At 42.7% G+C, this 57671-nt stretch carries 44 protein-coding genes, 2 tRNA genes and 1 other RNA gene (2 of these 47 cut by a window edge); 29 read left to right on the top strand and 18 right to left on the bottom strand.

Features of this window, described 5'->3' with window-relative positions; all coding sequences use genetic code 11:
* The 6 genes from queA to infA form a co-directional block, all read left to right on the top strand.
* A protein-coding gene (queA, locus tag HCZ91_RS06915; RefSeq protein WP_179798794.1) for a tRNA preQ1(34) S-adenosylmethionine ribosyltransferase-isomerase QueA crosses the window boundary here: on the top strand, nucleotides 1-1115 show its 3' portion. Its footprint begins 88 nt before the window's first position; 1115 of the gene's 1203 nt are visible here — the last part of the coding sequence; its start codon lies beyond the left edge, outside the window; it ends in the stop codon at nucleotides 1113-1115.
* A 110-nt stretch (nucleotides 1116-1225) separates the two neighbouring features.
* Nucleotides 1226-2989, top strand: coding sequence for a peptigoglycan-binding protein LysM (locus tag HCZ91_RS06910; protein ID WP_179798793.1), 1764 nt, complete (start codon nucleotides 1226-1228; stop codon nucleotides 2987-2989).
* Nucleotides 2990-3040: 51 nt separating this feature from the next.
* Nucleotides 3041-4717 (top strand): FimV/HubP family polar landmark protein, encoded by a 1677-nt coding sequence (locus HCZ91_RS06905; protein ID WP_179798792.1) that lies wholly within the window; start codon nucleotides 3041-3043, stop codon nucleotides 4715-4717.
* Between the two features lie 163 nt (nucleotides 4718-4880).
* The gene (locus tag HCZ91_RS06900; protein WP_179798791.1) at nucleotides 4881-5981 is read left to right on the top strand and encodes an asparaginase; all 1101 of its coding nucleotides are present in this window, start codon (nucleotides 4881-4883) and stop codon (nucleotides 5979-5981) included.
* 43 nt (nucleotides 5982-6024) lie between these two features.
* Nucleotides 6025-6858 carry a tRNA pseudouridine(38-40) synthase TruA gene (gene truA / locus HCZ91_RS06895; RefSeq protein WP_179798790.1) on the top strand — a complete coding sequence of 278 codons (834 nt, stop codon included), beginning with the start codon at nucleotides 6025-6027 and terminating at the stop codon, nucleotides 6856-6858.
* A 121-nt stretch (nucleotides 6859-6979) separates the two neighbouring features.
* The gene (infA, locus tag HCZ91_RS06890; protein ID WP_021814850.1) at nucleotides 6980-7201 is read left to right on the top strand and encodes a translation initiation factor IF-1; all 222 of its coding nucleotides are present in this window, start codon (nucleotides 6980-6982) and stop codon (nucleotides 7199-7201) included.
* Nucleotides 7202-7486: 285 nt separating this feature from the next.
* Here infA and HCZ91_RS06885 read toward each other — a convergent pair whose 3' ends face one another.
* The 5 genes from HCZ91_RS06885 to leuC all read right to left on the bottom strand — a co-directional run bounded on the left by HCZ91_RS06885 (nucleotide 7487) and on the right by leuC (nucleotide 13203).
* The gene (locus HCZ91_RS06885; protein WP_179798789.1) at nucleotides 7487-8608 is read right to left on the bottom strand and encodes a L,D-transpeptidase family protein; all 1122 of its coding nucleotides are present in this window, start codon (nucleotides 8606-8608) and stop codon (nucleotides 7487-7489) included.
* 360 nt (nucleotides 8609-8968) lie between these two features.
* The gene (gene leuB, locus HCZ91_RS06880) at nucleotides 8969-10072 is read right to left on the bottom strand and encodes a 3-isopropylmalate dehydrogenase (RefSeq protein WP_179798788.1); all 1104 of its coding nucleotides are present in this window, start codon (nucleotides 10070-10072) and stop codon (nucleotides 8969-8971) included.
* A gap of 63 nt (nucleotides 10073-10135) precedes the next feature.
* Nucleotides 10136-10855 (bottom strand): hypothetical protein, encoded by a 720-nt coding sequence (locus HCZ91_RS06875; RefSeq protein ID WP_179798787.1) that lies wholly within the window; start codon nucleotides 10853-10855, stop codon nucleotides 10136-10138.
* Between the two features lie 136 nt (nucleotides 10856-10991).
* Nucleotides 10992-11642 carry a 3-isopropylmalate dehydratase small subunit gene (leuD, locus tag HCZ91_RS06870; RefSeq protein ID WP_057759322.1) on the bottom strand — a complete coding sequence of 217 codons (651 nt, stop codon included), beginning with the start codon at nucleotides 11640-11642 and terminating at the stop codon, nucleotides 10992-10994.
* 142 nt (nucleotides 11643-11784) lie between these two features.
* Nucleotides 11785-13203, bottom strand: a complete 1419-nt coding sequence (gene leuC / locus HCZ91_RS06865; protein WP_057759320.1) for a 3-isopropylmalate dehydratase large subunit — start codon at nucleotides 13201-13203, stop codon at nucleotides 11785-11787.
* A 374-nt stretch (nucleotides 13204-13577) separates the two neighbouring features.
* On the opposite strand from leuC, the gene HCZ91_RS06860 reads away from it, so the two are divergent.
* The gene (locus tag HCZ91_RS06860; RefSeq protein WP_101205469.1) at nucleotides 13578-14450 is read left to right on the top strand and encodes a LysR family transcriptional regulator; all 873 of its coding nucleotides are present in this window, start codon (nucleotides 13578-13580) and stop codon (nucleotides 14448-14450) included.
* Between the two features lie 453 nt (nucleotides 14451-14903).
* On the top strand, nucleotides 14904-16403 hold the full coding sequence (gene putP, locus HCZ91_RS06855) for a sodium/proline symporter PutP (RefSeq protein ID WP_179798786.1): 1500 nt from the start codon (nucleotides 14904-14906) through the stop codon (nucleotides 16401-16403).
* 576 nt (nucleotides 16404-16979) lie between these two features.
* On the opposite strand, the gene HCZ91_RS06850 is transcribed toward putP, so the two are convergent.
* The 3 genes from HCZ91_RS06850 to HCZ91_RS06840 all read right to left on the bottom strand — a co-directional run bounded on the left by HCZ91_RS06850 (nucleotide 16980) and on the right by HCZ91_RS06840 (nucleotide 20624).
* A complete protein-coding gene (locus HCZ91_RS06850) occupies nucleotides 16980-18335 on the bottom strand; it encodes an outer membrane protein transport protein (RefSeq protein WP_179798785.1) in 1356 nt (451 codons plus the stop codon).
* Nucleotides 18336-18648: 313 nt separating this feature from the next.
* Entirely contained in the window at nucleotides 18649-20148 is a 1500-nt protein-coding gene (locus HCZ91_RS06845) for an outer membrane protein transport protein (RefSeq protein WP_179798784.1), read from the bottom strand.
* A gap of 218 nt (nucleotides 20149-20366) precedes the next feature.
* On the bottom strand, nucleotides 20367-20624 hold the full coding sequence (locus HCZ91_RS06840; RefSeq protein ID WP_179798783.1) for a SlyX family protein: 258 nt from the start codon (nucleotides 20622-20624) through the stop codon (nucleotides 20367-20369).
* Between the two features lie 231 nt (nucleotides 20625-20855).
* Here HCZ91_RS06840 and HCZ91_RS06835 point away from each other — a divergent pair, with 231 nt between their 5' ends.
* The 6 genes from HCZ91_RS06835 (at nucleotide 20856) to HCZ91_RS06810 (ending at nucleotide 27226) form a co-directional block, all read left to right on the top strand.
* Nucleotides 20856-22799 carry an ATP-binding cassette domain-containing protein gene (locus HCZ91_RS06835; RefSeq protein ID WP_179798782.1) on the top strand — a complete coding sequence of 648 codons (1944 nt, stop codon included), beginning with the start codon at nucleotides 20856-20858 and terminating at the stop codon, nucleotides 22797-22799.
* Between the two features lie 521 nt (nucleotides 22800-23320).
* Nucleotides 23321-23905, top strand: coding sequence for a ubiquinol-cytochrome c reductase iron-sulfur subunit (petA, locus tag HCZ91_RS06830; protein ID WP_057759305.1), 585 nt, complete (start codon nucleotides 23321-23323; stop codon nucleotides 23903-23905).
* Between the two features lie 22 nt (nucleotides 23906-23927).
* A complete protein-coding gene (locus HCZ91_RS06825; RefSeq protein WP_179798892.1) occupies nucleotides 23928-25133 on the top strand; it encodes a cytochrome bc complex cytochrome b subunit in 1206 nt (401 codons plus the stop codon).
* Nucleotides 25133-25846, top strand: a complete 714-nt coding sequence (locus HCZ91_RS06820) for a cytochrome c1 (protein WP_101205476.1) — start codon at nucleotides 25133-25135, stop codon at nucleotides 25844-25846. Before HCZ91_RS06825 ends, HCZ91_RS06820 begins: the two co-directional genes overlap by 1 nt.
* Nucleotides 25847-26041: 195 nt before the next feature.
* Nucleotides 26042-26656, top strand: coding sequence for a glutathione S-transferase N-terminal domain-containing protein (locus HCZ91_RS06815; RefSeq protein ID WP_057759299.1), 615 nt, complete (start codon nucleotides 26042-26044; stop codon nucleotides 26654-26656).
* A gap of 132 nt (nucleotides 26657-26788) precedes the next feature.
* Nucleotides 26789-27226, top strand: a complete 438-nt coding sequence (locus HCZ91_RS06810; protein ID WP_179798781.1) for a ClpXP protease specificity-enhancing factor — start codon at nucleotides 26789-26791, stop codon at nucleotides 27224-27226.
* A 149-nt stretch (nucleotides 27227-27375) separates the two neighbouring features.
* Here HCZ91_RS06810 and dcd read toward each other — a convergent pair whose 3' ends face one another.
* From dcd to HCZ91_RS06780, 6 genes are all read right to left on the bottom strand, one after another.
* Nucleotides 27376-27951, bottom strand: coding sequence for a dCTP deaminase (gene dcd / locus HCZ91_RS06805; RefSeq protein WP_058024138.1), 576 nt, complete (start codon nucleotides 27949-27951; stop codon nucleotides 27376-27378).
* Between the two features lie 134 nt (nucleotides 27952-28085).
* The gene (gene apbC, locus HCZ91_RS06800; RefSeq protein WP_102091266.1) at nucleotides 28086-29309 is read right to left on the bottom strand and encodes an iron-sulfur cluster carrier protein ApbC; all 1224 of its coding nucleotides are present in this window, start codon (nucleotides 29307-29309) and stop codon (nucleotides 28086-28088) included.
* 196 nt (nucleotides 29310-29505) lie between these two features.
* A complete protein-coding gene (locus tag HCZ91_RS06795; RefSeq protein ID WP_179798780.1) occupies nucleotides 29506-30306 on the bottom strand; it encodes a 3-hydroxybutyrate dehydrogenase in 801 nt (266 codons plus the stop codon).
* A 42-nt stretch (nucleotides 30307-30348) separates the two neighbouring features.
* Nucleotides 30349-30978 (bottom strand): 3-oxoacid CoA-transferase subunit B, encoded by a 630-nt coding sequence (locus HCZ91_RS06790; RefSeq protein WP_179798779.1) that lies wholly within the window; start codon nucleotides 30976-30978, stop codon nucleotides 30349-30351.
* Nucleotides 30979-31103: 125 nt separating this feature from the next.
* Complete coding sequence (locus HCZ91_RS06785) at nucleotides 31104-31817, bottom strand: CoA transferase subunit A (protein WP_179798778.1); 714 nt, start codon at nucleotides 31815-31817, stop codon at nucleotides 31104-31106.
* A 255-nt stretch (nucleotides 31818-32072) separates the two neighbouring features.
* Nucleotides 32073-33413 (bottom strand): TIGR00366 family protein, encoded by a 1341-nt coding sequence (locus tag HCZ91_RS06780; RefSeq protein WP_179798777.1) that lies wholly within the window; start codon nucleotides 33411-33413, stop codon nucleotides 32073-32075.
* Nucleotides 33414-33789: 376 nt separating this feature from the next.
* Here HCZ91_RS06780 and HCZ91_RS06775 point away from each other — a divergent pair, with 376 nt between their 5' ends.
* Both HCZ91_RS06775 and metG read left to right on the top strand, forming a co-directional pair.
* Nucleotides 33790-35205 (top strand): GntP family permease, encoded by a 1416-nt coding sequence (locus tag HCZ91_RS06775; RefSeq protein ID WP_179798776.1) that lies wholly within the window; start codon nucleotides 33790-33792, stop codon nucleotides 35203-35205.
* Between the two features lie 359 nt (nucleotides 35206-35564).
* Nucleotides 35565-37664, top strand: a complete 2100-nt coding sequence (gene metG, locus HCZ91_RS06770) for a methionine--tRNA ligase (RefSeq protein WP_179798775.1) — start codon at nucleotides 35565-35567, stop codon at nucleotides 37662-37664.
* A gap of 232 nt (nucleotides 37665-37896) precedes the next feature.
* Here the strand turns inward: metG and HCZ91_RS06765 are convergent, their stop codons facing one another.
* A complete protein-coding gene (locus HCZ91_RS06765; protein WP_257019995.1) occupies nucleotides 37897-38145 on the bottom strand; it encodes a hypothetical protein in 249 nt (82 codons plus the stop codon).
* A 604-nt stretch (nucleotides 38146-38749) separates the two neighbouring features.
* Here HCZ91_RS06765 and HCZ91_RS06760 point away from each other — a divergent pair.
* The 10 genes from HCZ91_RS06760 (at nucleotide 38750) to HCZ91_RS06720 (ending at nucleotide 49945) form a co-directional block, all read left to right on the top strand.
* Nucleotides 38750-39799, top strand: a complete 1050-nt coding sequence (locus HCZ91_RS06760; RefSeq protein ID WP_102094939.1) for an ABC transporter substrate-binding protein — start codon at nucleotides 38750-38752, stop codon at nucleotides 39797-39799.
* Nucleotides 39800-39876: 77 nt separating this feature from the next.
* The gene (locus tag HCZ91_RS06755; RefSeq protein WP_179798774.1) at nucleotides 39877-40917 is read left to right on the top strand and encodes an ABC transporter substrate-binding protein; all 1041 of its coding nucleotides are present in this window, start codon (nucleotides 39877-39879) and stop codon (nucleotides 40915-40917) included.
* A gap of 441 nt (nucleotides 40918-41358) precedes the next feature.
* On the top strand, nucleotides 41359-42258 hold the full coding sequence (locus tag HCZ91_RS06750; protein WP_101204314.1) for an ABC transporter permease: 900 nt from the start codon (nucleotides 41359-41361) through the stop codon (nucleotides 42256-42258).
* 64 nt (nucleotides 42259-42322) lie between these two features.
* The gene (locus HCZ91_RS06745; RefSeq protein WP_057759272.1) at nucleotides 42323-43117 is read left to right on the top strand and encodes an ABC transporter ATP-binding protein; all 795 of its coding nucleotides are present in this window, start codon (nucleotides 42323-42325) and stop codon (nucleotides 43115-43117) included.
* A 216-nt stretch (nucleotides 43118-43333) separates the two neighbouring features.
* Entirely contained in the window at nucleotides 43334-45655 is a 2322-nt protein-coding gene (locus tag HCZ91_RS06740; RefSeq protein WP_179798773.1) for an FdhF/YdeP family oxidoreductase, read from the top strand.
* Nucleotides 45656-45742: 87 nt separating this feature from the next.
* On the top strand, nucleotides 45743-46825 hold the full coding sequence (locus HCZ91_RS06735; RefSeq protein WP_346342183.1) for a formate dehydrogenase accessory sulfurtransferase FdhD: 1083 nt from the start codon (nucleotides 45743-45745) through the stop codon (nucleotides 46823-46825).
* 785 nt (nucleotides 46826-47610) lie between these two features.
* Complete coding sequence (locus HCZ91_RS06730) at nucleotides 47611-49260, top strand: sodium:solute symporter family protein (RefSeq protein ID WP_320158002.1); 1650 nt, start codon at nucleotides 47611-47613, stop codon at nucleotides 49258-49260.
* A gap of 84 nt (nucleotides 49261-49344) precedes the next feature.
* A complete protein-coding gene (locus HCZ91_RS13865; protein ID WP_218870079.1) occupies nucleotides 49345-49479 on the top strand; it encodes a putative transporter small subunit in 135 nt (44 codons plus the stop codon).
* 181 nt (nucleotides 49480-49660) lie between these two features.
* Nucleotides 49661-49734, top strand: a tRNA-Cys gene (locus tag HCZ91_RS06725).
* A 124-nt stretch (nucleotides 49735-49858) separates the two neighbouring features.
* A tRNA-Leu gene (locus HCZ91_RS06720) sits at nucleotides 49859-49945 on the top strand.
* A 284-nt stretch (nucleotides 49946-50229) separates the two neighbouring features.
* Here the strand turns inward: HCZ91_RS06720 and HCZ91_RS06715 are convergent.
* The 3 genes from HCZ91_RS06715 to HCZ91_RS06705 form a co-directional block, all read right to left on the bottom strand.
* The gene (locus HCZ91_RS06715) at nucleotides 50230-51858 is read right to left on the bottom strand and encodes a long-chain-fatty-acid--CoA ligase (protein WP_179798771.1); all 1629 of its coding nucleotides are present in this window, start codon (nucleotides 51856-51858) and stop codon (nucleotides 50230-50232) included.
* Nucleotides 51859-52149: 291 nt separating this feature from the next.
* Nucleotides 52150-52508: a transfer-messenger RNA gene (ssrA, locus tag HCZ91_RS06710) on the bottom strand.
* 85 nt (nucleotides 52509-52593) lie between these two features.
* On the bottom strand, nucleotides 52594-53265 hold the full coding sequence (locus tag HCZ91_RS06705; RefSeq protein WP_179798770.1) for a dienelactone hydrolase family protein: 672 nt from the start codon (nucleotides 53263-53265) through the stop codon (nucleotides 52594-52596).
* 446 nt (nucleotides 53266-53711) lie between these two features.
* Between HCZ91_RS06705 and HCZ91_RS06700 the strand changes: the two genes are divergently transcribed.
* From HCZ91_RS06700 to creC, 3 genes are all read left to right on the top strand, one after another.
* Nucleotides 53712-55076, top strand: coding sequence for a glycerophosphodiester phosphodiesterase family protein (locus tag HCZ91_RS06700; RefSeq protein ID WP_179798769.1), 1365 nt, complete (start codon nucleotides 53712-53714; stop codon nucleotides 55074-55076).
* Nucleotides 55077-55308: 232 nt separating this feature from the next.
* Entirely contained in the window at nucleotides 55309-56088 is a 780-nt protein-coding gene (locus HCZ91_RS06695) for a response regulator (protein ID WP_179798768.1), read from the top strand.
* A gap of 16 nt (nucleotides 56089-56104) precedes the next feature.
* On the top strand, nucleotides 56105-57671 hold the 5' portion of the coding sequence (gene creC, locus HCZ91_RS06690; RefSeq protein WP_179798767.1) for a two-component system sensor histidine kinase CreC. 254 nt of this gene lie beyond the right edge of the window; the window shows 1567 of its 1821 coding nt (coding positions 1-1567); the start codon lies at nucleotides 56105-56107; the stop codon falls past the right edge of the window.

Genomic DNA, 57671 nt, shown 5'->3' with positions numbered 1-57671 from the left:
AAGATTACGACTATGACCTACCAGATCGTTTGATTGCGCGATATCCATTAGCGCAGCGTTCTGCTTCAAAACTTTTGTACTTGCCTGCTCACACTGACACAAATGCTACGCCTGTAGAAGATTGTTTGTTTTCTGAATTGCCTGAATTGTTAGACGCTGGAGACCTGATTGTCTTTAATGATACAAAGGTAATGAAGGCACGCCTATTTGGTCAAAAAGACACTGGCGGTAAACTTGAGGTTTTGATTGAGCGATTGGTTACTGTCTCAGACTTAGATGTAGCAACACTGCATTTAGAAGATTCAGATAATGAGTTAGTCAATCAAGAATATATTGCCCTTTGCCATGTTAAAGCCAGTAAAGCACTGAAACTTGGTCAACGTTTTCAACTGGCTGATGGTCATATGAGTGGCGCGATGATTGGTCGCCAGGACAACTTGTTTATTTTAGCCTTTGATGCGCCAATATTGCCTGATTTAGAACTCTACGGTGAGTTACCTATCCCGCCTTACTTTGAACGTCAGGCCGATGACACTGATAATACTCGTTATCAAACGGTGTTTCATGATCCCGCTAAGCTTGCAAGCGTCGCTGCACCGACAGCAAGTTTGCACTTCGATGACTTGGTGCTTAATAAATTGGCAGAAAAAGGTATCAATACTGCTTTTGTGACATTGCATGTTGGCGCTGGTACCTTTGCACCAGTTAAAACAGACAATCTACTCAATCATACTATGCACAGTGAGTATGCACATCTGCCACAAGTAACTGCTGAGCTGATTAATCAAACGCATGCAAATGGCAATAAGGTTATTGCTATTGGTACCACGGTGACTCGCGTCCTTGAAACGGCGTATCAAAAAACGGCTATCAATGGGCAAGCACTCTCTAGCTGGTCAGGCGACACGGACATCTTTATTTATCCAGGATTTAAATTTGGTGTCATTGATCGACTGTTAACAAACTTTCATTTACCCAAATCGACGTTGCTAATGTTGGTATCAGCTTTTTCTGGCAAAGCATCGATTGAACATGCCTATCAACATGCTATTAAAAAAGAATATCGATTCTTTAGTTATGGTGATGCTATGTTACTTGACAAGAAAATAAGCTGAACATTAAATAAACATTTATGCATTGGACGCAACAGTTGTGAAATAAACTGGTAAACTAAACCGTACTTTGTTATAACAGCAAAGATAACTTATTTTGTAAAGGACTGCTCATGTCTTGTCATTTATCTCGTCGCTTGACTCCTGTACATCGCGCGGTATCGATGGCATTACTTTATTCTGTAGGTTTGGCCGCTATTATTCCAAGCGTACAAGCGGCAACTATCGGTAAGACCGTGGTTAGCTCAGCTCAGCATGAACCGTTGAGCGCAAGTATCGTGGTCACCGACATACGAGCGGCTGACTTTTCAGCGAGCTTGGCCAATCCAGTTATCTATCAACAGATGGGATTGACGCCGACCGATTCAATGCAGGTGCGCTTTCAAGCAACTTCAGCGACCAGTGGTCAGGTATTAATCAGCACATCACAGCCCGTATCCAAGCCTTTCGCTGATTTAGTTTTATCTATCAATGATAATGGGCAGCAAAATGTCGTACCGAAAACATTATTAATGCCGTTAAACGATAGTCTACCGATTAATAATGCTTCCAAGAATAGTGTCAAAGGCACTCAGAAACTTAATTTACCAAGTGTTTCTGCAAGCGCTGCAAAACCGTTAACCGTAAGAAAAGGTGCACCGCCGCTACTAATACCGGTATCTAACGCTGCTGCAAATAAACCAGCTCTAGTAAACATAGCAGCAGTTGATTTCTCTATTTCTAGATCAGTGTCTAACATACAAGCTCCGACAGTGACAGCTACTTCGCAGACTAGCAACCTTACTTACGCGCCTAGTCGTCTTGATAATGGGCTCTTAAATAGTGATTCTGATATAAAAAACACTATCAGTAATGCAAAGAATATTGATAACGGCCTTAGTTCATCGAACCGTTTAGATAGCAGTGCTTTGAGTGCGAGTAACAGCACTGAACCTACGAAAGCGATTGACAACGATAGCGATCGCGATAAGGCAAGTATAAAAAGCACTCCAATCTTAAATAAAGTATTGATTGATAAACCCCTCGATACTCTAAATATTCAAGTCACACGGCAGATACAGCCGAGTCGTAAAAAAACAGACGCTGACGCATCACCCTTATCGACTCTGACTCCTAGTATCATCGCAAGCAATACTGAGAAAAATGCTACTAGCGTCGTGGCAGCTTCTATTGGCAATGCAACGTCGAAAACCCCTAATAGCGCTATTAATAATATACCTTCAAATGATAGAGCAACAGATAGTTCGACAGTTAATCAATACCAAGTACAACGTAACGATAGCCTATGGATTATTGCTCAGCAGATCGCGCAAGAAAACAATCTAGATACTTCCATCGTGATGAAGCAAATTCAGTCTCAAAACCCTGATGCCTTTATCAATAAAGACGCCGATCAATTAAAAGCAGATGCTAAGCTTATTTTGCCCAGTTATGATGTCATACCATCGCAAAGAAACTTAGAAGCAGCTATCGATGCACAAAGACAATATATTCGCAGAGCAAATACAGCGGCGATGCAAAAAACAGCTCAAAGACCTTTTAAAAAACCTTCTATAAATACGCAAGCGGCCAAACGCCCTGAAAAAGCCACGACAACTAAAACACAGACCTTATCAAAAGCACAATTTTCTGTGCTTGCCCCTGGGCGAGATGGCAATGCAGATGGCACTCAAGCGAAAGCGGCATCAAACACAGGGAATGGTTTGAGTACAGATATATTAGAGACACTTAAAGCATCGCGGCAGCAGGCAGCATCACAGGCTCAGCGTCTATCAAGTACCAGTAGCACTCTTAGTAGCTATACTAAAAGAATTCAATTACAAAACCAAAAATTGGCTGAGCTGCAGGCTCGTCTCGAAAAATTACGCAATCAATAATTGCCTAACTGATTCATACATTAGATTGTGATCACAGGCGTAGGAATAACTATGGACAGTATGCTATATATCATCGCCGGATTGGCGCTTATTCTGTTAGTGGCTGCTTTATTCTTGCGCAAAAATAAGGCGCAGAAATCGTCATCACCTTCGCCTATTAATGCAAGAAAAGATACGCCTACTCCATCACCAAAAGTAGATTATGGTACTCCTACCCACACTAATGTCAGCAATAACCATAAATTTGACCATATCACTATTGCTCAGCGTTTTATGGATCAGCAGCGCTATGACAAGGCGATCGAAACCATTAAACGTGGTTTAAGTGAAAAACCTCATAACAGTGCATTGTCTCTTAAACTACTTAGCATATACGCGACGATAAACCAGCCAGAAGATTTTAATAGTATTTATGAGTCTATAAGATCTCATAATGATAGTCAGACTATCGCTCAAGCAGATGAGATAAGAAATCTATCTTTTGAGGAATTAGAACCTGCCGCTGTGCAAACGCTAGCCACAGACAATACCAAAGACGATTTTGGCGCTATCGACTTCGATTTACCTATTAGTCAGAATGATAGTACTAATGCAGTAGCTCATCAGCCAATTGAAGAAAGTAATAACGATACTGCACTAAATGAGACTGCAATAAATGATTCTATCGACAGCTTAGAGTTATCAGATAAAGTCGACAATGTTAGTTCTATTACCGAAAATCCGAATGATAGCTTTGATCTGACTCTCAGCGATCTAGAGAATGATTTCGATGCGCCTAATACGACAAGTGAAATGCCTGTCACACCATTGGACAATGTAAATAATGACGTTTTAGAGAGCTCCGCTAACGATAATATTAGTAATAACGAAGATAACGATCTTAGTGACTTTGAGTTTGACTTTGATTCATTTAATGATACTTCGAATGAATCATCTATAGACACTAACCTCTCATATGATGACAATGAGAAAGCCGCACTAGAAGAAGATTTTATCTTAGATTTCGATGATTTAGCAGCCGATACAGACAAAGACAATATCGTCCCTAATGACGTATCCAACAATTCAGAACAACACTCTATTGATACTATCCAAAACGGTGAAGATGACTTTGCTTTATCTTTGGGCAGTCTAGATGCATCAGATGATATCAGTACTGTCTCCAATGACGACCTATCTACGACTGAAAACGACAGTGATTTTGACAATTTCATTCTGGAAAATACTGATTGTGGAAACAATACTTCTGAGAGTATGACCCTTGAAGAAGACAACTTTGCAAATATTAATCTTGAGGAACCATTACTCAATGATGATATCGAGGTTAATGATGTTAGCGTTGTTGAAGAATCGAATATCGCACCTGCTGCACCATTGAGATTTGACGACAATACACTGATAGACGATGATTTTAATATTGACGATGCTGATTCTCTATTTGACACTCCGTCGACCACTACCCCAGTCTCTACAGCTGCACCAGTTGAGAGTGACACTCCTATTACGCCTCAAGAGACTGAGTCAGCAGAAGATTTCTCATCACGGTTCGCAGCAGATTTTGATTTCGTAAAGTCACTAGACAGTAATCAAGTGACGTTAGACTTGGCAGATCAATATCTGCAACTGGGTGAATATGACAGTGCAAAGCGTCTACTCAATGAGGTGATAGCTCAAGGTAATAGTGAACAGAAACAGCAAGCACAGTTACTACTTGAACGTACTGCGTAGTTAATCGTCTAGTCTCTTATCAGCAAGTACTTCCTAATCACGGGATGCTTGCTGATTTTTTTTGCATTTAACTCTAATACTATCTATTATTGAACCCTTTAGCCATCGTTGCTCAATTCTCCAGCACCTCTTTTCTTCCATACTTGTTTACTGTGTTGATACTATGCCATCTTCTGTTATGCTCAAAAATCTATCCGATCCTATTCAACTGATTTATGCTGGTGGTACCTTTGGTAGCTATGGCAGACCTTTAGCGCCATTATCAGCAGAAGTGTTTTTGCCTACTCTACAAAAGCTTTTGTCTGCACAAGACAGTACGAATAACTTACCGACAGTCTCATGGTTAGAAAACACCCTGATCAAAGACAGCAGCCAACTTACTCCTAGCGACTTTACCCATTTCTATCAACTACTCCTGAATGCTTATGCCAAAGGTGATAGACGCTTTGTGCTCATCACTGGCACGGATACGTTGAGTTACTTAGGCGCATTTTTAGCAGAAGCTTTTGCAGGTAGTGATATTTGTATTGTTCTGACCGCAAGTATGCGCCCATTATTAGACAGTGAGATATTGCATTCCTATAACATCGACGAACATAGCGATGCTTGGGGCAATCTCAACGACTCATTAAAACTAGCCGCTGCTGGTGAATCAGGTGTGAAGATTAGTTTTGGCGGCGAATCATGGCCTGCTCAAACAGTACAGAAAATTCACAGCCATGATCTGATGGCATTTACTGGTCATTCTCGCGCCGCTTATCCAGCCAATAGCTATATAAAAAATCTACCTGACACGCGTAGGCAACATTGGCTCGATGACCAACAAGACTTGCTGTCCAGTATTAAAACACGTGCTGAAAACGCAAGTGTTCATGCGCTATATTGCCTACCTAACGATGTTTCGATGATAAACAACCAGCTACAAGCTTTATTGTCGCAGCCACCATGTGGCATCATTCTATTAGGGTTTGGCGCCGGTAACATCCCTTATTCAGCTGCATTAGCAGAGACACTGTCCCTTGCTCATGAACGTGGACATATGGTGATATCAGCCAGTCAATGTCCGTTTGGCGGCGTCAGCGATAGCTATGCGGCAGGCAGTTGGCAGTACGAGCATCATGTCATTGCTGGTGGACGTTTGACCATATCTGCTATTTATGCCCGATTACTATGGTTGCTACTTCGCTATGACAGTCCTGCCAGACGCAGACAGCGTTGGTTGAATAATGTCAACCAAACTGGCACTAGCATCAAAAAGCGATAAGCGACTTTTGATTAATTCCAATTTTATAAGTTTAGAAACCCTAATGTCTGAGACTGAAATTATCGAAACTGAACCAACCTACACTTTAGCGATTGCTATTGAGTTCTTAGGAACTCATTATCATGGCTGGCAACGGCAACGAGAGGTTTTAGGTGTACAAGAAGCCTTAGAGACAGCTATCGGCAAAGTGGCTAACGAGCCTGTAGAAGTCATCGCAGCTGGGCGTACTGATGCCAGCGTCCATGCGAGTAATATGATTGCCCATTTTACAACTCATGCGTATCGCCCTACTCATAACTGGTTACGCGGTGTGAACAGCCTACTCCCTGATGATATTGCTTTACGCTGGATACAACCCATGCCAGTTGACTTTCATGCGCGTTTTGGTGCTATTGCTCGTCGCTATCGTTATATTACGCTCAACCAAGCACAGCGCCCTGCCATACTAAATCATCAAGTAACTCATATCTATGAGCCGCTTGATTTGAAAGCCATGCAGCAAGCAGCAGCTGATATCGTCGGTACACACGATTTTAGCAGTTACCGTGCTGCTGCTTGTCAATCCAATCAACCAGTGCGTACGATTAGCCATGCAAACCTTTTTGCTCATGGTCAATTTATCGTTTTTGATATACAAGCAGATGGGTTTTTACATCATATGGTTCGCAATTTGATGGGTACATTGTATGCCATTGGTAGACATGAGCTAGAGCCAGCAGATTTCTTAAATATTCTACATAAAAAAGATCGAACGATTGCACCGCCCACCGCTTCAGGTGATGGATTGTATTTTATCAATGCCTATTATCCTGAACGCTTTCAAAGCTTATTGCCAAATGCGCCACTAACACCTGTCTGGTTAAATCTACCTAACTAAATCAATATCATTTGGCATACATATCACTTACATGCTGTCAAGTCAAAAGCAGGTTCGTATTGCTTTAATCCACTAACTTACGTATAATATGGGCTTATTTTTTAATTGATTGATACAAATTATGGCAAAAGACGATATTATTGAATTTGAAGGCGAAGTCATTGATACCCTTCCTAATACTTTGTTCAAAGTTCGTTTAGAAAACGGGCACGAAATCATCGCGCATATCTCTGGTAAGATGCGTAAGCATTATATTCGTATCTTGACAGGTGATAAGGTTAAAGTTGAAATGACGCCTTATGACCTATCTAAAGGCCGTATTACCTACCGTGGTAAAAACTAAATACTGACTGACCAATATGGTTATGAAAGTATTAGCATTGGTAAGATACAGCTAATAGCCGAATAGCTACGTTATCGCTGATAGCTGATATGACGCTTGGGTAGTGAAACTGATAATAATAATGAAAATGCTAATCTGCTCATTATTGCCTATCAATATTTTAGTTATTTAGTATTGACTGTTTCTACTTACCATAAAAAATACCGCTAGATTTTAGCGGTATTTTTTCGTCTATTTTTTATGACTTAGTACTATCGCATTTAACTAAATTCAACAGTTGCGCCGTTAACTAAATTCAACAGTTGCGCCGTTTTTTATGACTCCGAGCAAACTAAGCGCGTCCCAATTGGTCAAACGCACACAACCTGCTGATGCTTGACGACTGATACGAGCAGGATCTGGTGATCCATGGATGCCATAAGTTGGTTTACTAAGCCCAATCCATACTGAGCCTACTGGATTGTTAGGACCTGGTGGAATGATAGACTTGCTACCGTCATTGGCCGTATAAGTATAGTTGGGCTCGTGCACCTTTACTTTGACAGTATGAGTACCTGTTGGTGATGGGGTCGCTGTACTGCCCACTGTCGTCGGATAGCTAGCGATCAAATTGTTGTTCTCATCATAAGCGTAGAGTGTCTCAGTGGCCTTATCAGCAACGACGCGATGCACAGGCTTGGTATTAGGATTACCAGGGTTGTATACCGTAATGATTTCACCCGCAGTAAAACTAGCATCAGGATTAAGCGATTTTAAATATTTTTCACTAATATGAAACTTCTCTGCCAACGCCTCAGTAAGACTTTCGTAGTACATTCCCTCAAGCTTGGATTTGGCAACAGAATCAGCAGGTATGGTTGTGGTTTTGACATTCACATCTGCTTCAGTAAGCTGATAACTGACTAGTACTGGTTGAGTCGTGAGCTTCTCATTCTTGGTCAGTGCTTGCCACGTCTCAGCGTTCAACGTATCAGTTACGTCTAAACCATTCGCTTTTTGAAACGCCTGCATGGCTTTACGAGTATTTTTGCCCCAGTAGCCATCGACAGGCCCTACTCCGTTATGATGCCAGTTTAATAGAGCCTGCAGCTTTGTTCCTATATTACGATCGATCTCTGCATCCGCCGTCCAAGTGACATTGTTTATCTTTTTTGCATTGTCAGATAGGTTCTCAGTTGTGTATTTAATAGTAGGCAGTAGCTTATTCAATGAAGTCGCAGCTTTACTATCTCCTGTTAATTTTTGACTTACGCCATTAGTCACTGGACTGACTTCTGCCGGAGCCTTGACGCTATTATTTGCGTTCACACTATCCGTTGTCTCTGCTGCAATGCTTTGCCCCATGAATAGTAAGCTAGAGAGACTAACCACTGTCAATGCTTTACTGATTCTTGTTAATTGATACATGTAATACTCCTCATTTAAGAAATTCTATTTTTATTTTCAGTTTTCAAATACTACAGTTTTTTGGATTTTTAGAACTTACCTTTGGCATCTAAATTTTGGATATTTTACTTTTGCTAAAAGCGAAATATTTTAGCTCCTTTATAAGCTACTAATATTGTCATATTACCTTGTGAGCATATAACAGCTTTGTGTTAAAAGGAGCTTTGTTGTACAGCGTCTCTGTTAATACAATGCTTATAGATAAGCTAACAAATAAACGATAAAAAACCCATACGCCACTTGGTAGCCTATGGGTATACAACACGCAAACTAAGACTGTGGAAAATGCTATATAGGAATAGCCTTTAAACGCAAGTTAACTTATATCAGTTTGGCCAAAACCGCTTGACCCATTTCTTTACAGCCTACCTGCTTAAGTCCAGCTTCGCTGCTATCTAAAATATCTAGCGTACGTAAACCATCATCAAGCACATCACTGACTGCTTGCTCAATTGCTTGTGCCGCTTCTTCTTGCTTGAAGGTGTAACGCAGCATCATAGCAACAGATAAGATAGTCGCTAATGGGTTGGCTTTATCTTGTCCTGCGATATCAGGTGCTGAACCATGACACGGCTCATACATGCCCTTACCTGACTCATCTAAGCTCGCTGATGGCAACATCCCGATAGAGCCTGTCAACATCGCAGCTTCATCAGATAGGATATCGCCAAACATATTACCTGTCACCATAACATCGAACTGCTTAGGATCTTTAATCAACTGCATGCAAGCATTGTCAGCATACATATGTGATAACGCCACATCACTATAGTCAGCTTGCTGCATTTCGATCATCGTCTGTTTCCACAGCTCGGTGACTTCTAATACATTGGCTTTATCAACTGAACATACCTTAGCTGCTGTGCCTGCTGCTTTCGCACGCGTTTTTGCTAATTCAAAGGCAACTTTACCAATACGCTGAATCTCACTTGTGCTATACACCATCGTGTTATAGCCTTGCTGCTCACCATTTTCTAGTGTACGGATACCACGAGGCTCACCGAAATAGATACCGCCTGTCAGTTCACGAACGATCAATAGATCTAAACCTGAGATAATTTCAGGTTTGATACTAGAGGCGTTAGCCAACTGTGAATAGAGCTTGGCTACGCGTAAGTTGGCAAATAAACCAAGCTCACCGCGGATTTTGAGCAGACCGCGCTCAGGGCGTTTACTACGCTCGATTGCATCCCATTTAGGACCACCGACCGCACCTAGCAATACGGCATCTGCGGCGCGAGCACGGGCCAATGTCTCATCTGGTAAAGGCTCACCAGTTGCATCAATAGCCACACCGCCAATCAATCCAGACTCAAGCGTTAAATCAAGTGAAAACTTATCATTGACAGCCTTAAGCACGTCAATGGCTTGGGTCATAATTTCAGGGCCAATACCATCACCCGCTAATGTTAAAATCGTTGCCATACTGATCCTTTTGGAAATATTTTTATTGGTTGATTATATTTTTGAGCTTTTCAGTCTCATATTTTATGCTGCCATTTTTTTGGCTTTGGGTGCTGATGTTACTGCTTTGACCATACCCGTCTCTACAAACTCGCCTTGATGCTCAGCGTCTAGTTGCTTGCAGAATCGGCGCTGTACTTGAGTACCTTGCAATAGCTCAATACATAAAGGCTCAGGTGATGCTGTGTCTAATAGACTGCCTGATTTTTCGGTGTTCTTTTTTTGATAAGCGCGCAACTGATAAGTACCTGCTTCAGTAAAGTCATGAATCATCGCGAAACGCTCAACATAGCCCATGTTATTCTCTGGATAAAAATTCACATGTACCTCGTGTTTGGCAGGCATGACCCGTGCATAATAGTTGGTCAATCCTGGCATACTCGAAGGTGCTAACGGCACAACTTTTATGGCATTTTTATTGACGAGTGGTGTCATATCCATATTCATCGATGTTTTTGCCATACCTTCTTGACGTGGTAAGGCTGTCATAATCTGAGGATTGATTGGCTCGTGACTGTTGGGCGCGATAATGAGTGTTTTATCTATCTGCACAATTTCGCAATGATATGTACCCACACAGGCAATATTTACTTCACCAGCAATAGGTTTAATTTTACCTACCCATGCTTCAGCACTCTCTGCCTCATTTATTTTTTGATAGCCCGTCAATAGCTGACAGCCTGACAATAATAAGCTTGCAGCAACAATTGTACTTGTCCATAGAGCATAACGTTTTGTATTCATAATGGCGGCTACTATTCAAGAGAGATAATAAAATGTAGTGAAAAACTATTCTTCATTTTAGACAGTTCACCGCCATAACTCAACGCTGCTTTGCGACTACTCATATTTTATTAGCAGTAGATTATAGAATGACCCTCTACGCTCTTACGTCGTTGAATATCCACGGTGTTTTTTGCATCATTTGTTGCTCATAATCTTTGATAGCATCACTTTGTTGTAAGGTTAAACCAATATCATCAAGTCCGTTTAACAAGCAATGTTTGCGAAAAGCATCTACTTCAAAGGCATACTCTTCACCAGTTGGTGTGATGACGACTTGACGTTCAAGATCCGCGGTCAACTCATAGCCTTCGTTATCAAAAGTTGCCTTCATTAACGTATCGACAATCGCTTCATCCAACACAATTGGTAACATGCCATTTTTGAAACAGTTATTGTAAAAGATATCTGCAAAACTTGGCGCAATTACCGTACGGAAACCATACTCTGATAACGCCCAAGGTGCATGCTCACGACTAGAGCCACAACCAAAGTTTCTGCGTGCTAGTAAGATAGTAGCACCTTGATAACGTGGTTTATTCAATACAAAGTCTGGATTGATGACTCGTGTGCTATTGTCTTGGCCAGGATAGCCCTCGTCAAGATAGCGCCAATCGTCAAATAGATTCACGCCAAAACCTGTACGTTTAATAGACTTTAAAAACTGTTTTGCGATAATTTGGTCGGTATCGACGTTTGCGCGATCTAACGGGCAAACGATACCTGTTTGGGTGTTATAAGCTTGCATAAAATTTCCTATCAATTATATTTTTGCTGGCTGATGACCTTGATAAGCATATTAGACAGTAAATAATTTTTTACCATCTTTGACACCATGCTCATATATTTATCGTTAATACAAGCATGATGTCAGCTACTTATTATCAGACTTAAAACGTACGAACGTCTACAAAATGACCTGCCAACGCGGCGGCAGCTGCCATTGCTGGGCTTACCAAATGCGTACGACCACCATTACCCTGACGACCTTCAAAATTACGATTAGACGTTGAAGCGCAGTGCTCTTGCGGCTCAAGCTTGTCTGCATTCATCGCAAGACACATTGAGCAGCCCGGCTCACGCCATTCAAAACCAGCTTCAGTAAATAACGTATCCAAGCCTTCAGCCTCTGCTTGCAGTTTCACTTGTCCAGAGCCTGCAACAACGATCGCTTCTTTTACGTTATCAGCAACTTTACGACCTTTGATTACCGCTGCCGCATCACGTAAATCTTCGATACGTGAATTGGTACATGAACCGATAAATATACGATCAAGTTGGATATCCGTAATTTTCTGACCTGCCTCTAGCCCCATATAAGTATAAGCACGTAACCAGCCCTCTTCTTGAGCTTCATCAATGGCTTGATCTGGTGTCGGTACAGATTGCGTGATATCTACAACCATCTCAGGCGATGTACCCCAAGATACTTGCGGTGCGATCTGACTACCATCGATTTCTACCACAGTATCAAATACCGCGTCATCGTCTGAATATAATGTACGCCAATAGGCTTCCGCTTGTTCCCATTGTGCTTCGCTTGGCGCATATGGACGACCTTTGACATAATCAATTGTCGTGTCATCGACCGCAACCATACCAACACGTGCACCTGCTTCAATCGCCATGTTACAGACGGTCATACGGCCTTCCATACTCATGTCTTCGAACACTTGACCTGCAAATTCAATCGCGTGTCCTGTTCCACCTGCTGTACCAATCTTCGCAATAATAGCTAACACCACATCTTTTGAAGTAACGCCAGCACCAAGTTGGCCAGTGACACGGATTTGCATATTTTTTGATTTCTTTTGAATCAAACACTGCGTTGCCAATACATGCTCAACTTCGGAGGTTCCGATACCATGAGCCAAACAGCCAAGCGCCCCATGAGTCGCTGTATGCGAGTCACCGCAAACAACCGTCATACCTGGCAAGACCAAACCTTGCTCAGGACCGACCACGTGCAAAATACCTTGACGCGCATCATTGATAGTAAATTCAGCAATATCAAACTTGGTGCAGTTATCGTCCAACGTGACAACCTGCAAGCGTGATACTTTGTCTTTAATCCCAGGCACCCCTTCTAGGCGCTCTTTTGTGACGGTCGGCACATTATGATCTGGACTGGCAATGTTGGCCGATAAACGCCATGGCGCTCTGTTTGCTAATTCTAACCCTTCAAATGCTTGTGGACTCGTCACTTCGTGCAACAGGTGGCGGTCGATATAAATCAGGCTCGAACCATCGTCGCGCTTAGTGACTTCGTGAGCGTTCCAAAGTTTGTCATATAACGTTTGACCAGCCATGTTGCTATCCTTTATAGGTTACTAATTACTTAATTTTTACTTACTTGCACATTGCCAAGCTAAGATTCTACGTAAATGCTATGTCTATCTACAATGTTTAATAATTACTGTCGTATCTAAGACTTAAATATTATTTCTTCAGGAGACTCGACATATGACTAAAATTAACGCTTAAAATACGTTTTAAAAGGTAAATAGCCAATTTTTTAGAATAAATATGTCACAATACGCCTCGATGTCTTGTGATTATAGCAGGCAAATCCTATAATAATAATTGATGATTTTTAACCAGACGCAAACTTTTATTTCTAATACGTTGTGATTGGGTCAGCCAACTTTTATTTATAGCTCGTAAAGTAGCTAAGGACATTCGTTTGAACACCACAAACTTGACGACATTCGTTACCGTTATGCACACTGGCAGTATCTCAGGCGCTGCAGAAAAGCTGTTTATCACTCAGCCTGCTGTCAGTAAACGTATCAAAAACTTAGAAGACGAGTTTAACATTACCTTGTTTGATACGGTAGGACGTGGAATTGTACCTACTCAAGCGGCTAGTGAAATGCTACCTCATGCCAAGCGTTGGCTGGAAGATTATGAGAACTTTAAAATCAACTTACAGCATTCTCAGCATATCGTCTCTGGCAAGTTAGTCATTGGTACTAGCCATCATATTGGCCTACATCATTTAGCACCCGTCTTGAAACACTTCATTCAAGCTTATCCAGCTGTTCAGTTAGAAGTACACTTCGTAGATTCTGAAAAAGCTCATAAAGCAGTACTAGATGGTGATTTGTCTTTGGCCTTTGTAACTCTACCTCCTGTATATGATAAGCGCTTAACTTATCACACGCTCTGGTCAGACCCTCTTTATTTTATGACGGGTACGCTATCACCTTTGGCTACTAAATCTAATGTGACGTTGGAGCAGTTAGCGCGCTATCCTGCCATTTTGCCTTCTGCCAATACCTTTACCAGTCAGATTACCTTGGCTGAGTTTGCCAAGCACAATCTGAAGCCTTATGCCACGATGAGCACCAACCCTCTTGAGTCTATCCGTATGCTGGTATCTGTTGGTCTTGGTTGGTCAGTACTACCACAAACGATGGTCAGTCAAGACTTGGAACGTATCGATATGGCTGACAATATTGAATTACAACGCTATTTAGGTGTGGTCATCAATCCAAAATTAACTCAATCTAGCAGCGTGACCGCCCTACTAGACTTACTTGCGCCTATTGAATAAAAAGAGCTCGCTATAACAGTCTAACCATTAAGCTATTCGCATTTGTGACTCTCATGCGTTATAATACGCTTGACGTTGTTTTTATAACAAAAATTTACCACAAGGACACTGATAGTCATATATTGAATACTTCTAGTAAGATATGATGGTTAACAGTAGGTTTAATGGTTTTGATTGAATAGGTTGCTAATACTCATATATAAATAGCAGATGCGAGCAATAACAATAGATAAGTGGAATGCGATGTTCCCGTTGTTCTCTATCTCTATATGAGTGCTAGCCATAGAACGACATCAATCATATATAACTACAGAAGATACTGAAAAAAGCCATTATGTCTCAATTAATGGCTTTTTTTGTCTTTAAATATTGTTTTGGACATCGCCTTGTAGGACAGAACTTTTATAGTTAAAAAATAATTACAGCCAACCATGTTGGTTAAGGACAATTTATATGAACGGAGTTTCTAGTGGCGTGCTGATATCACTCGGCGCCTATTTCTTAGTGATGATTGGGATTGGTGTTTACGCTTATTTTAAGCAAGCCAATGATACTGAAGGCTATATGTTAGGGGGTCGTAACTTAGGCCCAGCAGTAACCGCACTTTCTGCAGGTGCATCAGATATGTCAGGTTGGTTACTACTTGGCTTACCTGGTTATATGTTTGCCGATGGTGTGGTCAGTATTTGGATCGCGCTTGGTTTGACATTAGGTGCATTATTAAACTATCTCATCGTAGCACCTCGCCTTCGTGTTTATACCGAAGTGGCTGACAACGCTATCACCCTACCAGATTATTTCGCCAACCGCTTTGAAGACAAGTCGCACATGCTACGCGTCATCTCAGCAGTGGTCATCATTCTATTCTTTACCGTCTATACCGCTGCAAGTCTTGTAGGTGGTGGTAAACTCTTCGAAAGCTCACTTAACCTATCGTATAGTACTGGCCTATGGGTTACTGCTGGTGTGGTTGTGGCTTATACGCTATTCGGTGGTTTCTTAGCAGTATCTATGACCGATTTCGTACAGGGCGTCATCATGCTGTTTGCCATGGTAATCGTACCTGTCGTTGCCTTTACTGATCTTGGTGGTATTTCAGCCACGACAGAAGCGGTGAGAAACATTGATCCAACCCTTTTAGACGTTACTAGCGGTATGAGTGTCATCGGTATTATCTCACTCATGGCATGGGGTTTAGGTTACTTTGGCCAACCGCATATTATCGTACGTTTTATGGCGATTCGTTCAGTGAGAGATGTACCGACTGCACGTAATATCGGTATGAGCTGGATGGTTGTGAGTCTTATTGGTTCACTAATGACTGGTTTTGCTGGTCGTGCCTACGTACAAAAAACTGCGATGACGTTGGATGATCCTGAGACTATCTTCTTAGTATTCACTCAGTTCTTGTTCCACCCATTGGTTTCAGGTTTCCTATTAGCAGCTATTTTAGCGGCAATTATGAGTACTATCTCATCACAGCTATTGGTTGTATCTAGCTCTCTAACCAAAGATGTATACAAACTATTCTTTGATAAAGATGCACCAGAAGCTCGCCAAGTATTGGTTGGTCGTATCTCAGTTATCATCGTTGCTATTGTTGCCATTATGCTAGCGTCTAACCCAGATAGCTCAGTATTGAACCTAGTTTCTAACGCATGGGCAGGATTTGGTGCTGCGTTTGGTCCATTGGTTATCTTCAGCCTTACATGGTGTGGTATGAACCGTAATGGTGCTGTTGCCGGTATGGTTGTTGGTGCGCTGACTGTTATCCTATGGATTTATGGTCCTTTCCAAGTAGATGGTATGGCACTAAATAGCTGGTTATATGCTATCGTTCCAGGCTTTATCTTAAGTACTATCGCTATCTTTGCCGTTAGTATTATGACTGGTGGTCCAAGACCTTCAGTTTCTGCTAAGTACAAAGAGATGGAGCTGAACTTAAACAAATAAGTTTACGTAATATCTTAAGATTATTGTTATAAAAAAATCTCGTCACTTGTGGCGAGGTTTTTTTATGAGTAACGACTTAGTATATTTAACCTACTATAGTATCAAAACAAGAAAAATTATGACAAATGAGACAGTTGTACGGACAAAGATAGTAGCATCTGATAGCTCTGTGATGGATATACTAAGCCAGATTGTCCTAGCCTATTTGGCATTCCAACTGCTGCTCACTTTTACGAAGTAAGCCTTTATCAACAATACTTCTTTTCTTAATATCACATTTGATTATCTATTTAGATCTTTTCCTTGTGTACCTCAAGTATGCTACGTTATTAACAACTCATTCGGTAAGGTACGAGTGCGTATAGGTTCTTAAATGCAAGGGTATTTGCTGTATATGGACACTAAGCTAAACTAGGCAAATAAAATGTAGTCGTGCTATATGAATTAATACTATAAAGATTATATTTGCTGTTCTATCTATATTTGAGAACTTACAGTCAAATAGGTAATAGAAAGCCCATAAAAAAGCGACCTATGATAGGTCGCTCTTTGTTAGGTTGCTATTATAAAGTCAAATTATCTCGCTTGATAAGATAGCTTCACACCAGCGATAAAGCCGTCATTATCTTGGAAATCACCAACGATCTTTCCACTAGGTAGACGACCTTTTGCATCACCGAACCATAAGTATTTACCACCAGCAGACACTGCCCAGTTTTCCGTCACGTTGTATTTGGCACCAAGACCGACGCTGTAATAGCCATCGACAGGACCTAACGACGTTGTTGGATCACCGGCACCACTATCCCAACCCACAGTACCACTTATAGCAAGTGCAGGCGCGACACGCTTGGCAAGACCAAGCTCCACTTGCCATTGGTCATCTTCGTATTCAACCAAGTCCAAACCATCAGGGCCGTAATTACGTTTACTAACGTCATTATATAATGGTGGTGTGATGGCAAAATCGCTCCATGGTACCCAACGGACTTTTGCCGTTGCTAAAGTAGTCGGATTGATACCTGTTTGGAAATCAAAGTTGACTGATTTAGGGGTTGTAATCTCATAATTACTGTTCCGGTTAGCAGCCGCAGCCCCTATAGCCGCTGCCTGTGCTGGAGTCGCTCCTTGCTGCAAAGCAGCTCCTTGAGCCAAAATACCTGCTATAGGATAATTCTCAGAGATATCTATATCATGGTCAATCTCAGAACGATAAGTCAACGCTGCTTTTAGAGCAATTTCAGGCTTGCTATAGGCAATACCTGCTATATAACCGTAATCCATATCAGGATTGCTGTTTGAGGTATAACCAGTAGCAGGACCATACGCTAGGCCACGCAGCTTGGTTTCAGATTGGATACGCTGAGCAACTGGACCACCATAAATTTGGAAGTTTTTATTCGCGCCGAACTTCATACCAAGGATACCCGTTAGGCTTTGGCTACGAACTTCTACATTGGTATTTTCACCTGCAGTACTTGCTTCGGCTAGTGCTATGGCACCTGCAGTCTGTGGGTCTACACCATCACCTACCAAAGCCCCTCCTGAAGCATTCCTGTCTTCACTTGCCACAAAATTGCTTTGAGTATACTCAGCAGCAGCACCAAATGGCTCATCGTATAAGACACCAACACTGAAAGTATCGTTAATATCTGCTTTTACGCCATAACGGAAGAAGTCATAAGATTCAGCAATGTCGCCCGTTTTATTGCCGCGCTCATAGTCATTTTGGCCAGGGTTGACATTCGCACTATCGTAGCCGCTTACATCAGCGTCAATATAAGTATAGACCGCTTCAGCGTAAGTGCCATCTTGAAAAAAGGCAGTGACATCTTGACCTGAGCGATCCAGACCAGCAGCGTTGGTTACGCTAGCAACAGAGAGAGTAGCAATAGCTACTGCGAGGGTTTTCAAATGAAAGGTAGTGCGCATTGTGTATCTCCAACGGTCCTTGTTGTATTAATACTTTAATAACCATTATGTAGCATTGCTATGCTCGATATTGATATTACTAAAGTCTTGTCCTAAGTTGAATACTAATGTCTTTTTGACACTAAAACAACATTTAAAGTGCTTTATTTCTCAATTATGACTGAACAGTACATATAAGATATAAATAAAATGCTGTGGTTTACTTTTTGTCTTTAATGTGATTTTTAAAAATACATAATAAAAAAGCGACCCTTAAAGGATCGCTTTTTTATCAATAACATTTAGGAGTTTTACTATATAACTAAGCTATGAATTACTGAGCTTGGTAAGAAACCTTTACACCAAGTACAAATCCATCGTTGCTTTCGAAGTCGCTCACAATAGCTTTCGTTGGAATCTGACCTTCTGCATCACCGAACCATAGATACTTACCACCAGCAGATATCGCCCAGTTCTCGGTAACATTATATTTTGCGCCAAGGCCAGCACTATAATAGCCTTCGATAGGACCTAACGAAGTGACAGGGTTACCTGCACCGCTATCCCAACCGACAGTACCACTTACTGCCAATGCTGGCGCTAAGCGTTTGGCCAGACCTAACTCTACTTGCCATTGGTCATCGTCATAGCTGACTAAAGATAAACCTTTATCATCATTAGTTGCTTGCTTGCTTACTTCATTATAAAGTGGTGGAACGATTGCAAAATCACTCCATGGTACCCAACGTACTTTTGCAGTAGCTAAGGTTGTAGGGTTGATACCAGTTTGGAAATCGAAGTTAACTGATTTAGGTGTAGTGATATCTAGCGTATTACCTTGATTCGCTTCACCACCTAAAGCTGCTACTACTGGATATATTTCATCGATATTCGAGCTGTGGTCAATTTCAGAACGATAGGTCAAAGCCGCCTTTAGAGCGATTTCAGGTTTACTATAAGATATACCAGCGATATAGCCATAGTCGGTATCAGGGCTAATATGAGCGGTATAGCCTGTAGCAGCACTGTAGGCACTACCACGAAGACTTACATCAGCTTTGATACGCTGGACAACGGGACCACCGTACACTTGAAATTCTTTGTTTTGACCAAACTTAGCACCTAGGATACCTGTGATACTTTCGCTACGGACTTCAACATTTGTGCCTTCATCATTCGCAAGGCGACCATCCGCAAAGCCTTCTAATTTCTCAAGTTGATTTAACTGTGCTTGACCTGCTGCTAGCTGCGTTTCGCCAGCGGCGATACCTGCTAAACCAGCATTAATCTGTGGACGCAGTGCAGGCTCAAGTGCAGGGTTTTGATTAACAGCTGCTTGAGCTTGTCTTACTTGCTCTCTAACTGCATTTAAACGAGTTTCAGCAGCAGTTAACTGGTTTTGAGTACCTTCAACTAAACCTTTCAACTCTTCTACATTATTAACGCCTAACCCACCTAGACGCGATGCAATAATATTATTAACAGCATCAGTTGGTGCGCCTACAAAGTTATTATTTCCAGTGTAATCGGCTGCTGCACCAAAAGGCTCATCATATAAAATACCAACACTGAATGTATCGTTGATATCTGTTTTTACGCCATAACGGAAAAAGTCATAAGACTCTGCGATGTCATCGATTTTATTACCTGAGGTATCTTTACCAGTAACATCAGCATCGATATAAGTGTAGACAGCTTCTGCATAAGTGCCGTCTTGTAGGAATGCGGTGATATCTTGGCCTGAGCGATCAAGGCCAGCAGCACTAGCAGCGCTAGCGACAGATAGAGCAGCAATAGCTACTGCAAGAGTTTTTAAGTGAAAGGTGTGGCGCATTTTACATCTCCAAACATCCGCATTGTTTTACTGTTTTACTTAATTTTCTTAAGTAAAAAGCATCCGAGGTGGAAGATAGTAAAGACTTTTTAACACTAAAACAACTACAAAAACACATTATTTCTATGTTATGACCACATAGTCATCAGACAGTATCTATATATAAAAATACGTATATATCTTCCGCTATTAGATGCTTTCTTTCCAAATTCTACTCATTAATAATGTGGCGGCCTGTCTGCCATTACATCAAATGGTGCAATACCGCTTTCCGTATCTTGACCTTCAATCTGTTTATAAATCAGCTGTAATTGACGTTGCAGCGTATGAATATCTCTGTCTTGTCGCGTGATTACGTCATCCAGTCGTTCGACGGTCACTTCAAGATGCGCGAGGCTCATTTGCAAATCGATTACTTGGGCTTGCAAATCATTTTGAATATCAGAAGTATCATCTGTAATTCTAGGTTGGTTCATATTTTTCTCTAAATTATAGTAAGTATTAAATTGAAAGAATGGATTATTAAGGGGTGCTGTAGATTAGCGATAAATCTACAAACATAATCATGGAATAGCAGCCGTTAGTAAAAGCAATAAATAGTACTGATAAAACTATTTACTCGCACTACAGTGACGCGGTGGCATGTTATACTGCAGGCAATTTTGCAACAACCCCTACCTCACTATTATATAAGCTTAAGATACTCTATGGCACTGATTCATTTAAAAGACATTCACTTAGCCTTTGGCGTCGCGCCTGTTCTTGATGGTATTGATTTTTCTATCAATACAGGCGAGCGTGTGTGCTTGATTGGCCGCAACGGCGAAGGTAAATCCACTTTGTTTAAACTGATCAATGGCTCATTGCAGCCTGACAGTGGCGAGATTATTACCAACAGTAGCATGCGTGTAGCGATGCTAGAGCAAGACGTTCCTGAGACCAGTGGTCGCATATTAGACATCGTTATGGGCGGTAGTCGTCGCACAGCTGATTTGCTCATTAACTATAATAAGCAAGTCGATATGTGCGCGAATGGCGATATGGATGCCTGTGAGCACATGGCGACCCTACAGCATGATATCGATGCGGTGCATGGTTGGGACTTGGAGCGCGATGCCATGCGTCTGATTACGACCATGGGCCTTAATCCAGAAGACGACTTATCATCTCTATCTGGTGGTCGTAAACGCCGCGTGTTACTTGCTCGTGCACTAGTTACCAAGCCTGATGTGCTACTCCTAGATGAGCCAACCAACCATTTGGATGTTGAAAGTATCGAATGGTTAGAGCGCTTTTTGCTTGATTGGCAAGGCCTGACGTTGTTGTTCGTGACTCATGATAGAGCATTTGTAAATAAGCTATCGACTCGCATTATTGAGCTTGACCGTGGCCAATTGACCAGCTATGACGTGACACAAGGCGAAGGTGGCTACGCGCGCTATCAAGAGCTAAAAGAGCTACAGTTGCAGGCTGAAGAAAAGAACAATGCCAACTTTGATAAAAAACTGGCACAAGAAGAAGTTTGGATTCGCCAAGGTATCAAAGCACGTCGTACCCGTAACGAAGGCCGTGTACGTGAACTAAAAGCCTTACGTGAAGAGCGTAGCGATCGCCGTGAGCAAGTGGGCAATGTAAACATCACCATGGGACAAGGCGAGAAAAGCGGTAAGCTTGTCTGTAAAGTTAAAAACTTACATCTTGAATATGACGGCAACGTCTTGGTAGATGATTTTACGACTACTATTATGCGTGGCGATAAGATTGGTATTGTCGGTCCTAATGGTGCGGGTAAAACTACGCTTATTAAAGCCCTACTCGATATGTCTGATGATGAAGTGACTAAGTCTGGTAGTGTCGAATTAGGTACTAATCTGAAAATCGCATTCTTCGATCAGTTGCGTGATCAGTTAGATCTTGAAGCGAGCGTTGCGCAAAACGTTTCGGAAGGTTCTGACTTTGTCGAAGTTGGTGGCCGTAAGACGCACATCATGAGCTACTTGCAAGATTTCTTATTTGCTCCAGAGCGCGCACGCACACCTGTTAAAGCACTGTCTGGTGGTGAGCGTAACCGAGTACTACTGGCCAAACAGTTATTGAAACCTGCCAATATTTTGGTACTCGATGAGCCGACCAACGATTTGGATATGGCAACACTTGAGCTATTAGAAGAGTCAGTCGCCAGCTTTGGTGGTACGATTTTGCTGATCAGTCATGATCGTTCATTCATGGACAACGTCGTCACCTCTACGTGGGTGTTTGGCGAAGATGAAGATGGCAAAGGAGTGGTTAATGAGTATGTAGGTGGTTATCAAGAGTACCTCGTACAAAAGAACCGTGAAGAAGCATCCCGTGCTACCAAAGCACCTGCCAACAATGCAGCAAGCAATAAAGCGACAAACAAGTCTGGCACAGCAGCGAAACCAAATAAGGCAGCCAAAAAGCTAAATTATAATGATCAACGCGAACTAGATAACTTGCCAAAAGAAATTGCTGCGCTCGAAGCTGAACAGGCTCAATTGCAAGAAAAGCTGGCCGATGGCTCTTGGTTCAATACCGACTTTGATGCGGCGACAGCTGCTAGTGAGCGTCTCTTAACCATCGAAGATGAGATGATGCACAAGCTTGAACGTTGGAGTGAGCTTGAAGGCTAATAGTGGCAACTCTCTATCTGAGTTTATTAGAATATCGCATGTGTATTTTGCATTGCTTATTTCGATAAACAAGTTTCTGATAGTCTGACAAAACATTATTAATCATTGTGAAGGCATCACCACTTTATTATATAGAGTGGTGATATTTGTTTTACAGCAACTTACAAAGTAGTTAGATGGTGAAAGTTAGTGAACATTACCTTAATTTCAAGTATCATTCGCTATTGCTGAAAATCCTTATTATTTATAAGGTCATCACATCATAATCCTTGTTAAAGCAAAGTTAGCGTTAAGCGTTGATAATCCAACTGTTTTGGTTTGATTATCATATTCAACCTTCTAATATGTCCTATTGAGGTTGCTTTATTTTTAACGCAATAATTTATTTTATCACCGAAATAGCTTAGAATAGCAACAATTAGCAAAATTAGGCACAGCTAAAGTGGCTTGATATTGTATATTTTCTAAGCCACAAACCCAGTGTGGGATAATCCCATTTCATTCACCTGGAGGAAGTATTAATGAGCCAAGCCGAAGGCGTTAATGTACAACGCCGTAGAGTTCTTATTGCCTCAACTGCCGCGATTGGTGCAGCTGGGGTAGCTGCCGTGGCGACACCTTTTGTCCGTTCTTGGTACCCAAGCGCTAAAGCTGAGGCTGCAGGGGCTGCAGTGACCCAAGATATTGGTTCTATCGAAGATGGACAAATGATCGTCGTCAAATACCGTGGTAAACCTATTTATGTGGTTAAGCGCACCGAAGACATGGTTGCAGGACTAGAGTCAGTTAAACCTCTATTATCTGATCCTGAGTCTGATGCGTCTCTACAACCTGAATATTGCAAAAATCCTACTCGCTCTTTAGATCCAACCGTATTGGTGGTCGAAGGCGTTTGCACACATTTGGGCTGTGCACCAAACTACCGTCCTGATGTGGGCGCGGTGGATTTAGGTGGTAATGATTGGTACGGCGGATTTTTCTGTCCGTGTCACGGGTCAAAATATGACTTAGCAGGTCGCGTATATAGCGGCGTTCCTGCACCACTTAATTTACCCGTTCCAGAATATGGTATGGATGGTACCATCTTGACGGTTGGGGAGGCTTAATATGAGTATGGGTAAAAAGTTAATGCATTGGGTGGACGCGCGTTTTCCAGCGACCGAAACCTATGAATACCATATGTCAAAGTACTACGCACCAAAGAACTTTAACTTTTGGTACTTCTTTGGCGTGCTATCGATGATTGTACTGGTTAACCAATTGGTGACTGGTATATGGCTTACGATGATGTACAACCCAAGTGCCGAAGGGGCATTTGCGTCTGTTGAATACATCATGCGTGATGTAAAAGGTGGCTGGCTCATTCGCTATATGCACTCAACCGGCGCTTCTGCGTTTTTCGTCGTTGTATACCTGCATATGTTCCGCGCCTTGCTATACGGTTCATACCAAAAACCTCGTGAGCTTATCTGGCTCATCGGTATGGGTATCTACCTAGCACTTATGGCAGAAGGTTTCTTCGGTTACCTACTACCTTGGGGCAACATGTCATTCTGGGGTGCACAGGTTATCTTGAACTTACCTGCAGCGCTGCCTGTTATTGGTGATGGCCTTGCTGAATGGGTACGTGGTGACTATATCATCTCTGGTATTACTCTAAACCGTTTCTTTGCTCTACACGTTGTTGCTATTCCATTAGTACTCGTGGGCCTAGTATTTATGCATATTGTGGCGTTGCACCATGTGGGTTCGAACAACCCTGATGGCATCGACATCAAAAAGCTAAAAGATAAAAATGGTGTGCCTTTAGACGGTATCGAATTCCATCCGTACTACACTGTGCATGACATGGTTGGTATTGTTGTGTTCTTTATCTGCTTCTTTGCAGTGGTATTCTTCTTCCCAGAAGGCGGCGGTTTCTTCCTTGAACCACCAAACTTTGAGACAGCGAACTCACTGAAAACACCAGCACATATTGCACCAGTATGGTACTACACGCCGTTCTACGCTATTTTACGTGCGGTTCCTGACAAGCTTGGTGGCGTGATTGCGATGGGTGGTGCGATTGCCGTACTGTTCTTGATCCCATGGCTTGATAGGTCTCCTGTGCGCTCTATACGTTACAAAGGTATATTATCTAAGATTGCGCTGACCGTCTTTGCTATTAGCTTTGTTGTATTGGGTTACTTGGGTGCGACGCCTGCGACACCAACGGCAACCATCATGGCTCGTGTATTCACGATTCTATATTTCTTGTTCTTCTTGCTGATGCCTTTCTACACTGCGATTGAGAAGTGTAAACAGCCACCAGAACGCGTTACCGGAGGTCACTAATGAACACGCTAATTAAATCCCTAGCTGGTCTAGGCTTAGGCGCGGCATTAACCTTGACTGCTGGTACGGCAATGGCTTCAGGCAGTGGCTGCGGTACATTCACCAATGCAGATGGCGTTGATGAACACCTGGCTTGTAGTACAGCTCCTATTGATTTTACCAATAAGGGCTCACTACAAAACGGCGCGAAGATCTTTATGAACTACTGTGCTGGGTGTCACTCAGCCAAGTACGTTCGTCATTCGCGCATTGCCAAAGATTTAGAGATACCGCCTGAGTTGGTTGAAAAGTATTTGATGGTTACTACCGATCAAATCGGTGACCACATTACTGCTGAGATAGATCCTGAGATTCAAGCGTCTTGGTTTGGCGCAGCGCCTCCTGATCTATCACTTGAGACACGTCTGCGTGGCGACGACTGGGTATATACTTACCTACTGTCGTTCTATGAAGATCCAAGCCGTCCTTGGGGCGCGAATAACTTAGTACTGGCCAATGCAGCGATGCCTCACGTATTGCATAATATGCAAGAAGAGTTGAGCCAAGAAGAGTTTGAATCTGAAGTTGGTGACTTGGTTAACTTTATGGCGTGGATGGGTGAACCTGCTCGTCACGACCGTCAAGTAATTGGTTTCTTTGTAATTCTATTCTTATTAGTACTGCTCATCCCAGTTTACTTATTGAATAAAGAATTCTGGAAAGATGTTAAATAAGTCATAGTCAGCAGACAGTTCTGAGAAATAAAAAAGGCACTACTTCGGTAGTGCTTTTTTCTGCCTTGATATAGAGCATAAATACTAGATATGCCGGAAAATAAGTCGCTCAGCGCTAATGTTTACGTACACTACCTTGATAAACGTTGCGAGTTTGTTTACGATGACAACCTTCACTATTAACATTAGGCTTTCATGATTGATGCGAATGACATTCCAAGTAGTCAGCTAATTTTGTATGCTGATGACGGCTACGACAGTCATGTGGTACGCCTATTACTTGAAGAAAAAAAGCTCGCTTACTATTTGTCTCGCTTACATTCTGAGCGCCCTGAAGATTTGACTGAGCTAAACCCCTATCATACCTTGCCTGTTTTGCAGCAGCGTGAGATTGCGCTTTATGAGATTAACGTCATTTTTGAATATCTTGAAGAGCGCTATCATACAAATAAACTGCTCCCTGAGACACCGCAAGAGCGTGCACAGTTTCGCCAACTGGCTTGGCGCATTCAGCGTGATTGGTTAGTACTTGGTAAGCGCTTGTTGACGCATCCAGACAGTTTTAATAAAGCACAAGCTGCCATTGCCAAAAAACAGCTCAGTGATTCATTAATTACTCTGTCACCGCTGTTCGCTCATAAGCCTTATTTTATGGCTGATGAGTTTGGCTGGTGTGACGTGTTATTAGCACCACTATTATGGCGATTAGATGAGATGGGTATTGAGCTGCCACGTGCCATTAGCCGTCCATTATTTGAATACCAAACGAGAGTGTTTGAGCGCAGTAGCTTCCAAAAAAGTGTGCGTTGATTAGACAAGTATCGAAAGCTGTCCTAAAATAAAGTATAAATAAGATAGATGTTAATTAGCATCTGTCATTTGATAAGTTGCTGAACGAGATATTTTTCATTATTAAAAATTATTAGTATAGGAAATCATTAGATGAGCGAAACTACCTCTATTACACCTACCCGCCCTTATATGGTACGCGCACTATATCAATGGATAGAAGACAACGCTCTGACGCCATACTTGATGGTCGATGCTACCGCTGACAATGTGCAAATACCAATCGAGCATGTACAAGACGGTCGTATCGTATTAAATATCGCCAGCCGTGCTACTGGTAACATGAGTATGGAAAATGACTATATTCATTTTAGCGCGCGCTTCGGTGGCGTCTCACAAGAAATCTGGGTACCGCTTACTGCGGTGATGGGTATCTACGCTAAAGAGAACTCGCAAGGGATGTTCTTTGATCCAAAAGAGTATGACAACTATCAGCCAGAAGACGAATCAACGCCAATGTCTAACAATAGCCCTGCTAAAGCACCTAAACCAAAGCGCGATAATAAAGCTGGTTTAAAGGTATTAAAGTAGAAAATCTTGAAATAAATAGAACCTTAGACCAACTCTATTTAACCCAATAAAAAAGCTAGCCATATTTAATATGACTAGCTTTTTTATTAACTATTTAAAGGCTTATTAACTTTCTATAACTGATAAGCTTTTAAACGGACGCTTACTGACTAGGTTCTTGGCAGTGTCACGCCACGTTGACCTTGGTATTTACCACCGCGGTCTTTGTAGCTGGTCTCACAAACATCATCAGCATCACTTTGGAAGAACAGCATTTGCGCAACGCCTTCACCAGCATAGATACGGGCTGGTAAATTAGTCGTATTACTAAACTCTAAAGTGACGTGCCCTTCCCACTCAGGCTCAAGCGGCGTTACGTTGACGATAATACCGCAGCGCGCGTAAGTTGACTTACCTAGGCAGATAGTCAATACATCACGTGGAATACGGAAGTACTCCATAGTACGTGCTAAAGCAAACGAGTTAGGTGGAATGATACACTCGTCACCAACGATATCGATAAAGCTTTTATCATCGAAGTTTTTAGGATCAACGACCACTGAATGTACGTTGGTAAAAACTTTAAATTCAGGAGCACAGCGCACATCATAACCGTAGCTTGAGGTGCCGTAGCTAACCAAACGCTCACCTGCATCATTAAAGCGTACTTGACCTGGCTCGTATGGCTCAATCATGCCGTGCTCTTCGGCCATTTTACGAATCCAGCGGTCAGACTTAATAGACATTGTTGTTCCTTAGCAAATATTTAATAGCGACGATTATACGGAATTGACGGCTGAATTTATAGCGTGATGGCTGTTTTATCCTACATTGGTTTTAGACTAGCTAAGCAACCAGCACCCTATCTAATCATTGGACACTAGAAAATCCGCTTATCATCGACAGGCTTTGCAAATTTATTGATGTTGGTTTCGATGTTTTTGGCAATATCTAGGTAATACTGTGCAAAATCATCATCAGCTAAGACGCTTGGCACACCTTTATCAACTTGTGCACGAATGCCACTGGCAAGTGGTAGCTGACCCAATAGTGGTACCTGATATTGCTCAGCGATAAACTCACCGCCACCCGTACCAAAGATCGCTTCGGTATGATTACAGTTGCTACACGTATGTAGCGCCATGTTTTCAACCACCCCAAGCACAGGAATGTTGGTTTTGTTAAACATCTCAACGCCTTTTTGCGCATCAAGCAATGCAACATGCTGCGGTGTCGTGACAATGACAGCACCCGTGACTGGAATACGCTGCGCTAATGTCAGCTGTATATCACCCGTACCTGGTGGCATATCAATCACTAGATAGTCCAGCTGCGGCCAATTGGTTTGATTATATAGCTGCATCAATGCACCTGTGGCTTTCGGTCCACGCCATGCAACCGGCGTATTATCTCCATCAAGTAAGCTACCGATAGAGAGCATTGCCATACCGTGCGCATCGACCGGTACAAATTGCTCGTTTTCTAGTTGCGGCTTCACATCAGCAACGCCTAGCATCGTTGGCATACTAGGACCATAGATATCTGCATCCAGTACACCAACACGATTGCCAAGCTTCTGTAGTGCTAGTGCGATATTGACCGTCGTCGTCGATTTACCAACACCGCCTTTACCTGATGCCACGACAATAATATGACGGATACGAGGATGCGCGGCCAACGATGCTTGCGTAGGTGCCGCTTTCGTAATCGGTGGCTCAGCGTTAGTGCTATTAGCATTGTTATTAGCGCCAGATGAAGGCTGAGATTCCATTGCATTGGTTGTCTTTGGCATCTGCTTTGGTAAGCTTGAACCTGAACCCTTTTCTGGTGCAGGCAGACGCACATTCATATGAATCGTAGTAATACCATGTGGATGTAACAACTGCCCAAGCTCCTGCTGGATAACTTCAGGATTGCTGTCTTTTGGCAAACGCAGGTCTAACGTAAGTGCTTCACCATCACGCTCAAGCCCTGTGACCATCGTGGCAATACTGACGGCACCTATCTCATATCCAAGTAGGACTTTGTCGACGGCACTATCACGCTCTGCCTGCTGCTGAGGCGTTTCGGTTTTTGTGGTTTTTTTCTTCATAAAGTTAAACATAGCTACTATTATGGCCTATACAAGTGGGTAGATCTGGCAAATCGCTCAAGTTGTCTCATTGTGTATCTTACAGCTGATAGCGTTAATGAGTATATTAGCCAAACCTTCTATCGTGACAGTGTAGCTGAATTGGAGGCATAAAAAAACCACAACGCCAGTAGGTCTGGCGTTGTGGTATATGCAATTTGTACATATATTAATTCATAAACCAACCATGACTGGCAACGATAGATTGTCCAGTGAATACATTGGTTGGGAAAGCCGCTAAAAATAGCGCCAATTGGGCAATATCTTCTACTGTCGTAAACTCTTTATCTACGGTATTGACCAGCATAATATCGTTAATAACCGACTCTTCACTGATGCCCTTTTCAGCTGCTTGCTCTGGGATTTGTTTTTCTACCAATGGCGTTTTGACAAATCCTGGGCAAATCACATGCGAACGTACCTTATGCGCTGCACCTTCTTTGGCCAATACACGACACAGACCTAGTAATCCGTGCTTAGCGGTTACATAAGGCGCTTTATATAATGAAGCCTCATGCGAATGAGCAGAGCCCATATAAATGACTGTGCCGCCTTTATCGCCTTTATACATGTGCTTAATCGCGGCTTTAGTGGTCAAAAAAGCGCCATCTAAGTGGATGTTAAGCATTTTTTTCCAATCACTAAAAGCCATTTTATCAATAGGATCAATGATCTGAATACCAGCATTAGAAACCAAAATATCAATACTGCCAAAAGTATCAACTAGCTGTTGTACACCATCGTTTACCGCATCTTCTGAGGTAACATCCATAGCAATCGCCAGAGCACGTCCACCAACCGCTTCAATAGCATCAACCGTCTTTTGTGCTGCTTCGAGATTAATATCAGCAATACCAACCGCTGCGCCTGCTTTTGCATAAGTTTCAGCGATGTCACGTCCGATACCACTTGCAGAGCCAGTGACCAATGCTACTTTGCCTGTCAAATCCTGCTGTAATTGGGTGGCCATATAGGTTCCTTATTATGATCTATAAATATCAGAAGATAAATCCTATTGAGCAATACTGACTGGCGTTTTTTCTTGTAACTCGTCAAAGCTAACACCATCTGCTAATTCAACCAATTTTAGGCCACTGTCAGTAACATCTAATACGGCAAGCTCAGTAATGATACGATCAACCACGCCTTTGCCCGTCAATGGTAGCTCACAGTTGGCTAAGATTTTTGGATCGCCATGCTTATTGACCTGTTCCATCAATACAATCACGCGCTGTACGCCTGCGACCAAATCCATCGCCCCGCCCATACCTTTGACCATTTTTTTGGGAATCATCCAGTTAGCAAGGTCACCTTTTTCTGAGACTTCCATTGCACCCAATATCGCCAAATTGACATGACCGCCGCGAATCATCGAAAAGGACTCTGAACTACTAAAATAACTGGCCCCTGCTTCTGCAGTCACGGTTTGCTTGCCCGCATTAATCAAGTCTGCATCGACGGCATCTGCTGTAGGGAACTCACCAATACCCAACAAGCCATTCTCTGATTGTAGCCATACGTCTACGCCTTCAGGAATATAGTTAGCGACTAGCGTTGGTAGACCAATGCCCAAGTTGACGTAATAGCCGTCTTGTAGCTCTTTTGCCGCGCGCTGCGCCATTTGTTCTCTTGTCCATGCCATGCTGATTTCCTTATTTTTTACGATATTCTATTGTTATTCATCTGAATCGTTAGTTATCTAAACAATTAGCTATCTAAGTTATTATCAATCTAAAAACTGACGATAAGTTTCAACCATGATTTTATCTAAGCGCCTTCTAGCGCTTTAGTCGTGGTTTTTTCGATACGTTTTTCAGGGCTAGCATTCAGCACAATACGTTGAACAAAAATACCTGGTAGATGCACTTCATCCGGATCAAACGTCCCTGTCTCAACGATTTCTTCTACTTCAACAATTGTGGTTTTACCAGCCATCGCACAGTCTGGGTTAAAGTTACGAGCGGTTTTATTAAAGATTAGGTTGCCCGCTTTGTCAGCTTTTTGCGCTTTAATTAGAGCGACATCAGCGCGTAAGGAATGCTCCAACACATAAGTACGCCCATCAAAATCACGCGTCTCTTTACCTTCAGCGACTAATGTACCTACGCCTGTTGCAGTATAAAACGCAGGGATACCAGCACCGCCTGAGCGCAATTTTTCAGCCAATGTTCCTTGTGGCGTCAACTCAACTTCTAACTCGCCTGCCAAGTACTGGCGCTCAAACTCTTTGTTTTCGCCCACATAAGATGAAATCATTTTTTTGATTTGACGTGTCTGTAGCAATAGCCCTAGACCGAAGTCATCGACACCAGCGTTATTACTGATACAAGTCAGCTCTTTGACTTTACTATCACGCAGCGCTTCGATTAATGCTTCTGGAATACCGCATAGTCCGAAGCCACCGATCGCGAGCGTTTGCCCGTCACTGACGACACCTTTTAGCGCTTCTTCGGCACTGTTATATACTTTTGATTGACTCATGCTTATCTCCTATGACTGTTATTTGTATTTTTAATCCGTGCATAACCTAATGCTGAATTAAGTGTCTCAATTATCCGTTTGATTGTTGCTTTTAATAAAACCTAACAACGAAAACTCATCATGCTTATTTTTCTTTTGCGCGTTATAACCTTGTATAGTCAATTCAATTTAAGAATAGTACAAGGCAACCGAGTGTAGATGTATATCTAATACTTCAAGCAAGGTGAACGCAGTAATACTTTTATAGTGAAATGACTATACCAATAGCCAAAACACGCTCATGATAATAGCACCCGATACTGCCAATACTATTAGGCAGTAGCCCATGATAGCGCGTGCATCCAAACCTGCGATACCCAATAATGGCAAAGCCCAAAACGGCTGAATCATGTTGGTCCATGCGTCACCCCATGCAATCGCCATTGCAGTAATGGCTGGACTAACACCCAGTTCGATACCAGCAGGAATCATAACAGGGCCTTGTACCGCAAACTGTCCACCGCCCGATGGTACAAAGACGTTGACCAAACCAGCACTTAAAAATGCAAAAATCGGAAAGCTGTCGGCAGAAGCTGAATTGACAAAAAATTCGGTCACTTGCGTACTGATAGAGATACCATCCGCATTTGCTCCCGTCATAATGCCCATGATGCCACCGTAGAACGGGAACAATAGCACAATACCCGTGATGCCACCTATCCCCGAGTGTACGGCACGATAATAACGCTCTAACGTGCCATGCGATAGCAAACCTATAAATAGGAATAGCCCAATGACGATATTTAGCCCTAGGTTAAAACCGTTACTACCAAACTCGCTGATATAGTACATCAGTGCTAAGGCCAATAAGATGACAGCAATAATACGGCTATCATCTAGCTTTTGTGCAGGCGTGTCTCTTTGGGGCGCGACGTAGATCTCTTCTTTGATCAGCTTAGGATCAATAACCGTAGGGTTTTTAGGATGCATAAAGCGATTGACGAGTGGTAAAATAACGATAAGTAAACCTACTAGCAGCATGTTGTAGCCTGCAAATACCGTTTGAGATAAAGGTACTGCTTCGGTCATGGTATTGCCTGACAACGTCAGTAGCGTATCACCGCCCGAGCTAAGTGTCAGCGGTATCGAACCTGAAAAACCACCATGCCAAATCACGAAACCTGAATACGCGGCAGCGACCAATAGCGGATAGTCGACGTTGGCCACTTTTTTTGCCAAGGCTTTGGCAAAGATAGCCCCGATGATCAGACCGAAACCCCAGTTTATCCATGAACCAACCAATCCCACCAAGGTCGATACGATAATGGCGGTCGTAGGAGAGTGAACACGACTAGCCAGATTGTCCAATAAGCGTTGAATGAATGGCGCACTGGCAAAGGCATAGCCTGTCACTAAAACCAATGCCATTTGCATGGCAAAGCTATGCAGTGACCACAGTCCATTGCCCCAATGCCCTGCCATCGCAATCATATCTTGGCCAGTAATTGCCAGTCCTACAGCAAATGCAATGAGGGTCAATACGATCGAAAACACGAATGGGGATGGTAGATAGCGGTTGACTAACTGTACGCTCGCATTAGTGATGGCACTAAACATATTCACATTCCTTGTAAATTTGATGTTTGGTTTTAAGAGTTATTATTAGAGCTTTATCAGACTTGAGAGCGACGACTGCATACTCTACCTGATAAATGGCACGCATTATATTTTACATTATTATCCATAACAATACATTTTATCTCGCTATATCATGCGTGAAACAGTTGTGATAACTTAACATATTATTTTCGTAGTGATTAGAAAATAACCCAAGAGCACGCGAGTCAACAAAGTATTCCTTATCCTTCAATAATATCGCAATTGGATTTATGTTTAATAAAATATAAAAAATAAGGTTTTTTGATTAATTTTATTGACCTATATCGATAAGCGCGACATACTCGCTGTCTTAATTTTGCCAAGGAGGGCTATCATGTTTAGTACATTTGCGATTGTCATCACCCTATTATTACTCATGTTTTTTGCTTATCGCGGTTATTCTGTGCTGATCCTAGCACCGATTATGGCGACGCTGGCAGTCTTACTATCAGGTGACTTCTTAAACACCATCCCCGCTTATACCGATGTTTTTATGGGCGCGTTAAGTGGATTCTTGCTTAAGTTTTTTCCTATATTCTTGCTAGGGGCACTATTTGGCCGCCTAATGGCAGACTCTGGCGCAGCAACCGCCATTGCCAATACGGTCGTCGAAAAGCTCGGTGCTAGCAAGGCCATCCTTGCGGTGATTTTGGTCTGTGCTATTTTGACCTATGGCGGCGTATCGTTGTTCGTTGTGGCTTTTGCTATTTATCCAATCGCCAAAGACTTGTTTAGAGCAGCCGATATCCCAAAACGTTTGATTCCAGCAGCGATTGCTCTAGGATCATTTACGTTTACGATGACTGCACTGCCAGGCACGCCAGCCATTCAAAACGCTATTCCCATTCCTTACTACAATACCAACGTATTTGCCGCCCCTATCTTGGGTATCATCGGCGGTACGATCATGTTTATTTGTGGTTGGATGTGGCTGCAATCACGTGCCAGAAAAGCCAATGCAGCGGGCGAAGGCTATGGTCAGCATGATGAAGAGGATACAGGTAGCATTGGTGCGGCGGCAAAAGAAGCTGAGGTATTAAACACTCATCACACTTCTTTTACCATTGCGATGATTCCGCTGGTATTGGTCATTGGTTTGAACGCTATATTGACCTATGTGGTATTCCCGTCGATAGATTTCAGTAGTCTACAAACTCAGTTCCCAGACTTGAATATCGCAGGCTCACTTGGGTTATGGTCAATTATTATCTCGTTGGTCGTGGCTTGTGTGGTGTTAATTCTGCTACGTATTGGACACTGGAATAATCTACAAAAAACCATCAACCGTGGTACTTATGATTCGATGTTGCCTATTTTTAACACGGCATCAGAAGTGGGTTACGGTGCAGTTATCGCGTCGCTCGCAGGCTTCCTTATCATTCGTGATAGCATTTTAAACCTTACCCCTGACAACCCTCTGATCTCAGAAGCCGTCGCGATGACCACGCTTGCTGGTATCACAGGCTCATCGTCTGGCGGTTTGAGTATTGCGCTGTCGACATTAGGTGAAGACTATCTAAGAATGGCCGTCAATGCGGGTATCGACCCTGAGCTGATGCACCGCGTAGCCGTTATGGCGGCAGGTGGTCTTGATACGCTTCCGCACAGTGGCGCGGTCATCACCTTGCTAGCGATTTGTGGTCTGACCCATAAGCAATCTTATTTAAATTTGGCGATGGTTACGATGGTTATTCCATTGGTCGCTGTGGCTGCTGTTATTATCTTAGGGACGATGTTTGGTTCATTCTAAGGTAGATTATCGCTTAGCCATTTATTGTGACTAACCACTGGTATCTAAACGAATAATAGATAAATAAAAAACCCACTCGGCATACTGCTTGGTGGGTTTTTTCATGGCTGATTGATAACTAATCTATAATGACCAGATTCAATGCAAGGCTATTGTTTGTGGTTAATTAGTGCTTGCCAAATGAGAAGTAATTACCAAGGAATATCACAAATTTATTTGATTTACGGTATCATAGGCACACTTTTTGAATTTTTATTATTTTTAGAAGTTTTTAGCATTAACGATGTCGCATCGATGAGCGATGAACCGCTTGAGATGTTCGATAACTAACCCGTTTATATAAAAATATAGGTGATTTTGTGCGTGAGATTCTAGTAACCAGTGCGCTGCCCTACGCCAATGGCTATATCCATTTGGGGCATCTTGTAGAGTATATTCAGACTGACATTTGGGTACGTGCGATGAAAGCGCAAGGCCATCAGGTCACCTATGTCTGCGCGGATGATGCACACGGTACGGCAATCATGCTCAAAGCAGAAGCCAACGGCGTAACGCCAGAGGAACAAATTGCCTCAGTTAAAGCCTCACATGAAGCGGATTTTTCAAAGTTCCTTATCAACTTTGATAATTACCACAGCACTCATTCAGAAGAAAACAAACAGTTCTCTGAGCTGATTTATCGTCGTCTCAATGATGCTGGTCATATCAGCACAAAAGATGTCGAGCAACTGTTTGATCCTGAAAAGCAATTATTTCTAGCCGATCGCTTTGTCAAAGGTACTTGTCCAGAGTGTGATTCACCAGACCAGTACGGCGATAACTGTGAAGTATGTGGCACCACTTATGATGCAACGGATCTAAAAGACCCACATTCGACACTGTCTAATGCAACGCCTGTGCTCAAAACCTCTAAGCATTATTTCTTTGACTTGCCAGAGTTTGAACAGTTCCTAAAAGACTGGACGCGCAGTGACAACCGTTTGCAAACGTCAGTCGCCAACAAACTTCAAGAATGGTTTGAGGCAGGACTTGCCAGCTGGGATATCTCACGCGATGCGCCCTACTTCGGCTTCCAAATTCCAGACACCCCAAGTGATGAGCCAGACAAATACTTTTATGTGTGGCTAGATGCGCCAGTCGGCTACATGGCAAGCTTTAAAAACCTATGTGATAAGCGTGCAGGGACAGACCAAGCGCTTGATTTTGACCGCTACTGGGCACAAGAAAACGAGCACAAAACCGAGGTTTATCACTTCATCGGCAAAGACATCGTTTACTTCCATGCCTTGTTTTGGCCAGCCATGCTAGCTGGTAGCGAATACCGTACACCGACTGGCGTCTTTGCCCATGGTTTCTTGATGGTCAATGGCGAAAAAATGAGTAAGTCACGTGGTACTTTTATCAAGGCCGAGACTTATGCTGAGCACTTACATCCTGAATATCTGCGTTATTACTTTGCCAGCAAACTGTCTGATAAAGTTGAAGACATTAACTTAGACTTAGAAGACTTTATGCAAAAGGTCAACTCTGACTTGGTTGGTAAAGTCGTCAATATCGCCAGTCGTAGTGCAGGGTTCTTGGTTAAGAAGTACGACGGCATGCTGTCAGAAATTTGCGTCGAGTCAGAGCTATTAGAAGACATTACCAAAACGGGCGATGAGATTGCTGCTGCCTATGAGAATCGTGAATTCTCGCGTGCTATGCGTTTAATCATGCAATGTGCGGACAAAGCCAACGAATATATCGATGCCAAAAAACCATGGTCACTAGCGAAGTTGGAGGGTACTGAGCAAGAGGTTCAAGACGTCTGCTCGGTCGCTATCAATATCTTCCGTCAATTGATGGTTTATCTTGCGCCAGTATTGCCTGAGCTGACTAATAATGCCAAAGAGTTTTTGAACCTTGATGATTTAAGTTTTGCCAGTCGTAATGAGTGGTTACTAGGTCATAAAATCAATAAATTCAAGCCATTAATGCAACGTATCGAAGAAAAAGATATTGAAGCGATGGTAGAAGATTCTAAAGCATCATTAACTCAAGCAGACGCTCCTGCTGCGACTGATAATAGTAAGCCTGCCGCAAAAGATAAAGCATCTGCAACAGATGCTAGTACTGATGCCGAGCAGACTGACTATATTGGTATCGAAGACTTTTCCAAAGTTGAGATGAAAGTCGCACACGTTTTAGAGTGTAACCATGTAGAAGGTGCTGATAAGCTACTACAGTTCACGCTAGATGTTGGCGAAGACAAACCTCGCAATGTGTTTAGCGGTATTCGTAAGTTCTATGAGCCTGAGCAATTGATTAATAAAAAGGTTATTTGCGTGACCAACCTTGCCCCGCGTAAGATGAAATTTGGCGTATCAGAAGGCATGGTATTGTCAACTGGCGAGCCAAAGACAGGCTTAACTGTCGTTACCTTACCGGATGCTTGTGTTGTTGGCGACGTATTGGCTTAACGGTTATTTTTAGGATTGAAAAATAAAAAAAGATGCCCTAAATGGCATCTTTTTTTATGGTTGATTTAGCAAACTCCTAAAAACTAAGCCTTATATTTATCTGCTCAAAATATCGATAATCTACAACGTATCATTAATCACCGTCACAATGTTATTTTCTGGCGTACGAATACGAACGTAACGGTCATAATCCCTTCTATCAATCTTGCCGACTACTCTATAACCGTATCTATCAACCGTATCTATCAAGATCACGCTTAAATGAAGCATTTGGGCTAGCATTGCGATAAGCGTTAATACTTGGGTGGGCGTTGCCATTATGCTTATAGTTTTTACTGACATGGGCAGAGTTACCTTTGCTATTACCATGTCCATTACCGTGCCCGTTTCCATGACCATCTTTTGCCATAGCAGGCAATCCAATCAAAGAAGTAGCAGTGATACCAGCGATGGTTAATAATTTGAGATTAGCAGTGTTCATTATATTATCCTTAAAATAGTCATTCGAAAAAATTAGATAAATAATAGCGTCTATTTCATATCCACTATGGCAGCACAATGTCACCAAAATGACTGAATTATCCTTAGACCTATCATGTTTCTCGTATGAAAATTAGCTTACGTTAATTATGAAGTGAGTACGTAATAGATGCGTTGCTAGGATGTAAGCCTTTTGCATATGTTTTCAGCAAACAAAAGTACCCTAGCAGCATCCGTTATATTTAGATCTACATAAGAGCTTCAATGCATCACGCGTCTAAATAAGATAAAAAGAAGTGATGATTTTTTTATTATCCATCACCATGACCGCTACACATTAATTTCTTATTGCGATAACTTACATTACTGTCATAATATGAACATAATAATCGATGGAACGATTACTTTATTTAACTGTTAGCCTGCTATCTCAGCATCAACATAGCATTGACTTGGCTAATCTGCATTCTTCAATATCATGGTAAAAAACCAAAGTACACCAAACAGATGAGCAAAATCACTACTATATAAGTTAGTAGACTCAGTCAGTCTGGCCGTATCTACTTGGTTTTTGCGATTGATATAACCTATGAGTTAACCTAATAATGACTATCGCTTCTACTCTACGCTTAAGCCTATATGGCGTTGCTCTTAGTGCCATTAGCACACTTGGACTAATCGGCTGCTCAAACTCCTCTACCGAGACCGCAGCGACTGCTGAAAATAGCACGGCTACAGACAAACCTGCCAAATCAATTGCCATTACTCAAATCGTTGAGCATCCATCATTAGATGATATGCGCCGCGGTATTATTGATGAATTGGCAGATAATGGTTATGTCGAAGGTCAAAACCTAACTGTTAACTTTCAAAGTGCTCAAGGAAACACAGCGACTGCAGGACAGATTGCCAAGCAATTTGCAGGAGACAACCCTGATGCGATCGTAGCAATCTCAACGCCTTCTGCGCAGTCAGTGGTAGCCGCGACCACCACTATCCCTATTATCTACACTGCTGTGTCAGATCCGCTAGGTGCCAAGCTCATCACGGCAGATGGCAAGCCCTTTCAAAGCAATTTGACTGGACTCTCAAGCCAGTTGCCGCTAGAGCCGCAGTTGGATTTGTTACAGCAGATAAAACCCGACTTAAAGACCATTGGTTATGTCTATAGCCCAGGTGAGGCAAACTCAGTATCATTGCGTGAGAACCTAAAACAAGCTCTGCCAGCGCGAGGTCTGTCACTATTAGACATTCCTGCCAATCGTCCAACGGATATCGGTATGGCGACACGCAGTTTGCAAGGACGCGCAGATATCATCTATACCTCATTTGACAATAATGTTGCGTCTGCCTTTGAGGCCATGACCCAAGCAGCAAATGAGCTAAAGTTACCGATTATCGCGTCTGATGAATTCAGTGTAAAACGCGGCGCGACTGCTGCGCTTGGTGTTAATGACTATGACTTTGGTCGTACCACTGGCAAGATGGTATATCGCGTGTTAAATGGCGAAGCGGTCAATACTATCAAACCTGAAGTCATGAATGACCTGACCTTATATGTCAGTCCTAAGCACGCCAAAACACAAGGTGTCAGCTTGCCAGCAGAGTTACTAAAAAACGCCATCAATGTTGATATTGATGCCGAAACCAAATAAAAAGTAGTAAGCTATCTATTAGCTCGTCAATTATTTATATAGTGTACGGACACACTATTATTTTAGGAGTAAGACCCATGTTGTCTCAAAATCGTTTTGGTCGTTTTAATTTCGGTAAGGCTTTATTATTAGGCAGTGTATGTACGGCTATCTTGACTGGTTGTAACCAATCAGCGCAAGATGATGGCTCCACTGATGCTGCCGCTAGTGGTGATGCAGCGACAGCTATGAAGACCGTTGCTATTACCGCTATCGTCGAACATCCAGCGCTTGATGATGTACGTAAAGGTGTCATCGACGAGCTAAACGAAGCAGGCTTCAAGGACGGTGAAAACTTAACCGTTAACTTCCAAAGCGCGCAAGGAAACACTGCTACTGCTGGTCAGATTGCCAAGCAATTTGTCGCTGATGCGCCAGACGTTATCGTCGCTATCGCAACACCATCTGCGCAGTCTGTTGCCGCTTCTACTAGCAGCATTCCATTGGTATTCTCAGCAGTTACTGATCCAGTAGCCGCAAAACTGGTACCTAAGCTAGATGGTTCTGGCACCAACGTTACAGGCGCATCAGATGCCCTACCGTACGAGCCACAGATTGACTTGATGCGTCAAATCATTCCATCATTAAAGAACGTCGGTTATGTCTATAGCCCAGGTGAAGTCAACTCAACGATTATCTTAAAAAATCTAAAAGAGAAGCTAACACCACTCGGTATCAATGTACTTGAAGCACCTGCACAGCGTAGTAACGACATTGCGATGGCAGCACGTAGTCTCGAAGGTAAGGTCGATATGATCTATACTTCAACTGACAACAACGTGGTATCAGCGTACGAGTCACTATATCAAATCGCCAAACAAAGTAAGATTCCTCTCATTGCCTCAGACACTAGCTCAGTTGAGCGCGGTGCTGTTGCTGCTCTAGGCGTGAACTACTATGAGCTTGGCCGTGAAACTGGTAAAATTGTCGTACGTATCTTAAACGGTGAAAAAGCAGGTGCTATCCCTGTTTACACTCCACAAGCGCTTGATCTATACGTCAGTCCAAAACATGCTAAAGAAGAAGGCATCACATTGCCACAAGCGGTTATCGATAAAGCAAAAGAAGTGGTAGAATAACGCACCTTTGTATTTGGCTCACAATAGCAGGTATAAATAGGAAAGCGACACTACTTGATACTGTGTTGTATACCTTAAATATACAGCTAATGATTAAATAAGAAACCCAGCTATGAGTCATTAGGCTGGGCTTCTTGTCTAAACAGAGTCTTTTTTGGAAGCGTGTTTAATAGTGCTGTATTTGTTTGGTCATTTATCTGATACTTGTTGAGTAGAGGATAGGTCTATTGATTACATTGCAGTGCCTTGAACCATCGCTTCAAACCAAGGTAGCTTATGATCGCTGTTAATCGTGATATGTTTTGGTTTACCCTAACCGCAGATTGCTTAATCTGTTAAATTCACCGCTTAGCTGTTTAGCAGGTAGATGATTTTGGCAATTGCCATTTACTTATCTTGGTACCATACGCTAGACACTTGGTTATGACTTACTGATCTCTTATGTCTTTAATTGCTTTTTTTGGTGCGCTTGAAAGTGGTCTGATTTATGGCCTAGTAGCACTCGGTGTGCTTATCTCATTTCGTACGCTCGACTTCCCTGATTTGACCGCTGACGGTAGTTTTCCGTTAGGGGGCGCAGTCGCTGGTATTTCTATCATCGCTGGTATCAACCCATGGTTGGCCTGTGCTTTTGGGATGTTAGCAGGTTCAGTCGCTGGTATCGTCACTGCGTGGTTGCATGTCAAACTTGGCATCTTGCAGCTGCTTGCCAGTATTTTGGTCATGGTTGCCTTATATTCTGTCAACCTACGCATCATGGGCGCGCCAAACCTACCCTTGCTTGGCGAAACCACAGTGTTTAGCACCCTGGTGACCGATGGTAATGGTTATTGGATGCGCTGCCTGATTATCGGTGTCGTCGTCGCAGCTGCTATGTTATTTTTGAACTGGTTCTATAGCACCGAGACAGGTCTGTCGATGCGCGCTACTGGCTCAAACCTAAGAATGGCACAGGCGCAAGGTATCAATACCTCGTGGATGACTATCATCGGTATGGCGATTTCTAACGGTTTGATTGCCTTAGCGGGAGCACTATTTGTCCAGACTCAGGGTGGCGCAGATATCTCAATTGGTATCGGTACAATCGTCATTGGTCTAGCAGCGGTCATCATCGGTGAGACCATCATTCCTGCCAAGCGTATTTGGCTGATCACCTTTGCCGTTGTTGTCGGCGCGGTATTGTACAAACTGTTTATTCAGGTCGCATTATCAAGCGATACGCTACGTAGTATCGGCTTTGGTCCACAGGATTTGAACTTGATTACCGCATTGCTCGTGGTACTAGCCTTGGTATTGCCAAAAGCGAAAACCAAGTTTTTATCACGCAAGGTTCGCGCCTAATGACAGTCAAAGCAGGTATTTATAACACTTGCTTCGCTTGAAGAGACAATAAGGAGTAACGATTATGATGCAAGCCACCGATTTACGGTTGACCTTTAACCCAGGCACGCCTATCGAAAACCCTGCCCTACGTGGTATCAGTTTGAATATTGCTGATGGTGAATTTGTCACTGTCATTGGTACCAATGGCGCAGGTAAATCTACTTTTTTGAACGCAGTAAGCGGTACGACGCGCGTCGATAGTGGCTCAATCTTGTTAAATGGCATTGATGTGACCAAAAAGTCTGCTCATCAACGCGCGCATTGGGTTGCTCGTGTCTTTCAGGATCCGATGGCCGGTACTTGTGAAGCGCTTACGATCGAAGAAAATATGGCTTTGGCCTACAAACGTGGCGGTAATCGCGGTCTGAAATTTGCATTGAACCAGAACAACCGCGATTTGTTCCGAGAAAAACTATCCGTTTTAAAATTAGGTTTAGAAAATCGTCTAACCGATCGTATGGGTCTACTCTCTGGTGGTCAACGTCAGGCAGTAAGTCTGCTAATGGCATCATTGCAGCCTTCTAAGATTTTGCTACTTGATGAGCATACTGCAGCTCTCGATCCTAAGACTGCGGCGTTTGTCTTAGAATTGACTGATAAGATTGTCACGGACAATAAGCTGACTACGATGATGGTCACCCACTCTATGCAACAAGCATTGGCACATGGTACACGCACCGTTATGCTGCATCAGGGTCAAGTCGTGTTGGATGTGGCTGGTGACATTCGCAAAGGCATGACCGTACATGATCTACTTGATATGTTTGAGCAAACACGTGGCGAAAAAGTTGAAGATGACAGTTTGATTTTGAGCTAAGTTTTTGAGCTAATACTGTCCATGACTTACGACTTATAAATTTGTACCTGTCGGATACAACCATTTTCGACAACCTCAAAAACCTTCAAGAGAATTGATTTTTCTTGGAGGTTTTTTGTTATCTATAGTTAATGATCATATGAACTTTTTACTGACCATTATATAGTTGTCGTCTATCAAAGCTTCGCTGTTGTCACTTACTATATGAGGTCTGTCATGCGCAAAATTCCTATCTACTCCCACCCTGCTGCTGGTTGGCCTGCGCTGATCTCCTCTACCCAAAAGCTAATGGACTATAAGACATTTTTGCGCGGCGGTATAAGTGTATTTAAAAGCAATCAGCCCCAAGGCGGATTTGACTGCCCAGGCTGTGCTTGGCCTGACCATAAGTCACACAAAGCCATCGATGTCTGTGAAAATGGCATTAAAGTCATTGCCAGTGAGACCATGACCCACAAAGCAGATGCCGAGTTTTTTGCAAGGCATACCGTTACTGAGCTACAGGGATGGACTGGTTACGAGCTTGAACATAGTGGTCGTTTATCAGAGCCGATGTATTACGATGCGGCGCAAGATCGCTATGTCCCTATCCCTTGGGAAGCCGCTTATAGCTTAATCTCTGAGCAGTTAGGACAGTTAGATTCACCTGATGAGGCGCTATTTTATACATCAGGCCGTGTGACTAATGAGCCCGCCTTCTTATTTCAGTTATTCGTACGCTGCTTTGGTACCAATAATTTGCCTGATTGCTCAAATATGTGTCACGAGCCAACCTCAGTAATGCTAAGCAGACAGCTAGGTATTGGTAAAGCGACCGTGATGTTAGAAGATTTTGAGCAAGCCAATCTGATATTGATGTTTGGGCAAAACCCAGCGACTAACCATCCACGTATGCTAGAGATGCTCGCCCATGCGCATGAGCAAGGCTGTCGAATCATCTCAATCAACCCGATGCGTGAGCAAGGCCTGAGTAAGTTTAGAAATCCGCAAAAACCAACTCACATGGCAGCTGGTCAAAGCGCTGACATGGTCGATGATGTTGTTCAAATTCAAATCGGCGGTGATGCAGCGCTATTGACTGGCATTGCCAAGTGGTTAATCGAAAACGATAAAATAAATCATGAGTTTATTACCACTCATACTTCAGGCTTTGAACCTCTAAAACAGTGGCTAACAGAGCAATCATGGTCAGATATCACACTTGGCTGCGGTATTTCTCAGACAGATATTATCAATCTCGCTGAGCTGGTCGCTGATAGTCCAGCAACGATTTGCACTTGGGGCATGGGCATTACTCAGCATGTACAGGGTGATGACAATGTGGCGATGATTACCAACTTGCTCCTGCTGATGGGTATGATTGGTATCGACGGCGCTGGTGCATCCCCAGTACGTGGGCACTCCAACGTACAGGGCGATCGCACTATGGGTATCCATGAGCGTCCTAGCAAAAGCTTACTAGACAGTTTAGAGCGTGTGTTTAAGCACCCTATGCCACAAGAACATGGCTACGATGTCGTCACAGGTGCCAAGGCTCTTATCGCAGGTAAATTGAAAGTCTTTATGGGCATGGGTGGTAACTACGCAGTGGCTGCCCCTGATACCAGCGCTATTGAGCAAGCCTTAACCACTACTCAGCTTAATATATTTGTCGGTACTAAGCTCAATGAGACCATGCTATACCCCGGTGCTAATAATTTGATCCTACCTTGCTTAGGCCGTACCGAGCGTATTGTCACAACAAAGGGTGAGCAATTTGCCACTATCGAAGACTCTATGTGTCAGATCGTACCTACTCAAGGTAAGCTCAAACCTGTTAGTGATACTCTAAAATCTGAAGCGCAAATCGTAGCGGATATCGCGACTCATGTACTCGGCGCCGACTCGTCTATTCCTTGGTTGGCGATGAGTGAGGATTTCGATATTATTCGAGACTATATCGCTCAAGCTATTAACGGATTTGAAGACTTTAATCAGCGTATTCGCACCTCTGAGCGTGGCTTTCATTTGTATCATGCGGCGCGTCATCGTGTATGGAATACCGAGAGCGGCAAAGCTCAGTTTGAAGTACCGCAATATCCGATTACTTTTGTCGCAGCACAAATGGCAGCCGCAAACGATATCGATGAGCATGCAGATACAGCACAAAAAGTTTGGCAGTTGACCAGTGTCCGTAGCCATGACCAATTCAACACTATGATTTTTGGGTTTAAAGACCGCTATCGTCAGACGGATCGCCGTGATGTGCTATTCATGCACCCTGATGAAATAAGTCGTTTAGGTTGGCAAAAAGGTGACCGTGTTATGGTCACTCGCCAGCGTGCCAAAGACAGCCTAGAGCAACCGCGCGTATTAGGCCCATTGGTATTGAGCGAGATGGATATTGCCTCTAACGCTGTCGCTGCTTACTATCCTGAGTGCAACGACCTCTTTGATTTAGAGACACATGCGCCAGATTCTCATATCCCAGCGTACAAATCGACCACTGTCATTTTAGAGCGCGTAGAGGCAAATACGTCGATCGCTACGCCTGTGTAAATCATACTGCGGAGAGCCAATAATGATATTTTCATTGGCTCTCTAAATGACCATAAGCACGCCCCTACTTTTAGGCCATGATAAACCGTGATAACCATTGAATATAACGCTGAGCAAAGTGAGGCTATTATCGACCCCGCTATGATAGATAACTCAACCGACATTAAGAGAGTTGTACCTAAATCACCTAACGATGATAGGTTGTCAGAGACACCACTTGCTCGTAGTCACTTAGCACAAAAGCATCATTACCCGTCAGTTATTAGCAACCCTAATAATGACTCTCACCTTCAAATCGAATCTCAGACCACCAGCTTAGCAGTCGAAGCTGCGGTCTCTATCATTATTAATGGGATTCATTATGCTGTGCTGATGGCTAGTCCTCATCAGTTAGAGTATTTGGCTGTTGGGTTCTTATTTAGCGAAGGATTAATTCAATACAGTCACGAGTTACTCGACTGGGAAGTGACTCACCTTGCAGATATCGCTAGCTACCAGAAGTTCGTTCAAGATTCGAGTGACGAAGATCTTGACTCAGTATCAATTGAGCAAAGCTTAGAACGATTTCAAGATTACGATATCTATGTCGTGGAGTTGGTATTGAGCCAACGCTGCCATCAACGTATCCAAGCACAAAAACGACAGCTCGCAGGGCGTACAGGCTGCGGTATGTGCGGTATTACTGGACTAACGCAAGCTTTGCCTGATTTAAGTACTTACTCACAAGACCATTTACACCATGAACATAACCGACAGACAGGTATAAATGGCATTCAAACGAGCGCACCAAGTCTTGACTCCCTATTGGCACTGCGTCAACAAGTGGATGCCGCGCAACATACGCATCAACTGACAGGTGCGGTACATGCCGCAGCGACGATACATAATCAGCAGCTACATTTATTCGAGGATGTAGGCCGCCATAATGCACTTGATAAACTCATCGGTTGGCAATTACGCCAAAAAGCAGACGTTAGCTGTGTGCTTATGACTTCGCGTCTCTCTATTGAACTGGTTCAAAAGTCTATTCGAAGTCAAATCCCGTGGCTAGTTGGCATGTCAGCGCCTACCAGTACAGCAGTGCGCGTGGCTGAGCGTTATGGCCTTGGATTGGCTGGATTTTTACGTGATAACCGAGTCACTTACTATACCAAACAAGATAATATATAAAAATTCACTTCTACTTGTTCATTGAGAGCAACCATCATCTATCGCTCATTATCTATTTTTCTAATGAAAGCTTCAGCTACTCATTCATGGTTATAACTTAGCTCATAGCGATATATCACTCAATGCTACTAATAATAAAACCTTATCTTTCAATGCTTTATTAAAAATCTTATTAAATCTCTTTAAACAAATACTTATATATCATCTTCGGTCATTGTTTGGTAAATATCGGATAATGTTTGAGGTTAATGACATAATAGGTTACTCTTATCCCGCAAATATGTTACAGGCACTTAACAAATATGTAGTTTTATTTATTAATGCCGCTTAGTAACACATCAATCGCAATAGATGAGTAGAGATTTCTCAGCTATTGTTTATTACAGCTGATAAGGCTGTCTAAATCGAGTTCGGGTCATTTTATCATGGCTTAGTGCTTATTCGTAATTCCGCTATAGACACTCATCACATGAGTTTTCTTTAGCATGTAGCTACCTTTGTGTATGCCTATTAATAGCGTGATGGTTTACCCATTAACTGACGCCTATTGAAAGTAGTCCCTGTCTTTTTGATTTGACAGTATCTGTCTCATTAAGATTTGGGCGTAACACTTAGCATTTGCTTACCACTGCAGTTGGTATTTTCGCTATTTATATTAGCCACATACGTTCGGTATGAGGACTGTGTAGGCTATGCTGTATTCCTAATGGTTTGGTATCTTTCATTTTTGCTGAACTTTATTCATCAACTAACAATTGCGAGGTCTGAGTTTGAAAACTGAGTCATTGTTCCAATTTTCATCATTAACGATTATTTTATTATTATTAGCATTTTATGGCGGCACCTATTTACTGTCCTTATTAATCAAAAAAGATAAAGAGACCACTTCTGGATTTATGGTCGCAGGTCACGGTGTTGGCTTTGGTATGGGTGCAGCCAGCATGACCGCCACTTGGATTTGGGCAGCCTCATTTTACGCTGCGGCCACCTCTGGCTATAAGTACGGCGTATCAGGGCCGATACATTATGGCTTTTGGGGTGCATTGATGATTTTATTCATCTACCCTTTTGGTATGCGCTTTCGTGAATTGGCACCAGATGGCCATACACTAGGTGAACTGATTCATGCCCGCCACGGTTCATCAAGCCAATTAATCTTAGCCATATCCAATATTATGGGCAGTTTAATTAGCTTGATGGTCAACTTTACCGCTGCTGGGGCATTGGTGTCAGTCCTGTCGCCATTATCGTTCCAAACAGGGGTAATGATCGCAGGTATCGGTGTCCTGAGTTATACATTGACATCAGGGTTTCGAGCATCTGTCTTTACGGATTTCGCCCAGTTGGTCGCTCTAATGGCCATTGGTATTGTCATTATCCCAGCGGTATTATTTGCTATGGGCGGCCCTGAAGTTATGGTTAGCGGCCTGTCAAACCTGACTTTGGAGCAACAGAATTTCTTTTCTTCTGAGGCATTCTTTCAACAAGGTGCGCCTTATTTTGTAGCGGTATTGGCATATGCTATTGGTAATCAAACCATCACTCAGCGCCTATTTGCGATTGATAAGACCAAAATCAAAGCAACGTTTGTCACTGCTACGGTTGGCTATGCGGGTATCGTCATCGGCCTTGGTATGATTGGATTAATGGCTGTGACTATTGGTGTTGAACCACTCGATGGCAATATGAATAACCTAATCCCTCAAATGGTTAGTACTTATCTACATCCAGTCTTTATCGCCTTATTCTTTATTTTAGTGATTGGTTCATTGTCCTCAACTGCTGATTCAGATTTGTCAGCGCTATCAACCATTATGATGGCGGATGTCTACGGTAAAAATATCGCCAAAAAAGGCCATGTTAAACCTAAAACAATGATGCTAATTGGTCGCGGCACGATGATTGTTGCGACAGCAGCTGGACTAATTTTTGCGAGCTTTAAGCTTGATATTCTCGTCATGCTAGTATTTGTTGGTGCACTATGGGGGGCTATTGTCTTCCCTGTTATCGCCAGTGTGTTTTGGAATCGCGTCACCAATACTGCCTTTACCTCAGCAGTTATCGTCGGACTACTCTTATTTTGCGTTGCCCGTTTCGAATTACTCCCAATCACTGGTGTCACCGCCCTATTCTTTGAAATACTGGCCAGTGTCGGTGCAGCGGTTGTTATTGGGCTAATGGTCTTTGGATTCTTAGGTCGTAAGATTGGCATGGTCGCCGCAGTTATCACGCTAGTGCTGATGCTTATCTTCGCTACTGGCTTCTTACGTCAATATATGGTCCTGCTAGCCTCTCTAACAGCTTACGGCGCTAGTACCGTCGTCTGTGTGATTATCAGCCTGATGGGAGACGAACACTTCGACTTCGACTTAATTAAGCAGCGTGTGGGCAATTACGATAAAAAGTCGGAAATCCCATCGTCACTTAAATCTTAAACCAAAGTCGCTTTATCCAAGTAGTGATTGGTCAGCAGTATTTGGCTAATCGCTACTTACTTAGCAATATTATAAGGAGATATCATGGACAACGTCTTTATCTACGGCTTATATATCTTAATTTGGCCCGCCATTACTCTTGGCGTACTCGTATTAATTTGCACGGCCACTTATCGTGATGTGAAAAGTGCCAAACGTAACAATAGAGATATAGTTTAGCGCACTATATTTTAAACCATCATCATTACACGCTGGTTTACTAATAGTTTGAAAAAGCCTATTAACAGTATAAACGCTTCTAAATTAGGGCTAAATATAGATAAGATAATAAATAAGCTGTTTTTAATGAAAAAAGGACTTGTAATTTACTATATTTTTGCTAATATAGGCGACCTTGATTGGCTGGATGGCAGAGTGGTCATGCAGCGGACTGCAACTCCGTTAACGCCGGTTCGATTCCGACTCCAGCCTCCAATTATTTATTAACTTTACGTTAATTTTGGCTTGCATTATTATCACAACCGATTATAATAGCGACCACTTATCTAGTAACTAGATGGTCTATCAGCTAGTTTACATTTTAGATAAAACAAGTTTTGCCCGGGTGGTGAAATTGGTAGACACAAGGGATTTAAAATCCCTCGCTAGCAATAGCGTGCCGGTTCAAGTCCGGCTCCGGGTACCATTACATAGTCCTATACTATCTTATAGAACAGCTAAAGCCCCTGATATCAGGGGCTTTGTTGTATCTGGTGTTCTATACTGTCCTGCTCTATCTATCTCAATCTGTGCATCTGATGTACATTAATCTCTCAGTGCTCGTTTGAAATAATAATCATGATAAGTGATATAGATGACGAGCATCTCAAACGCCCTACTCACCTATACCACTATTCTTAAAGAAACCTATCTAGATTACACACTTGGTTTTGCAAGTAGCATTGTCAATTTATGCTCTTAATAGCCAAATCAGCTATCTAATAACACGTTGCCATAATCATCACGCAGGTCTTTTTTGACCATTTTGCCAGCGCCATTCAGCACGATGTTATCTACAAAGATGACTTTATCGGGTATTTGCCAGCTGGCGATTTTACCTTCGTAAAAGCTTAGCACTTGCGACTCATCGATTTCTGAATCTGGTTCTTTCACTACAATCAATACTGGACGCTCGCTCCATTTTTTATGCTTTGCAGCAATAGCGGCTGCCATTCTTATCTGCGGATGGGCGACTGCGATGTTCTCTAGCTCTACTGACGATATCCACTCTCCACCAGATTTAATCAAATCTTTTGAGCGATCCCGAATATTCATATAGCCATCGGCATCAATAGTTGCAATATCACCTGTGTCGAACCAACCATCTTCAGTTATCGCATCAGGATTTTCTGTGTAATAATCGTTGATGATCCAATGCCCTTTGATCTGTAAACGACCTTGAGACATACCATCTTCTTCAACTCGCTGTAGCGGCTCGTCAGTATCTATGAGACGTAGCTGAACGCCGTAGGGTGGACGACCTTGAGAGTTACGCAACTCATTAATCTCATCTTTACTCAGCGATTTATGCTTGGCTTTTATTTGATTCATCGTTCCAAGTGGGCTGGTTTCTGTCATGCCCCAACCATGCACCGCATCGCAGTTAAAGTCTTCTCTGAACGTTTTGATTACTGATGGTGGGCATGCGGCTCCTCCGACGATAGTACGCGTCATGCTATCAAGCTTACTGCCTCTGGCTTTGGCAGCGGTCAATAGACTTTGCCAAATCGTTGGAACCCCTAGAGCAACTGTGACATAACAATCATCGATTAGAGATACCAGACTATCACCATCAAGATTCGGACCAGGAAGTATGAGAGAGCAACCAGTCAAGGCAGCTGCATAAGGTGTGCCCCACGCATTGACATGGAACATCGGTACTACGGGTAACAAAACGTCTTGTGCAGAGAGCGCGGAGACATCAGGCATGCACAATGCCATCGCATGCAGCACAGAAGAGCGATGAGTATATAAAATACCTTTAGGATTACCGGTAGTTCCTGAGGTGTAGCATAAAGAGCTGGCTGTTGCTTCATCAAATTGAGGCCAGTCAAAGTCAGTCGAGTTTTCTGCTAATAGCTCATCAAAGAACAGTACATTAGGCAGTTTTTCGACGATACTATCATCTCGATCACTTAGACAAATGAAGTGTTCAACACCTTTGATATGCTCTTTGATTGCCATAATTAGCGGTAGGAAAGTAGTATCAAAAAATAGTACACGATCATCAGCGTCATTGATAATGTAGCTAAGCTGCTCAGGGAACAAACGTGGATTGATAGTATGGCAAACCATGCCACTGCCTGAAATGGCATACCAAGCTTCTAAATGACGTCGATTATTCCAAGCCAAAGTTGCTATGCGTTCTGATGATTTAAGACCCAGTGTAGCCAATGCATTGGCCAATCGTTTTGAGTTATCTGAGACAGTACGCCAATTGGTATGAGTCATCTGTCCATCGACTTCTTTGGACAAAACCGCCGTATCGCCATGATAACGGGCAGCGTGTTCGATTAGACCACTGATCAGCAATGGCTGGTACATCATTTTCCCTAACATAATACATTCCCTGTAGTTATTTGAAAGTCCGCTTATTCTTGCTACTGCATCGCCTGATGCGAAGAATAGGCCTCAACTAAGAATAATCAGAATTATTCTTTAAGACAAGCTAATATTATGTTCTCTATAGACAACAAAAAATTGTGACTTAACTTCAAAAACTTAATGATTACTCTATATAAATAGTTCTTATTTTCTCATCAAAAATTCATTAGCATCATGACTCGATTAATTGACCATAAAATTTGGACAAAAAAATCCGACCACCTAAGTGATCGGATTTTTAATGTTTGGTGGAGATGGCGGGAGTTGAACCCGCGTCCGCCAGCATTACGCTCATGAATCTACATGTTTAGTTTCTGTCTTTAGTTTTAATCCGCACCGATCCGACAGTCAGGATGGATTGGACGATTCTCTACTTTTGAACCCAAGCAATTGAGACAATCACTTGTGGCGAGCCTACATGCGGACGCTTCAACTTAGTTAACCAACTGTAGGTGATCAGCAACTAAGTAAGCAGGGTTTAAGCTGCTAGAGCGTAAGTTTCGTCGTTTGCGACTATAACAATATATGTTTGATTAACGAGAGGACATACACTCTCGACATGCATCATTGAGTTTCATCACCAGCGTCGAAGCCAGAACATCCCCAATAAGACTGGCTATTATATAGGAGATATCGGTTAGGTTTCAACCTATAAGTAGCCTGCATTACATTACGTTACAGCTTAATAGACTAAGCCAAAACAGTGTTTAACCATTTACCGATATTTTGAATCTGTGGCATACAGACTTGGTGCGCCATCGGATACATATTATAAGACACATTATAATCTTTTGCTGATAATAACTGCTGTGCTTGCTCACCTAGGATAACAGGCACGACTGGGTCATGAGAACCATGTTCAATCAGAATCGGCATGTCTTTATTGGCAGCACTATACTCAATATTATCATTGGTCGCTAAGTAGGTAGAGAGCGTCATCAAGCCAGCCAAACGTTTTGGATAGCCAAGTGCCACATGATACGCAACTGCCCCGCCCTGCGAAAACCCTGCGATGACGATATGCTCTGGTAACACGCCGCGCTCTATCTCACGACTGATCAAATCTTGTATCTGCTGAGCAGACTCTTCAATTTGAGCCACATCTACTTTACGCTCCAGACTCATCTCTATGATGTCGTACCATGCTGGCATCACCATGCCACCATTTACTGTGACTGGGCGTTTAGGTGCATGTGGGAAGATAAAACGTACTGCCATATCATTAGCCAAGCCAAGCTGCGGTACAACTGGCTCAAAATCATGACCGCTAGCACCTAAGCCATGTAGCCAAATCACTGCGCGATCTATCTTTTTTTGAGAGGGATTGTGCTCAACGACGACGGCGTCTAAATAGTTATTCATAGTTATCCTTAATAATGTAGTGAGAGATGCCTTAAGCATTTCTATATTTTTTGCCAAAATAATGTGTGTGTCATTATATGGTCAATATCATCTGTTAGTTTGAGAGTATGGTCAATAGTGAGGTACTAAACGAACAATAACAAAAATGTGAACAGTATAAGAAGACACGTATGATTTTACGACCGATAAGCTCAGTACTATCAAGCTTAAAACTATCAAGCTTAAATACTGTCAGCTGTCTATTCTTTAGTACATGTGCCTACAATTGTATCCGCATTAATGCTAAAGTTTTACAAGGCCAATTTCCTACAAGGCTAGGCTCTTACAACAATGTCACGACCTTTAGTGGTTTTTAGCAAACAGCAATCAATAGTCAAACGTTAATTTTTCAATTCCTATCCATACGTCCGATGGGATTTTTTTATAATTTTGCAGGAACATTTTACATGACAATTTCTAATAAATCAGCGCTTGAGCTGAGTAAGTACACGATGGCTAAAGTTAATAAGATGAATCTCGCCTTACCTTTAACGCTGATCAGCTCATTATTGATAGTAGGCTGCACTACCGATAGCCGCTCAACGCTCACATCAAAAGCCCCTTTATCGACAGCGCAACCGCAATCACAATCGTCTTCACCTGTCGCATATACCTATGGAGTGCGTCCGTTTTATTTGATAAATGATATGGATGAGGGACCACTAAAAGAAGAGCTACAGGCATGCAGAGGGCAACTGCCAAGTAAGACAGATTTCTCTATTGCGCATCGAGGTGCGCCGTTACAGCTGCCTGAACATACTTATGATAGCTACGTGGCGTCAGCACAAATGGGTGCTGGCATCTTGGAATGTGATGTCGCTTTTACCAATGACGGTGAGCTTGTCTGTCGTCATGCCCAGAACGATTTGCACACCACTACTAATATATTAGCCACGCCGCTGGCCAAGCAATGTACCGTACCGCCCATCTTAGATGCTAAAGGCAAACTTACTAATGCCGAAAGTATCGAATGCCGAACCTCAGATATCAGTGCCGCTCAGTTTAAAACCTTGACGGGTAAGATGGATGCTGCCAATAAAAAAGCAACCAGTATTAGTGAATATATGAATGCAACCGCGCCTTGGCGAACGGATTTGTACTCGCAAAACGGCAAAGTGTTAACCTTGAAAGAGCATATCGCGTTGGCTCGCAAGCTGGGTATGAAGCACACGCCTGAGCTAAAAGCACCTGCAGTGACCATGCCGTTTAACGGCTATCGTTTGAACGATTACCGCCAACAGCTGATAGATACTTATAAGGCAGCGGATGTACCTGCAAGCGATGTATTTGCCCAGTCATTCAATATAGAAGATCTTGATTACTGGATCAAAAACGAGCCAGCTTATGGGGCTAATGCCGTTTATCTGATTGATGACAGCAATGAGACCGCTAAGGATAAAACATTTGATAAAGATGACGCAAGCACATGGAAGCACTCATTGGCTGATATCAAAGCACGTGGCATAAACACCATCGCTCCAGCACTTTGGTTGCTAGTCACTACTGATGGTAAGGGAAATATGCAACCATCAGAATACGCAAAACAAGCCAAAGCCAATGGTCTAAAAATCATTACTTGGTCGATAGAGCGTTCAGGGCCATTAACGGATGGTGGCGATTGGTACTATAGCGGTCTTGGTGATGCTATCAACAATGACGGTGATATGATGAATTATATTGACGTACTAGCGCAGGACGTCGGTGTCCAAGGCATTTTTTCAGATTGGCCAGCTACGGTGAGCTACTATGCCAACTGCAAAGGTCTTAAATAGATTTTCGCTTAGTCTATTAATATACAACCACGCTTAATCTTCGTTACCAAGGCCAACTTATTTATGGAGCTGGCTTTTTTGTTGAATGTATTAAGGTGATTACATCACAAACTATCTACTGAGCACCCTACTTTTCCATTAACTTTTCACACCATTTAACTCGTGGCAGCAAAAGCAACCTGCTGTTTTGTGCTACGATAATTTACTAAGCTTATAAGACGATGTAGAGACTATGACCCATATTTTACTGGTAGAAGATGATCCTGCGATCGCGATGTCGCTTAAGGTTACCTGTAAGCGCGAAGGCTGGCAGATAACTTGGTTGGATAATGCCAGTAGCGTGTTACCCATGTTGCATAGTCATGAAGCACAAGATCTGTCGGCGATCATTATGGATGTAGGTCTACCAGATGGTGATGGCTTGAGTCTATGTCAGAAAATACGTCATACGCCTGATATCGACGCCTTAAAAGATTTGCCTATCGTGTTTTTGACCGCGCGTAGCGATGAGGTCGATCGGATTTTGGGGTTGGAGATGGGTGGTGACGACTATTGCGCCAAACCCTTTAGTCCACGTGAATTGGTCGCACGCTTAAAAGCCATTTGGCGCCGTGAACAACTGATTCAACAGTCAGGATCTCATATCGCAAACTCAAATGACAGTACGGATAATACTTCGTCAAACAATCTATCAGGACAAGCATTAACGTTTGAAAACCAATCCGGCGTTTGGCATTATCAACCGCTCAACTATTCATTAACGTGGCAAGAGCAAAAGCTTGAACTTAGCAATACAGAACGCAAAATTCTGCTGACATTATTACAAGCGCCGTATCAAGTCTTTAGCCGTGAGCAGTTACTTAGCGCAGTAAGCGACTATCCTGACCACCGCTTGGCACGCACTATAGACAGTCATATTAAGTCAATTCGTAAACAGCTCGCTATGGTAGATTCGAGTATAGATGTCATCCATACACATCGTGGACTGGGTTACGCACTATGTCCCGCTTAACAGTGGCTGCTAGTTTATGAATAATAAAACCAATCCTGCTGAAAATGATATTCATAATGACCAAAGCAATTGGTATGCCAAACTGCATCCAATTGGTACTGCTCAGCAAGCCCCTAAACGCAAACGGCTGCTCAATTTAAGTATATTTTTTAGAATTTGGCTAGCCGTTGCGTTGGTGCTCGTCATATGCGGCGTGGTGGTGTTTACTCAGTTGTTTGGCTACGTTAAGCCAACCGCGCAGCAAGTCATCGAAGATACTCTCTTGGATACCAGTAAATTACTCGCGGCCAGTCTACAGGTGCCGTTATCTACAGGGCAGCTATATGACGAGGAATATCAAGCGCAACTTGATGCTGCATTTGTCGGCATGCCAGCGATGGGCGAAACGCTCAGTCCTGTCGATCAAACCAAAAGCTACAGTAGCTTTCGTGTATATGTGACAGACAGTAGCGGCATAGTCATTTACGACTCCCTGCCCAAACCTGATAATAATGAAGGGCAGAACTATGGACGCTGGAATGATGTCTATCTCACGTTAAAAGGACAATACGGCGCGAGAAGTACACTGCAAGATTATCAGCGGCGCGATGGTTCGGTCATGTATGTGGCGCAACCCATCAAAAATCCGTCTGGAGATATCATCGGTGTGGTCAGTGTCGGTAAGCCTGTCGCTAGCGTATTGCCTTATTTAGATGATACGCGTAACCGTATGCTCATCACCGCACTACTTATCAGTATCGCCGCCCTTATACTGGCAGGTCTAGTAGCATGGTGGCTTAAGCAAAGTATTACCTTAGTGACTCAATATACTAGCGCGCTGGCAGAAGACACCAAAAAGCCCTATTTCTATCTAGGTCATGAATTAAATAGCCTGACAGATACCATCGAGACCATGAAGCATCGATTGGAAAATCGTGCTTACGTCACCGATTACGTCCATACTTTGACCCATGAGCTAAAAAGCCCTTTAACCGCGATACGTGCCAGTAGCGAGCTGTTAGAGGACGATGGATTGGATGGAAATAAACTGGATAATGAAGATCGGCAGATGCTCATTGAGACGGTTGGCGAGCAAAGCGTAAAGATGCAACAACTCATCGACCGACTTCTGTTGCTGGCTAAAGTAGAACAGCCTACCTTTAAACTCAACCGACAATTGACTCCCCTATTACCGCTTTTGCAAAATTTGATCAAAAATAATACAGCCAAGCAGCAACAGCAGAATCTATACCCTATCGATATACATATTGATAATAAGAATGTAACCAATACTGCAAACTTGCCAGCAGAAGTACTGGCATCGACCAGCGTGTATGCTGACCAATTTTGGTTAATACAGGTACTGCAAAATGTGCTTGATAATGCGATACACTTTGCAAATCGTACTGTTGAGATTTCATTGTATAGCACTGCTCGAACCGTCACTATCGATATATTCAATGATGGTAAACTGCTACCCGAATATGCTATAGCCAAAGCATTTGAGCGTTACTTTAGCTTGTCTCATCAAAGCCAATCATCATCTCAAACCACAAATCAAGCAACGGAACAAACCACAAATCGTATAGATATTAATGACCTAA

Origin of the sequence: Psychrobacter sp. BI730, from assembly GCF_013414195.1 — a bacterium.
GTDB lineage: Bacteria > Pseudomonadota > Gammaproteobacteria > Pseudomonadales > Moraxellaceae > Psychrobacter.
This window is presented reverse-complemented; position numbering and strand designations above follow the sequence as displayed.

Coding starts and splice junctions, on each gene's coding strand:
- HCZ91_RS06810 (WP_179798781.1), top strand. CDS start 26,789: ATGAGCGAAACTACCTCTATTACACCTACCCGCCCTTATATGGTACGC.
- HCZ91_RS06905 (WP_179798792.1), top strand. CDS start 3,041: ATGGACAGTATGCTATATATCATCGCCGGATTGGCGCTTATTCTGTTA.
- HCZ91_RS06875 (WP_179798787.1), bottom strand. CDS start 10,855: ATGAATACAAAACGTTATGCTCTATGGACAAGTACAATTGTTGCTGCA.
- HCZ91_RS06715 (WP_179798771.1), bottom strand. CDS start 51,858: ATGTTAGGGAAAATGATGTACCAGCCATTGCTGATCAGTGGTCTAATC.
- HCZ91_RS06775 (WP_179798776.1), top strand. CDS start 33,790: ATGTTTAGTACATTTGCGATTGTCATCACCCTATTATTACTCATGTTT.
- infA (WP_021814850.1), top strand. CDS start 6,980: ATGGCAAAAGACGATATTATTGAATTTGAAGGCGAAGTCATTGATACC.
- HCZ91_RS06850 (WP_179798785.1), bottom strand. CDS start 18,335: ATGCGCACTACCTTTCATTTGAAAACCCTCGCAGTAGCTATTGCTACT.
- HCZ91_RS06780 (WP_179798777.1), bottom strand. CDS start 33,413: ATGTTTAGTGCCATCACTAATGCGAGCGTACAGTTAGTCAACCGCTAT.
- HCZ91_RS06825 (WP_179798892.1), top strand. CDS start 23,928: ATGCATTGGGTGGACGCGCGTTTTCCAGCGACCGAAACCTATGAATAC.
- HCZ91_RS06885 (WP_179798789.1), bottom strand. CDS start 8,608: ATGTATCAATTAACAAGAATCAGTAAAGCATTGACAGTGGTTAGTCTC.
- HCZ91_RS06815 (WP_057759299.1), top strand. CDS start 26,042: ATGATTGATGCGAATGACATTCCAAGTAGTCAGCTAATTTTGTATGCT.
- leuC (WP_057759320.1), bottom strand. CDS start 13,203: ATGGCTGGTCAAACGTTATATGACAAACTTTGGAACGCTCACGAAGTC.
- dcd (WP_058024138.1), bottom strand. CDS start 27,951: ATGTCTATTAAGTCTGACCGCTGGATTCGTAAAATGGCCGAAGAGCAC.
- HCZ91_RS13865 (WP_218870079.1), top strand. CDS start 49,345: ATGGACAACGTCTTTATCTACGGCTTATATATCTTAATTTGGCCCGCC.
- HCZ91_RS06820 (WP_101205476.1), top strand. CDS start 25,133: ATGAACACGCTAATTAAATCCCTAGCTGGTCTAGGCTTAGGCGCGGCA.
- HCZ91_RS06705 (WP_179798770.1), bottom strand. CDS start 53,265: ATGAATAACTATTTAGACGCCGTCGTCGTTGAGCACAATCCCTCTCAA.
- HCZ91_RS06700 (WP_179798769.1), top strand. CDS start 53,712: ATGACAATTTCTAATAAATCAGCGCTTGAGCTGAGTAAGTACACGATG.
- HCZ91_RS06840 (WP_179798783.1), bottom strand. CDS start 20,624: ATGAACCAACCTAGAATTACAGATGATACTTCTGATATTCAAAATGAT.
- HCZ91_RS06845 (WP_179798784.1), bottom strand. CDS start 20,148: ATGCGCCACACCTTTCACTTAAAAACTCTTGCAGTAGCTATTGCTGCT.
- HCZ91_RS06900 (WP_179798791.1), top strand. CDS start 4,881: ATGCCATCTTCTGTTATGCTCAAAAATCTATCCGATCCTATTCAACTG.
- HCZ91_RS06755 (WP_179798774.1), top strand. CDS start 39,877: ATGTTGTCTCAAAATCGTTTTGGTCGTTTTAATTTCGGTAAGGCTTTA.
- HCZ91_RS06910 (WP_179798793.1), top strand. CDS start 1,226: ATGTCTTGTCATTTATCTCGTCGCTTGACTCCTGTACATCGCGCGGTA.
- HCZ91_RS06790 (WP_179798779.1), bottom strand. CDS start 30,978: ATGGCATGGACAAGAGAACAAATGGCGCAGCGCGCGGCAAAAGAGCTA.
- leuB (WP_179798788.1), bottom strand. CDS start 10,072: ATGGCAACGATTTTAACATTAGCGGGTGATGGTATTGGCCCTGAAATT.
- HCZ91_RS06760 (WP_102094939.1), top strand. CDS start 38,750: ATGACTATCGCTTCTACTCTACGCTTAAGCCTATATGGCGTTGCTCTT.
- HCZ91_RS06745 (WP_057759272.1), top strand. CDS start 42,323: ATGATGCAAGCCACCGATTTACGGTTGACCTTTAACCCAGGCACGCCT.
- HCZ91_RS06740 (WP_179798773.1), top strand. CDS start 43,334: ATGCGCAAAATTCCTATCTACTCCCACCCTGCTGCTGGTTGGCCTGCG.
- HCZ91_RS06695 (WP_179798768.1), top strand. CDS start 55,309: ATGACCCATATTTTACTGGTAGAAGATGATCCTGCGATCGCGATGTCG.
- HCZ91_RS06795 (WP_179798780.1), bottom strand. CDS start 30,306: ATGGCCACCCAATTACAGCAGGATTTGACAGGCAAAGTAGCATTGGTC.
- putP (WP_179798786.1), top strand. CDS start 14,904: ATGAACGGAGTTTCTAGTGGCGTGCTGATATCACTCGGCGCCTATTTC.
- truA (WP_179798790.1), top strand. CDS start 6,025: ATGTCTGAGACTGAAATTATCGAAACTGAACCAACCTACACTTTAGCG.
- HCZ91_RS06765 (WP_257019995.1), bottom strand. CDS start 38,145: ATGAACACTGCTAATCTCAAATTATTAACCATCGCTGGTATCACTGCT.
- petA (WP_057759305.1), top strand. CDS start 23,321: ATGAGCCAAGCCGAAGGCGTTAATGTACAACGCCGTAGAGTTCTTATT.
- HCZ91_RS06835 (WP_179798782.1), top strand. CDS start 20,856: ATGGCACTGATTCATTTAAAAGACATTCACTTAGCCTTTGGCGTCGCG.
- leuD (WP_057759322.1), bottom strand. CDS start 11,642: ATGCAAGCTTATAACACCCAAACAGGTATCGTTTGCCCGTTAGATCGC.
- HCZ91_RS06785 (WP_179798778.1), bottom strand. CDS start 31,817: ATGAGTCAATCAAAAGTATATAACAGTGCCGAAGAAGCGCTAAAAGGT.
- apbC (WP_102091266.1), bottom strand. CDS start 29,309: ATGTTTAACTTTATGAAGAAAAAAACCACAAAAACCGAAACGCCTCAG.
- HCZ91_RS06750 (WP_101204314.1), top strand. CDS start 41,359: ATGTCTTTAATTGCTTTTTTTGGTGCGCTTGAAAGTGGTCTGATTTAT.